Consider the following 57,671-nt stretch of genomic DNA (forward strand, 5'->3'; position numbering starts at 1 on the left):
CGGGCCGCTATGGCCGTTGACGTGGGCGGCTACGCGACAAATCCAGCAGCCGAACAGGCCAAGGTGTTCACGGTCATCGACGCGGCCATTAGCCTGGGCATCTACGTAATCGTTGATTTTCACGTTCACGAAGCTCAGAATTATCAGTCGCAGGCGCGGACGTTCTTCACTGCCGTGGCCCAGCGGTACGGCAACAGCCCGAACATCCTGTATGAACCCTGGAACGAGCCGCTCGATGTGTCGTGGGGCAGCGTAATCAAACCGTATCACGAATCCATCATCAGCACCATCCGGCAATACGATCCTGACAACGTTATCATTTGCGGAACGGGTTTTTACTCACAGCGCGTCGACGAAGCGGCCGCCAATCGGATCAACCGACCCAACATTGCCTATACGCTCCACTACTACGCCAATACGCACAAGGCTGGGCTACGCAGCACAGCCCAAACGGCCCTCAATAACGGCGTGGCGCTGTTCGTGACGGAATACGGCACGACTGATGCCACCGGAAAAGGAACCGTAAACGAAGCCGAGTCAAAGACATGGTGGGCGTTTCTGGACCAGAACAAAGTAAGCCACGCCAACTGGTCGGTGGCCGACATCCCCGAATCGTCGGCCGCGCTCGAAGCCAACGCCAGTGTGGACGGCGGCTGGTCGCTGAGCCAGATCAAGCAGTCGGGCGAAATTGTGCGTACCGAACTACGGGCTAAAAACCCACTGACGACCACTCCTCCGCCCACAGGTGGCGTCGCTAACGGCGTGTACCGGATTACGGCCCGGCACAGTGGCAAATCGCTGAACGTGGCCAGTTACTCGCAAGCTGATGGAGCCAACGTGCAGCAATACACGTATTCGGGTGGGGACAACGAACGCTGGACAGTGCAGTCGCTGGGTAGCGGACAGTATTCGATTCGGGCGGTGCACAGCGGTAAGGCCCTGGACGTGTCCGGCTCGTCAACAGCCGACGGGGCCGACATCAACCAGTGGGCCTATTCGGGTGGCAACAATCAGAAGTGGAAAATAGAAATCATCAGTTCAGGATACTACCGGATCGTTTCCGTGAACAGCAACAAATGCGTAGACGTGGTGGGGGCATCTACCGCCGATGGCGCGGCTATCAACCAGTACGGCTGTAGTGGGTCTACCAATCAGCAGTTTCAATTCCAACTGGTAGGTTCGGGTCGGCTGGCGGCTGAGGAACCCGTTGCGCTTGCCGAAGCCGCGCAGGTGTATCCAAACCCCTCGGCGGAGTCGTTCACGCTGCGCAAAGGCGGCTCGTTCACCTTCGATCTGAACGATGCGTCGGGCAAAGCGCTCCAAAGTGGGCAGGGCGTCGACCAGACAACGGTCGGTAGTAATTTGAAACCGGGCTTTTACCTGCTACGGGTGCAGTCGGGGCGCGACGTGCAGGTGTTGAAATTGATTAAGCAATAGTCCGACAGTTACCGTGATTCCAGAAGGCGTATAGACCACCGGGCGCAGGCAGTTAAAAAACAGGCTGCGTCCGGTGGTTTTTTCGGATTTCAAGCGTGCAACTACGCTCGTTTAACGAAACCAGCCCCTATTCAGCAACATTTAGCACCCCTGATTTGAATCAATCAAATCTTTATTTGCAGTCAAATACAGGATCAGTGAAAACGAATCTCCGAATAAGTCTATAGACTCGAATTTTCCTACCCATATGAACGAACGACTACGTAAAAAAAATCGGCTTTGTCTCCTTTCTGTCTACATGCTACTGCTCAACGGCCTTTGTCTGGTTGGCAGTACGGCCCTGGGGCAAGTTCAGGACACGACAACCGTGGTGACCCAGCAGTTTCAGCCGCTGCTGCTCGACGAAAACGAAGAACCCATTCCCGGCGTAAAGGTTGTCAATCGGCGCGGTAGTACCTCGGCGGTGTCGGATGTGAATGGGGTAGCTACCTTAGTGGCTCAGAAAGGCGACGTGCTGCAACTGACCGCCTTCGGTTCAGTGCTGCGCGAGTACTTAGTCGACGCCGATCAGGCGCCCATTATCCTGCTCAGCAGCAAGCACCCGGCCGTTCTCCGGCTCAAACCCGTGCGGCTGCTAAACAACACAACAATCCGGCGCGACCTGACGACGGCCTCTACCCAAGCCATTTACAACGCCGACCTGAAAAAGAACCCCGTCACGTCGTTTACCAACGCGTTGCCAGGGCGATTGGCGGGCCTGATTACCACCCAATTTTCCGGTCAGCCGGGTGCCGATAATACCGGTATTTCGCTGCGCGGTCAATCTCCGCTGGTCATCATCGACGGCATTCCCCGCGACCTGACGGTGTTCGATCTGGAAGAAATCGAGTCCGTCACGCTGCAAAAAGACGCCATCGCTACGGCCATGCTGGGGGTGCGCGGGTCCAACGGTGCCCTTATCGTGACGACCCGGCAGGGAACACCCGCCCGGCCCCGGATTTCGTTCACGGCCCAGAGTGCTATTCAGCAGCCCCTGCGGTTGCCCGTTGCGTTAGACGCGTATAACTACGCGACGCTGTATAACGAAGCACTGAGAAACGACGGCCTTCCGGCGGCTTACTCCGACGCGGCTCTACAGGGTTACCAGAGCGGTTCCGACCCGATTCGGTACCCCAACGTAAACTGGCGCGAGCAGGTCCTCAAACCCTCATCGCGCTTCGACCGCTATACCTTCAGCGCGAGCGGGGGCAACATATTTTCCAAATACTTCGTGTCGCTGGAACACATCAACCAGACGGGTTTGCTCCGCACGAGCGACATCAACGCTTATAATACGAACAACGATTTCAAGAGCTACGTCTTCCGTTCGAACGTCGACCTGCAACTCAGCCCCAAACTGTCGGGCGGGGTCCGGCTCTTCGGACGTATCGTGAATGCCAACGATCCCGGAGCCTCTGCCGTGACCACGGCCGCAGGGACAAACTTTGCTCTGAACGGTACGACATCGATTCTAAACACGATTCTGAACACGCCCGCTAATGCGTATCCCGTTTACAACGCCAATGGTACGTACGGCGGCAGTCAGCAGTTTCAGAACAACATCTGGGCGCAGGCCATTGGGTCGGGCTACCAGCAGAACTACCAGCGGAACCTGCTGGCCGATTTTTACCTGAAGCGAACGCTCAACGAACTGACGCCCGGCCTGTGGATCAGGGCTACCGGCTCGTACAACTCGTCGCTGTCGGAAAACATCATCCGCAACAAAACCTTTGCCGTATTTCAGCAAACGACGGCCGCGTCGGGGCAACCGGCTTACCAGCAGTTCGGCGTCAACGGCGATCAGGCCAACGCCAACGTAGTCAATTCGCAGAACCGGTCCGACTACCTCGAACTGGCCTTAGGCTACGACCGCACGGTGGGCAGTCACGGCCTGAACGCCATTCTGCTGGGTAACCGCGACAACTTCGTGGGCGGCTCCGACCTGCCCTACACCATCACCGGCGCGTCGGGTCGGTTTTCGTACAATTACCGGGAGAAATACGTGGTTGAAGTAGCCGCCGGTTACAACGGCTCCAACCGCTACCCATCGGGCGGACGGACGAAATACGCTCTTTTTCCGGCGGTGGGTCTGGCCTGGAACATTTCCAATGAGGAGTTTATGAAGCAGTACGGCTGGCTTTCGGCACTGAAACTGTTTGGCTCGTTCGGGCAGACAGGGAATGACCGGCCCGGCTACTTTACCTATATCCAGCGCTACTTCGACGGGCCACAGGCTTTTTTCGGTACGGGGGCGGGGGGTAACACGGGCATCACCGAGCAGGCGTTAGCCACGCAGGGCACCTCCTACGAGCGGGCCAACAAACTCAACGTGGGCATTCAGGGGGCAATCTTGGCCAACCGTTTAGGCTTTACGCTGGAGTATTTTAACAACAAGTACATTGACCTGCTGATGACGCGGGGGCGCAACACGGCGATTCTGGGCAATGCGTACCCCAACGAAAACATTGGCCGAAATCGGTACAACGGTCTGGACCTGCAACTGAACTGGCAGCAGCAAAAAGGCGAATTCAGCTATTACGTGGCCGTCAATGGTGGCCTTCAGGATTCCGAAGTGCTGTATGCGGATGAGGTATTCCGGCAGTATCCGTGGATGGTCCGAACTGGCCAGAATGTAGGACAGCGGTTTGGTTACGTCGCCGACGGTCTCTACCAGTCGGTGGATGAAATTGCCAACACGGCCACCATCGTGGGCTACAAACCCCAGCCCGGCGACATTCGCTACAAAGACCTCAACGGCGACGGCCTCATCAACCAGTTCGATGAAGCGCCCATTGGCAACCGCAAACCGCTGGTCCAGTTCGGTTTGAACCTGGGCATGCGCTGGGGGGCGTTCGATGCATCGGCCCTGGTGCAGGGCGTTACCAACCGGAGCATCTACCGGCAGGGCAGCAGCGTGTGGGCATTCCAGAACAACGGCTTCGGCCCCGCCTACGAGCAGCACCTCGACCGCTGGACGCCCACCAACCCCGACGCGACGTATCCCCGGCTGAGCGTCGGCGAGAACGTAAACAATCAGGTCAACTCGTCGTACTGGTTCCGGTCGGGCGATTATGTACGGCTCAAAAACGTCGAGATCGGCTATACGCTGCCGCTGCGGTTGGTGAGCCGGGTAAAGCTTCAGGGCGTACGAATTTTTGCCAACGGCCTGAACCTGCTGACGCTTAACCAGGATCGGCAGATTGATCCTGAAGTACTCAACGGCGCGTACCCGATTCAGCGCCTGCTCAACCTGGGTATAAACCTGAAACTCTAACCAAAGAGGTTTGTCGTTTCCGTCAGGCAACGACAAACCACAACCCCTTAAAACTCATGACTACCAATTTGCGAATACCGTTTCTGATTCTCCTGCTGTCGGTTGTCGGAGCCGCCTGCACCCGGGTAGAAACTGAGCCGAGAGACCTGATTACAGTCGATCAGGTATGGGACGTGAAAGACCGGAACGCGACCGTCGCCCTGTTCGTGCTGAACGATATTTACACCTACATTCCCGGCGGGTTCAACCGCGTGGGGGGCGATTTCCTGGATGCGGCAACCGACGATGCCGTTCCGTCGCGCAACAACCGCCCGGTCAGCTTCTACGCCAATGGGTTTATCAGCGTGCTCAACAACCCCGACCCCTACTGGGGCAACAGCTACGCGGGCATCCGGCGGGTCAATAATTTCTTGGCCAACATTGACCTCGTACCGGCCACGGAGGCAAGTCGGCTCACCTGGAAAACCGAAGCCCGTTACATCCGCGCGTTGCTGTACTTTGAATTGGTGAAACGCTACGGGGGCATTCCGCTCGTGGGCGACAAGGTCTTTACCATCAACGACGATCTGTCCCTGCCGCGCAACACCTACGAGGAATGTGTGAACTACATCGTGTCGGAATGTGATGCCATAAAGGCCAATCTGCGGAAAGAACCTGTTTCGGACGCGGAGTGGGGCCGGATTCCGGTGGGCGCGGCCCTCGCGCTCAAAAGCCGGGTGCTGCTCTACGCGGCCAGTCCGCTGTTCAACGGCGGGGGTGTCAGTGCCGACGCCACCAAACGCACGCTCACGGGCTACGCCACCGCCGACCCGACGCGCTGGCAACGCGCTGCCGACGCAGCCGAAGAACTCATCAACCTGAAGTACTACACCCTGCAGTCGAATTTCAATAACGTGTTTGTGGTCAAGAAAAACACGGAGGTTATCCTGGCAAAGCAGGTGGCCAATAGTTTCAATCTCGAAAGCCAGAATGCGCCGGTAGGCTACGGGGGCGCAACGGCCAGTCAGGGATTGACGAGTCCGACGCAGAATTTTGTCGATGCCTTCACAACGGATACCGGCCTGCCCATCACTGACCCGGCCTCGGGCTACAACCCCAAATCACCGTACACAGGCCGGGACGCGCGGTTAGATGCCACCATCTTCTACAATGGCAAGCGGTGGCTGAACCGGGCGGTGGAAACCTTTGACGGGGGCCGCGACCGACCCGGCGGCAACATTGTGCAGACCAAAACGGGATACTACCTGCGCAAGTTTCTGGCCGATTTTGCCAGCAACAGCACCTATACCAACCAGAGCCACAACTTCGTCATTTTCCGCTACGCCGAAACGCTGCTCAACTACGCCGAGGCCCTCAACGAGCTGAACCGCCCCGAAGACGCCGTGAAGCAGTTGATCGAACTCCGCAAGCGGGTGGCCATCAAACCCGGCACCAACGGCCGCTACGGCATCCCGGCTGGCATCGCCCAGGCCGAACTCCGCAGCCTGATCCGCAACGAACGCCGGGTGGAATTGGCCTTTGAAGAACACCGATTCTGGGACGTGCGACGCTGGAAAATTGCCGAACAGGTATTGAATGCTCCGCTGATGGGCGTCCAGATCGTCAGAAACGCCGACATGACCTTTACCTATACGCCCACGCAGGTAGCGACGAGTCTGTTCCAGCCGAAGTCGTATTACCTGCCCCTGCCCTACGACGAAACCATCAAGAATCTGAACCTGACCCAAAACGAAGGCTGGTAGGAGGATGGATGATGTTTTGTCGGGATCATCGGGCGTCGCTCGATGCATGTTAAATATTTCTTAATCACCAAGTTATGAACACGTTTATACAACTATTAGTAGTAAGCTTACTCACCGCATCGGGTGCCGTATTTGGCCAGGGGCGCTTAGTACAGGGGGTGGTTTCGGATGCCGAAGGAAACCTGCCGGGCGTAACCGTTTACGAAAAAGGTCAGACCACCAACGGTACTACGACCGATGCCAACGGACGGTATCGCCTGACGTTGGGGAGCAAAGATGGAGTCCTGATTTTCACCGCCATTGGTTTCAAACTGGCCGAACAGCAAACAGGCGGACGCACCAATCTCGACGTCAAGTTAGAAGCCAGCGAGCAGACCCTGAATGAGGTGGTGGTGGTGGGCTACGGCCAGCAGAAAAAAGTGACGCTGACCGGGGCGGTGAGTTCGGTAGGCGGGCGCGAAATCCGCGAAAATCCAACGGCCAGTCTGCAAAACGCGCTGGTGGGCCGGTTACCGGGTTTCTTCGCCCAGCAGCAGTCGGGGCAGCCCGGTGCCGATGGAGCGCTGTTCTTCATCCGGGGGGTCAGTTCGTACAACGGCAATAACCGCCCGCTCATCATTGTGGACGACATTGAGTTCTCGTACGATCAGTTTTCCCGGCTCGACCCCAACGAAATCGAAAGCCTGTCGATTCTGAAAGATGCCTCTACCACCGCCATCTACGGGGTGCGGGGAGCCAACGGGGTCGTTGTCATCACCACCCGGCGGGGCAAAGAAGGGCCACCCCAGATTTCGGTGCGGGGCGAGTTTGGGTTGTCGCAGCCCACGGTGTTGCCCGATTACCTGAACGCCTACGAAACGGCCCGGCTGTATAATCAGGCCCAGATCAACGACAACGCGGCCAACCCCAGCGCGAGTTTCAAGCCCCGCTGGAGCCAGGAATCCCTCGACCATTTCAAGAACGGCACCGACCCCTACGGCCACCCCGACATCAACTGGAAAGAGGTGCTGTTCAAGCAGTTCAGCCAGCAGTACCGGGGTAACCTCGACCTGTCGGGCGGTACGCAGCGGGTCAAGTATTTTGTGTCGGCGGGGTATCTGAACCAGAACGGAATGCTCAAAAACTACGGCGAAGGCCAGGGCGTCGACAATAACTACTACCAGCAACGGTACAACTACCGCTCGAATCTCGACATAAACGTGACGAAGAGTCTTGACCTCCGGCTCGACCTGTACGGCAACTTTGCCCAGATAAACACGCCCAATGCGGGCAGTCCGAGCGGCAAAAACGACCTGTTCTACGATTACAGTAGCTTTCTGACGCTGGCCCCGTTTGCGTATCCGCTCTACAATCCCGATGGTTCGCTGGGCTTCAGCACCTGGATTAGGAATGAGAACCCGGCCTATAACGTCAATAACGTAATCGGGCGGTTACGCTACCTCGGCTACCGGCGCAACAACGAAAGCAACATGAACGTCATCGTGTCGGCCAAGCAGAAGCTGGATTTCCTCACCCCCGGCCTGTCGATTCAGGGGCGGCTGGCCTACACCAGCAACTACTTCTACAGCCGCGACATTACCCGCGAGTCGTTTCCCTCGTTTATTTACGACCCCACCAAAACCGACAACCCAGCCACGCCGACGGATGATCGCTACGAACCCCGCGACCCGAACGTTTTCCGGCTGGTGCGGTTTGGACTGACCTACAACGGGCGGTATACCACGCGGGTGCTGAACCTACAGGCAATTCTGAACTACGACCGCACCTTCGGCAGGCACCACGTGTCGGGTCTGGCCCTGCTCAACCGCAACTCGAATACCACCAACAGCATTACGGGTAATGCAGCCATTGACGACGTGTATCGGTTCATTCCCAACAACTTCCAGGGGTATTCGGCGCGGCTGGGCTATGAGTTCGGGCAGAAGTACCTGTTTCAGTTCAATGCGGCTTACAACGGCTCCGACCGATTCGTAGGGGCCAACCGATTTGGTTTGTTTCCGGCCGTGTCGGCGGGCTGGAACATTTCGGAAGAAAACTTCTTCAAAAACCGGATAAAGGCCGTTGATCTGCTCAAAATTAGGGGGTCATACGGTATTGTGGGCAACGACGCGCTGGGTACGTCCTTCACGTATTATTACCAGCAAAACTACAGTGCTGGTAACATACCGGGCGTGAATGGTAGCCCGGCTCAGACCGCCGACTTTGGGTATTCGAGTAATGCCATCACGGGTATTGTGGAGGGTGCGCTGGCCAACAACAACGTGACCTGGGAGAAAGAAAAGAAGTTGGACCTCGGTCTGGAGTTTGGCCTTTTCAACAGTGCGTTAAGCGGCAGCGTGGGTTACTTCGACAACAACCGGTTCGACATTCTGACGACGCGGGGCACTGTCTCCACCATTTTCGGGCAGGCCTTGCCGCCCGTTAACCTCGGCAAGGTGAACAACCGGGGGTACGAACTGGAACTGGGCCACCAGAACCGGATTGGGGCCAACTTCTCGTACAATATCAAGGGCAACTACTCCGTCGCCAAAAACAAAGTCGTTTTTCAGGATGAACCAGCTAACCTCTACGCCTATCAAAACGCCACCGGTAACAGCATCGGGCAACCGCGTTTGTATCAGTGGATTGGGTACTATAAAGATCAGGCCGACATCGACAACAGCCCTAAACCCAGTTCCCGACCCCAGCCGGGCGATCTGAAATATGCCGACCTGAACGGCGATGGTCTCATTAATGGCTTCGATCAGGCGGTGTCGGGCTTCCCTAACCTGCCCAACACGACGTTTGGCATTAACCTGGGAGCGCGGTACAAGAATTTTAGTTTCAGTGTGCTGTTTCAGGGTGCGCGTAACTTCAACGTGGCCGGTACAGCCGAGTCCATCCGGCAATTCTCGTCGAACCTGACCCAGATACACGCGGGTGCCTGGACCCCCGAAATCGGCGATGCGGCCACGTTTCCCCGGCTGAGTCTGCTCGGCGGCATCAGCGACCCCCTGAGCAATCCGTCGACGTTTTATAACATTTCGGGCAACTTCGTGCGGCTCAAAAACGCTCAGGTCAGCTACGACCTGCCCGTTGGCCTGACCAAGAAAATCGGCATTCCCCAGATTCGGCTGTACGCCAACGGAACCAACCTGCTCACGTTTACGGGCTTAGACAAACTGTATCAGCTCGACCCCGAAATTCAGTCGGGCCGCGACCGGGTTAGCTATCCCCCGCAGCGGCTCATCAATTTTGGCCTAAGTGCCACGTTTTAATCAACCAGTGGCCATACCGACAAACGCAGTCAACACATGAAAAAAATACTCATCATCGCTCTGGGCCTGCTGGTGGCAGGGGCCTGCAAACCGGACGGTGGCTTTCTGGAGCCAAAAACCAACGCGCTCAGCGATGCAACCGTATTTACCGACAGTATTCGCACCATGCAGTTTCTGGGCCGGATTTACTCCGATGCCGGGTTCACGTTCTATAAGGGACGCTGGAACGGAACCAGTAACCTCGACGAATCGGCGGACGATTCGGAGTTCAAATTCAACGGCGTTACCCAACCCTCCGTCGTGATGTATAACGGCACCCTCACCCCGTTCACGACCTTCGGGGTGAACGACTTTTGGCTATTCCCCTGGAACAATATCCGGCGGGTAAATCTGCTGCTGTCCAAACTGCTCACCACGCCCCTGTCGGCCAACACCCGGAACCGGGTAGCGGGCGAGATTCGGTTTCTGCGGGCCTGGTACTACCATCAGTTAGTCAGTAACTTTGGCGGAGTACCGCTCATTGCCGATAAAGTGTATGGCTTAGAGGATAACCTGGACCTGCCGCGCAATACGTATACCGAGTGCGTCAATTATATCGTGAGCGAACTCGACGCGGCAGCGGCCATCCTGCCGACCAACACCCAGTACGCCGAGGAAAACTACGGGCGGATAACCAAAGGAGCCTGTCTGGCCCTGAAGTCGCGGGTGTTGCTCTTTGCGGCCAGCCCCTTGTTTAACGGCTCTCCCGAAACGAAAGACCCCGAATTGGCCAAACTAATCAGCAACCCGAGTTATGATGCCAGTGCCTGGCAAAAAGCCGCCGATGCCGCCCTGGCGGTGATCAACTCCGGCAATTACGCGCTCTTCAAAGGAACGGGGACAACACCGGGGATCGGCTTTTACCAGGTTTTTCTGACGCGGGTGAACAACGAGTACATCTTTTTCCTGAACCGGCCCGCCAACCGTGAGTTTGAAAACCACTACAATATGCAGTCGCGGGGGGGTCAGTTGAACGGGATGCCTACGCAAAACATCGTGGATGCGTTTCCGATGAAAAACGGCAAATCCATCTCCGACCCAACCTCGGGTTACGACCCCAAGAACCCGTACGTTAACCGCGAACCGCGTTTCTACAATACGATCATTTACAACGAATCACTGTATTTCCTCACCTCGGCCAACTCCCTGCAACCCGTGCTGACCTACGAAGGTGCGCCCTCCGACGGCTATTCGGCCACCGGCCCCAACACGGGGTATTTCAACCGCAAGATGTGCGACGTGAACGTGGCCGCCAACAGCAGCACCAACACCAACCGGGGCTGGTCGATCATCCGGTACGCCGAAATGCTGCTCAACTACGCCGAAGCCATCAACGAAGCCGACCAAACGGCTCTGGCTTACCCCCGACTGGCCGAACTGCGCGACCGGGCGGGCATCGAACCCGGCCCCGACAAACTCTACGGAATGAAGGCGAACATGACCAAAGAAGAAATGCGCGAGTTTGTCCGCAACGAACGGCGCATCGAACTGGCCTACGAAGACCACCGCTGGAACGACATCCGCCGGTGGAAAATCGCGGTAGCCGTCAACAATGGCTTCAACAAGCGAATGCGCATCACCAAAACGGGAAACACCTACACCTACCAGATAACCGAATCCATCCGTCGGCATAACTTCCGGCCCGAGCAGTACCTAAACCCACTGCCTGATTCGGAGATCCGCAAGATGCCAGCCGCGAAGCAGAACCCGGGCTGGTAAGTCACTCACTACCGACGTAATTTAATGATATTTAGCGTTTGGCGCTGCTGTTTCAACCTTGCCCGTCGTAAGCGGGCTGGTGGGTATGAGCAGCAACGCCAAACGCTTTCTACTACCTGACTATCTTCAGCAACGCCCAACCAGCGAGGCTAACCCCAATTACCTCACGTACTATACCAATGGATCAACTCGAAAAGCAAACCTCAAGAAGAAGCTTCATCAAGCAGGCGACTGGTGCTTTTGCCGGAATGGCCTTAGGGAATACACTGGCTCAGGCCGCCGTTTCTAACGCGCACAGTGCTGTTTATTCGTTGCCGTTGGGCGTTTGTACGACCTACGACAAGGCGGGTCTGCTGAAACGGTTGGGCTATTCGTTCGTGGAGGAAAGCGTCGGTAAGTTCCTGATACCCGATGCGGGCGATGAACAGTATGCCAAAAACCGGCTCGCGCTCAAGGCGGAAACCGTGCCGGTTCGGTCCTATATCTATTTTTTTCCGGGCAACCTAAAGTCAGTAGGACCGGACCTGCACCACGAAGCCATCTTACAGCGGGCTGATTTAGCACTTCGGCGGGCTAAAGAATGCGGCTCGCAGAACATCGTGTTTGGCAGTGGCGGGTCGCGGGCGATTCCTGATGGTTTTGACCGGGCCAAGGCCAAAGCCCAGCACATTGAGCTGTGCCAAAAGATGGCCCCCTTAGCCGAAAAACACGGCGTTACGCTGGCCGTAGAACCCCTCAACCGGAGCGAGACGAACTTTATCAACAGCTTAGCCGAGGGAGTTGAGATCATTCAGGCGGTCAACAATCCCTGGTTCAAGCTGCAATGCGACATCTACCACATGCTCAAAGACGACGAAAGCCCGGACGAAATTGTCAAATACGGTGACTACATCACGCACTGCCACATTGCCGAAAAGCGAAACCGGACGGCTCCTGGGGTGGAGGGCGACGATTTTAAGCCGTATTTCCGCGCGTTGAAAAAAATCAAGTACCAGGGAGGGCTGTCGTTAGAATGCCGGTGGAAAGATTTTGACCAAGAAATAACCCGTGGCATTGAGGTCGTAAAGAAGCAATTGGCCGAGGTTTGAGGTTGCCAACCTTTTCCCAGTTCGTGACGAAGGCGTCGTCGGTACCGCTGCTACGTAGACCCCTCCCCACCATAAAATTCAATCATTAACACGCGTCGCATGAACAGGAAATTAGTTAAACGACTCTTCAGTATACTGAGCCTGTTTTTAGTGGCTGGATCTGTAGCTGCTCAGAACGCCCCCGTTATTGACAAGGCTGGCAAACCCCTTCAGGGGAACGGGCTTTCAGATCGCTCCCTGTTGTACGTCGGTGAATGGGATACCCGCAATCCTGATTCCCAGAAAATGTCGCTCGTTCGGGCTGGCAAGGTGGTTTGGCAGCATACGATTCCCCTGCACCCGTCACCGGGCGTCAACCAAGAGTTTGATGATGTTGCCCTGCTGCCAAACGGTAATATTGTTTTTGCGCAAATGTCAGGTGCCGGAATCATAACGCCAGACAAAAAGATAATCTGGAAATTCGACTGCCCTCCCGGGTCAGAGACCCATTCCTGCCAGCCAATTGGCAAGGATAGTGTCCTGATGGTACTGAATGCCAATCCAGCTAAAGTGTTGATTATCAACACATCCATAAATAGAATTCTGAAAGAAATTAGGATACCCACGTCCACGACCAATACACATGGTCAGTTTCGCCATGTACGGATGACTAGCAAAGGGACAATCATGGTTCCGCTTCTTTCGGAAGGCAGGGTGGTGGAATATACCCTGGAAGGAAAGGAAGTATGGTCTGTTGAGGCAAAATCGCCCTGGTCGGCGATCAGGCTGGACAACGGAAACACGCTGATCTCCGGCGATTGGTCGGGTTACACGCGTGAGGTTGACCCTTCGGGAAAAACCGTGTGGGACTTGACTCAGGCCGATGTACCCTTCAAATTATACAATACCCAAACGGCCAACCGGCTGGCCAATGGCAACACAATCATTTGCAATTGGGTTGGCGGAAACCAGAAAATGGAGGAATGGGCCGGTACAATTCAGGCGTTTGAAGTGACACCCGCTAAGAACGTCGTCTGGGTTCTCTCGGCCTGGGATAATCCAGATCTTGGCCCCTGCACGGCCATCCAACTGCTCGATAAAAATGGTCAGCCTGATAAAAACGATGTTCAGCGGTAAGGAGATTGATATCCAGTCCTTAGGTTGAGCATCATGACAAGCCCCACGTCCCGGTTAATTCAACAGTTTCCTGAACAAAGGAAGCAACTCCTGCGCAATGACCGCGTGATCGTCCACACTGGGGTGCCCGCTGCAACCGCTGGCCCGCATAGGCTGGAAAAAGTGTAGGACCACCGGCCGGTCTGCTGGGTTGGCCGCATCAATCCCTCCTTTCACGGCTGTTAAACACCGTTGCAGTTGCTCCCGGTTTTCCCCATTAACCATTGGACTGCTCAGCAGGACAATCTGGGCCTTCGGGTATTTTGATTTGACCACCTCCACAAAACCGATGTAGCTGGTCACGTAGCGGGCACTATCAAAAGGCAGCCGTTCTTTCTTGCCATCTCCCCGGCTGAAATCGTTGGTGCCCAAGGCGATGCTGACGACCTGGGGCGTGTCAGTCTTGAAATTCCAGCGTTGCGAATTGGTGGCCTGGAAATCTACCTTCTCATACACTTCCGGCATAGTCGGGCCATCGCTGTTCCAGTTGCGGTAAACGCCAATGCCGCTGACGCTGCTCACCACAAAATTAGCACCCAACGCGCGGGCCACACGAGGTCCGTAGGCCATATAGGCGTTGTACTGATCGTGGTACTGACCCGTGCCACAGGGCACATCCGACGGGTCGGCGGCTGCCCCGCAGGTGATGCTGTTGCCAATAAATTCGATGAGTGGTGCTCTGGGGGTTTTCAGTGGCTTTAGCTTAGTTCCGGTAACTTTCTGAATGATAACGGGTCCGGTATGGGCTTCCGTGGCCTTATAAATCCAGACCGTGTGAGTTCCCTCCGTTGGCGCAGTAAGGAGAATCGGCTCGGTAACATTGCCGACTATTTTTAGTCGTTTCTGATAAACGCCGTCCAGCTCGTATTGGAGGTAATTGTGCCCGTTGACATTCGGAATAGTGGCAAAAACCCGGCATTCCGTTCCCTCGAAACTAAACCCGAAGTGCATCGCCGAGCTAATCATTTCCAGGCCGTTGTCCTGGTTGACCACAAACCGACCGGCTGGCTGTAAAGCCGTTGCTGGTAAGGTAGTGGTGACGGCGGTAGTTGACGCTCCGGTATTCTTCCTGGCCGGAGCACAGCTCAGGCAGTAAGCGCAGAAAAGGATTACCAGTGAATTACGGGTAAATTTCATGGACGTATTGAATCAACGTTTGGGAGCCGCGTGCTTCTCCAACAGCCGCAAGGTGTGTTCCAGTGATTTCGTGTCGCTCCATTCTTCATGACCAGGGACCACCGTTTTAGCCGTGCCAAACTGGTCTATCACCCTCCGAACCGACGTGGCCCACTCGGTTAAATTCGCGTCGGCAATGTTACCCATACCGAAGGCCGCTACACTTTTTACGAAGCAGCCGCCATGCAGAATCTGCTGATTGGGTAACCAGACGACAATATTGTCACTCGTGTGCCCTTCTCCCGGAAAATAGCAGCGAATCGGCACCTGCCCGACGGTAAACGTTGTGTCGTTCGGCAGGATGCCTTCGGGAGCCTCATACCCGAGCTTAACCGACTTCTGAGCCGTCAACGGCGTACTGATAACGCGGATACCCGCTTTGCGGAGTTCGCTGATGCCGCCCACTCGGTCTTCGTGGGCGTGGGTGACAATACAGAGCCGGACGGGTTGTCTCAAACTATCGGTAACCCACTGAAGCAGTTGCCGGGTATTGCCCGTATCCTCCTTTGTATCCCAACCTGTATCGACCAAAACGATACCATCGCTCGTTTGGATAATCAACCCATTAGCCGGAATGGCCGTGTTCTGGTAAATCCCGTACGAGCGATGCACATACACCTGATCACTCAGCTTGGTAACTGTAAGTTTGGGCTTTTGGATGGGTTGAGCCTGGGTAAGCCCACAGAGAAGTGAGAAAAAGAGTGCCAGTAGGATGCGCATGTGTTCAACGTAGTGGGGGTTCTGCAAAAGTAGTACAGAACCCTAACGTATGACACTGGCAATTGTCGTGGGTGTAGGACAAGTTTGTCTGGTATGGAAAATTGCTAACGCGAAGCCCTTCGTCCTTCGACAAGCTCAGGATGGCTTTGCGTCAGCAATTCTGAGCAAACGAGTGACTACAATTCATCAGCTTTTTCTACAAGAAAGCTCTATACTTCTACAACAGCTTATCCGGCGTAATCGGCAACTCCCGGACGCGTTTGCCGGTGGCGTTGAAGACGGCGTTGGCGACAGCGGCTGCTACACCCACGATGCCTACTTCGCCAATGCCTTTTACGCCTAACTTATTGGAAGCCGTGTCCTCTTCCCGGACGAAAATGGCGTCCATCTGGCCAATGTCTAAGTTGGACGGAACGTGATAATCCGCCAGCGACCGGGTGACGAAGTTGCCCCAGCGCGGATCGACAACCGACTCCTCGGTAAGGGCCATACCAATGCCCCAGATGTTACCGCCGATAATTTGCGAACGGGCCGTTTTGGGATTCAAGATTTTACCCGCGCCGGTCACCGCCAGAAATCGGGACACCCGAACCATCCCGGTCGAGACGTTCACCGCTACTTCCGCAAAATTGGCGTTGAAACTGTGCGACGAGTGGTCGTCGGCGTCTTCGGGTGGTTTGGCATCGGCTCTGGTTTGAAAATCGGTAATTTTCTCAGAAACCATCAACTCCGAAGCGGTCGGGCGCTTGTAATACTGTTTACCGGATTTGGCGATCAGCTCGTCAATAATTTTCAGGCAGGCCTCGTGCACGGCATTGGCATAACTGGCGGCCCCCACCGAACCCACCGCACCGGCAGCCGGAGGCAGGTTCGAGTCACCCAACTTCACCGTGATTTTTTGCATCGGCAGAGTCAGCGCGTCGGCGGCCGTTTGTGCCAGGATGGTGTAGGTGCCGGTGCCCAGGTCCGCAGCGGCCAGTTCAATGGTTGCGGTAACGTCGCTGCCTTCGCGTTTCAACTTCACCAGAGCCGAACTTGGCCGTTGGTGAGCCGGGTAGGTTCCACAGGCGACACCATACCCAATCAGGTAGTTTCCCTGCTGATTCTGGCGGGGCTGGGGGTTGCGTTTCTCCCAGCCGAAAGCCTTTGCACCCGCCTGTAAGCACTGCACCGTTGTCCGCGACGACCAGGGTTTGCCATTGGACGGGTCTCGCGCCGGTTCGTTTTTAATCCGCAGCTCGATTGGGTCCATGTTGAGCGAAAACGCCAGTTCGTCCATAGCCGATTCGAGGGCGAAACTGCCGGTCGATTTTCCGGGGCCACGCGTGTAGGTGGGCAGAATCAGGTGCATCGGCACGACCCGGTAGCTAATGAGGGAATTAGGCACCTCATACATGATTTTCGAGCAGTCGCCACACGGCTCAATAAATTCATTCCGGATAGCCGCGTGGGTCGTAATTTCATGGGCCAGCGCCGTCAGTTTTCCGTCTTTGGTAGCTGCCAGACTTACCTTCTGAAAATTACGCTGCCGCAGCCCCACCGAGTTAACCATCTGCTGACGCGTGAGAGCCAGCTTCACCGGGCGGTTCACCGCTTTAGCCGCCACTGCCGTCAGCACTAAGTTCGCCCATTGACCGCCTTTAGACCCAAAGCCACCACCGATGTAAGGCGAAATGATACGTACATTTTCCGGTTTGAGATTGAGCGTGGCAGCCGCTGCGTTTTGCGCGCCGTTCACGATCTGCGAACTGTTGTACAGCGTAACATTTTCCCCATCCCACTCGGCAATGGTGGCGTGGGGTTCCAGCGGATGATGGTGCTCAATGGGTGTTCCATACACCTGTTCAATTTTATACGCGGCCTCACTAAGTGCGGCTTTTACATCGCCCCGTTTGGCATCGGCTTTGTCCTTATCCTTCGGCAGGACGGCTTCCTTAGCCAGTTCGTCAAAGTCGACCTTAGCTTTCGTCTTGTCGTAGTCCACCTGAATCAAGTGGGTCGCGTGCCGGGCCTGCTCAAAGGTTTCGGCCACCACCAGACCAATGTGCTGCCCGTAGAACTCAATGTCGGGGCTTTGCAGCAGGGCACCCCCGCGAATACCACCGTCAACATTCAGCTTTGGGGCATTGGTATGGGTGATCACGGCCAGAACACCGGGCGCTTTTTCGGCCAGGGCCGTGTTGATGTTCCTGATTTTTCCGGCGGCAATGGTACTCTTGAACAGAACGGCGTAGGCCAGATTCTTGACCGGGTAATCCGTCGAATAGGCTGCCTTTCCCGTTACCTTGGCTATCCCGTCGATGCGACTAATGGGTGTGCCAGTTAGTTTGTCTTTGTCCTGCATGGAATCGATTGATGTTAACATCATGACTTACCGCCGTTCATGGCCATTTGCAACGCCAGGGCAATGCTTCGCCGGCCAAGCTCTACTTTAAACGCATTGTGTTTTAGGGGCTTTGCATCGGCCATTTCTGCCTCGGCCGCCCGTTTGAAATTAGCTTCGGTTGCTTCTTTACCAACCAGCATTTGTTCGGCTTTCAGGGCACGCCAGGGCTTGTGGGCTACCCCACCCATGGCAATTCTGGCCTGCACGATCTTGTTGCCCGAACCGTCGGACCGCTCTGTTTGCAAGGCCGCAGCTACCGAAATCAGGGCAAAGGCGTACGAAGCGCGGTCGCGGACCTTCAGGTAATAGGAATGATCGGCAAAGTTGTTTCTGGGCAGTTCAATGGCGGTGATCAGTTCGCCATGATTGAGGTTCGTATCCTGCTCGGGGGTATTCCCCGGCAACCGGTGAAAATCAGCAAATGGAATCATCCGTTCCTCACCGGCCGCATTCCTGACGGTTACTACGGCATCAAGCGCAGCCAGCGCAATGGCCATATCGGACGGGTACACCGCGACGCATTTGTCGGACCAGCCAAAAATGGCGTGCATCCGGTTGATGCCTTCCAATGCACCACAGCCAGTGCCGGGTTCGCGTTTGTTGCAGGGCATGGCTACCTCATAAAAATAGGGGCAGCGCGTTCGTTGGAGCAGGTTGCCGCCATTGGTTGCCATGTTCCGAATCTGTCCTGATGCACCAGCGAGAATAGCCTGCGTCAGCAACGGGTAATTTTGACGAATCAGGGGATGATTAGCCGCGTCGGTATTCTTACCTAATCCACCAATCGACAAGCCGCCTTTGTTGGCTCCGGTAGCAATGGACTTGATATCCGTCAGGCTCAGCCGGGTAATGTCAATTAGGGCATCGGGCCGCTCGATGTCCTCCTTCATTAGGTCCAGCAGGTTGGTGCCGCCACCCAGAAACTTCGCATTCGGGTTTCCAGCCAGCAGGCTGGTAGCCGACGTGGGGTCTTTTGCTCGTGTGTAGGTAAATGGTCTCATAAATTGCGGGGGACTGGTTAGCTGGTAAATTTCCAGGTCTGCTCCACGGGCTTTCCGCTGTGTACTTCCTGAATCGCGGCTACGATGTTGGGGTAGGCCCCGCAGCGGCAAATGTTGCCCGACATCCGCTCCCGGATCTCCTCATTCGACAGTTGCACCGGACCGGGCTTTTTACGAACGTTTTCCGTCACGTAGCTCACTTCTCCGTTCTTTGCTTCGTCCAGCAGCGCCACCGCCGAGCAAATTTGGCCCGGTGTGCAGAACCCGCACTGAAACCCGTCGTGTTTAAGGAAAGCGACTTGGATCGGATGCAGGTCGGTACCTTTAGCCAGACCTTCAATCGTTTTCACGCTTTTTCCCTCGCAGGTGGCCGCCAGCGTGAGGCAGGACAGCACCCGGTGTCCATCTACGAGTACCGTGCAAGCCCCGCACTGCCCGTGGTCGCAGCCTTTTTTGGAGCCGGTCAGTTCCAGTCGTTCGCGCAGGGTATCCAGCAGCGTCATTCGGGAATCAACCAGCAGCTTTTTGGCCGCACCATTGACCCTGAACGACACGTCAACGCCGTTTTCAATAGCGGCCGGAGTAAACTCCACAGGAGTCATTGCGCTGAGCGGACGAATCAGCACCTGCTCGGCAACGGCTGACTGAGCCGCCAGGAGTCCCCCACTGGCCAGGGCCATGAATTTCAGAAAATGGCGCCGGTTCACCCCGGTATCGAGAATTTCGTCCAGATCCTCCGGCATCAGCTCGTTGAATAGCTTCTTTTCGTCCTCGGTCAACTGAGGAGCTTCGTTTTCGTCCATCATGCGTCTCTTCGGGAAATGCAGGTATAACTGTAAAACGCCTGAGAAGGCTTATTTTACACAGCAGGATTGATAAAAATTCTGGTGGTGAGGTATCCTGGACGGCCATCAGATGTTGGCCATCATCCGGTCGAAAGTAGCCCGTTGTGCCCGCATCGACCCTACTTTATCGGCTGGATTGGTGTGACATTCCAGCAAAACCCAACCCGTATAATTCATCTTTACCAGATTGGTCAGCAGGCTTTGGTAGGGATAGTCCGTTCGGTCCAGTTCCCGCACGTGACAGGTCGCCCCAAACCGATGTTTCACTAAGTTAAAATTATGGTCGAATCCCTGCCCGTTCAGGTCCTGCGGGTTGCAGTTCCAGCAAAGGGTTGCGTTCGGATGCGTGGCCGACTCCATAATCTGTTTGATAGCGGGCAGTTCCTGAGTCGCTTCGCCATGCACTTCAAGCCGGATCTGCTGGCCAAATTCAGCGCCGTAACGGGCCAGTTCGTTCAGTGACTCGCCAATCTGGGTCAGTGTCTTTTGAGCTGCAACTTCTTTATGAAGGGCATTGGGTTTCACTTTCACCCCCGACCCGCCGACATCCGCGCTTAACCGGATAAATTCCTTAGTTCGTTCAATGGAGGCTTTGAGTTTATCCGGTTCCACAAAATCAAATTGTTGGTTTGTTCCCAGCCCAACCAGTTGTATCGGGCTGTCGGCGAACTGCTTTCTGACCTCCGCTCGTTGGGTAGCATTCAGGTTGGGCATGACCCCATGCGCGTGATCTACGCGCAGTTCTATTCCCTGCAAGCCCGTATCGGCACAGTTCTTAATCAGGGTGGGCACATCCCAGTCTTTCCCCCACAGGTAGGTTACCAGACCCAGTTTAATGGGTGATTTTACGGCTGCCGGTTCACGGGCAAAGGCCAGTGGAGAAAGCAGGGACGCCCCCGCCAGCAGGGAGGTTTCCTTCAGAAACGTTCGTCGATCACGATTCGCCATTGCCATTGAGGTTGCTGCTAAAGCCAGTAGGTAAAGAAAACGGGCAAGCAACTTGCCTGTCCATCGACTAAAGTTCAGCCCACGGCGTAGCTACTTACCAACCGCTAAGTCAGAGAAATAGGCGGATCTTCACGGTACCCATCAACTCCGATGTCATCGAGTTTCACATAAACCGAGGGCGTAAAATCAGATAAACACCCGCGTTCCCGAGTAATTCTGCCGGAACTCGCGGGGGGTACACCCGTTTTTCCGGCGGAAGATTCGGTTAAAATACGACAGGTTGTTGAAGCCACATTTGTAGGAAATTTCCGCAATCGTCTGGGTCGTGTCGATCAGCAGCCGGGCCGCGTGACCCAGCCGAATCTCATTGAGGCTGTCGATAAACGTTTTTCCAGTCCGCTTTTTGATGAACCGGCTGAACGACACCTCCAGCATATTAACTTCTTTGGCTACGGCTTCGAGCGACACGTTTTCGGTGTAGTGAGCATGCATGTAGGCGAATGCTTTCTCGATCCGGCGGCTGTGGTAGCTAACCGGGTCGCTGCTGAAGGTGGTGTTGGACAGCGTTCGCATGTTGCGCGACGTGGACAGGTCGTGCAGGATCGACATCAGTTCCAATACCGAGTCGAAGCCGCTTTTGTTAGCGAGCGCTTCCAGACGTGGCCGGATGGCTTCGATTGTTTCGCGGGAGAAAGCGATACCCCGGAACGAGCGCTCCAGCAAACTGCGGATGAAACTCAACTGGTTGCGCTGTAGCAGTTTTTCGTCGAACAGGTCGCGGTGAAACTGAATGGTGATCTCATGAATGTCGTTGCTTTGGCACTGATGCGTGAACCAGCCGTGGGGCAGATTACTACCAACCAGCACTAATTCCAGATCATCAATGACGGCGGTATGATCGCCGACGATGCGTTTTGTGTTGGCCGCATTGGCGATGAAGTTAAGCTCAAACTCGTCGTGATTGTGCATCGGAAAATCGAACTCCGACTTCACGCGCGAGAACAAAGTAAAACAGTCGTGGGGGGTTAGTGGGGTGATCTCCCGGTAAATCGAGTGCATGGAATAGCGAAGATGGGTGGATGAAAAACAGCCAAACAAAGAGCGTTTAAGTACCAGTACGGGCAGACCCATTGCGAATCATTGTCATAACTATCTAAGTACTACTTTGTATTATTTTGACAAATTAAGCGAAACAAGGGCAAATTCACTGGGTCTACACAAACATATTTATCTATTCGGGTCAAACAATGGATAAAATAATACTATACAATGTACCAGTTCAGCTTATAATTTTGTCATGAAAAGATTGCCTGATTGAAAGCCATCCATTGTCCGTTATGGGACGCGGTGCTACCTCAACTGACCAGTGGCATGTTACGAATTGTTCTCGCCGGATTAGCCAACGTACTATTATCGCTCAGCGTGGTGGCGCAAACCGCACCGATTGACCCAAAGGCGACGCCCGAAACCCAGCGCTTATACCTCAGTCTACAGCGCGTGGCAAAGCAGGGCACGATGTTCGGCCATCAGGACGATTTGGCGTACGGCGTCGGCTGGCAGTATGAACCGGGCCGGTCCGACATTCGCGATGTCGTCGGCGATTACCCGGCGGTGTTTGGCTGGGACTTGGGCCGTTTAGAGTTCGACAGTACCGCCAACCTCGATGGTGTTCCTTTCGATAAACAGCGGGCATTTGCCCAACAAGTTTACGCACAGGGCGGCCTCAACACGTATAGCTGGCACCTGAACAACCCGCTCGACCCAACAAAAACCAGTTGGGACAAACAGGATTCCACCGTCCGCCACTTGTTCGATGACCGGAAGGCGCTGAAACGCTACAGGTCGTGGCTAAATAAGGTGGCTGCGTACATGAAAAGCCTGAAAGGAGCCAATGGGGAGGCCATTCCGGTTATTTTTCGGCCGTTCCATGAACACACGGGAAGTTGGTTCTGGTGGGGAAAAAACCACTGCTCACCCCAGGAATACGTCAGGCTGTGGCGCTACACGGTGGATCACCTTCGTAAGAAAAAGCGGGTTCATAACCTGCTGTACGCCTACTCGACCGACCGGTTCACCTCCCGCGACGACTACCTGGAACGCTATCCGGGCGATGAGTACGTGGACATCGTCGGGTTCGACATTTACCACCGGCCCGCGTCCGACACGGCAAAGCGCTTCATTCCCGAGACCCGCCGGATGGTGGAAACGCTGCGGAGTATCGGTCAGGAGAAAGGCAAGCCCTACGCCATGACCGAGACGGGCTTAGACCGGGTTTCGCTGGCCGACTGGTGGACGAGCGTCCTGCTGCCGGTGGTCCGGGATGCCGGGTTGTCTTACGTACTGGTTTGGCGCAACGCGGGCGAGAAACAATATTTTGCGCCGTTCCGGGGGCAGGCCAGTGCTGATGATTTCCGGCGTTTTTACGAAAGCCCGCAGTTGATTTTCGGTCAGAAAGCAACGGCTGAAGCCTTATATCAACCCGTACCGTCTCCCGCGAACTGAAACCCAATCGTCAATACCCAACGCCATGAAACTCTCTGCCCTCGACGTCAGCATCATCGTCCTCTATTTAGCCGCCGTCATCGTACTGGGGTTAGTGTTGAAAAAGCGGGCGGCTAAAAACAAAGAAGCCTACATGCTGGGCGGCAAAACGCTGCCCTGGTACATGCTCGGCCTGTCGAACGCATCGGATATGTTCGACATTTCGGGGACGATGTGGATGGTGTCGCTGGCGTTCGTCTACGGCATGAAAAGCCTGTGGATTCCGTGGCTATGGCCGGTTTTCAACCAGATTTTCATGATGATGTACCTGTCGGTCTGGCTGCGCCGGTCAAACGTGTCGACGGGGGCCGAGTGGATCGGTACGCGCTTCGGCCTGGTGGGCCGGGGCGTTACGGCGTCGCATACCATCGTGGTCGTGTTCGCGCTGCTGAGTTGCCTGGGTTTTCTGGCGTACGGGTTCGTCGGACTGGGCAAGTTTGTTGAGATATTCATTCCGTTCGAGAGCGTGGCTCCTTACGTGCCATTCAGCGTTTCGCCCGAGTACGTAGCGCATTTCTACGGCATTATTTTCACCGCCTTCGCCGTTTTTTATGCCATCCTGGGCGGCATGACCAGCATCGTCATCGGCGACGTGCTGAAATACATCATTATGTCAGTAGCCGCCGTCGTCATCGCCTGGATTGCCATGCAGAACCTCGCCGTGAAGCAGTTGGTGGTGCCGCCGGGCTGGTACACGCCCTTCTTCAACTGGCAGCTCGACGACCTCGACTGGTCGGGCATGATTGGGGAGGTGAACGCCAAGATCAAATCCGATGGGTATTCGCTGTTCGGTATCTTTTTCATGATGATGGTTTTCAAAGGCATTCTGGCCAGCTTAGCCGGTCCGGCACCCAACTACGACATGCAGAAGGTGCTGTCGACCAAATCTCCGCAGGACGCGGCCAAGATGAGCGGATTCGTGTCCATTGTGCTGCTGCCCGTTCGCTACGCCATGATTATGGGCTTCACAGTACTGGCACTGCTCCACTACGATCAGTTGGACCTCCGCTCGGCCACGGGCATCGACTTCGAGAAAATCCTCCCGGCGGCCATCCTGCAGTTCGTCCCGGCGGGGCTGATGGGTCTGTTGCTGGCGGGGTTGCTGGCGGCCTTCATGGGCACGTTTGCGGGTACGCTCAACGCGGCTCAGGCGTACATCGTCAACGACATCTACCTCAAATACGTCGAACCCAACGCGTCCAACCGGCGCATCTCGAACATGAATTACGGGTCTGGGCTGCTGGTGGCGTTCGTTGGGGTGCTGATGGGTTTGTTCGCCCGCGACGTTAACAGCATTCTACAGTGGATTGTGTCGGCCCTGTACGGCGGCTACGTAGCGGCCAACGTGCTTAAGTGGCACTGGTGGCGGTTCAACGCCAGCGGCTTTTTCTGGGGAATGCTGGCGGGCATCGTACCGGCTCTGGTTCTTCCCTATGTTTTCGAGGAAACGCTGGAGTTATATTATTTCCCGCTGCTGTTCGCGCTGTCGCTGGGCGGTTGCATCGCCGGGTCGCTGCTGACCCCGCCTACGGACATCGACGTGCTCAAATCATTCTACCGGACCGTGCGGCCGTGGGGTTTCTGGGGGCCGGTTCATGCCTTAGTCGTGGCTGACGATCCGTCGTTTGTGGCGAACAAGAACTTCCGGTTAGACGCCTTCAACGTGGTCGTCGGCGTGGTGGCGCAGTGCTGCCTGACGATGCTACCGATGTACCTGATCGTGGGCATGAACACCCAATTGGGCGTTACCGTGGGCATTCTGGCTGTGTGCATCCTTATTCTGAAGCGCACCTGGTGGGACAAACTAACCGATGAGACCTGGGAGCCGGTGGCCGACAAGCCCCAGAAGGCCCTATTTCATTAACGCACCCTGTTTTCTTAACCGATACGAACACCTCTAATTTCGATCCCATGACTATTGCTTTTCAACACCGTCTCGAAAAGCTACGGGAAGCTCACGTTGAGTTGACCATCCGAAAAAACCGACCCATTGCCCTTGGTAACGGCATCATCGACCGGTATGAAAACCCGATTCTGACGGCGCAGCACGCGCCCATTTTCTGGCGGTACGACCTGAATCCGGCCACCAACCCGCACCTGATGGAGCGCTTCGGCATCAACGCGACCTTTAATGCGGGCGCTATCAAATTGGCCGGTACCTACCGGCTCGTGGTGCGGGTGGAAGGCGTGGACCGCAAGTCGTTCTTCGCCGTGGCCGAAAGCCCCAACGGCGTGGACAACTTCCAGTTCTGGGATCGCCCGATTACCATGCCCGAAACCGACGAGCCGGACGGCAACGTCTATGACATGCGGGTGGTGCAGCACGAAGATGGCTGGCTCTACGGCCTGTTCTGCACCGAGCGCAAGGACCCAGCCGCCCGGCCCGGCGATGAATCGTCGGCGCTGGCCCAGTGCGGTATCGCCCGTACCCGTGATTTGAAAACCTGGGAGCGGCTGCCGGATCTAAAAACGCCGTCGCCCCAGCAACGCAACGTGGTGCTGCACCCGGAATTTGTCGACGGAAAATACGCCTTTTACACGCGCCCGCAGGACGGGTTTATTGAGGCCGGAACGGGGGGCGGCATTGGTTTTGGCTTCGCCGATTCGATGGAAAACGCGGTGATCGAGCGGGAGTACATTGTGGACGAAAAACGGTACCATACCGTGTACGAAACGAAGAACGGACAGGGACCGGCTCCCATCAAGACCGAACGGGGCTGGCTGCACCTCGCCCACGGGGTGCGGAATACGGCCGCTGGCCTGCGCTACGTGCTGTACCTGTTCCTGACCGACCTGCACGACCTGACGAAAGTCACGCATAAGCCAGCGGGGTATTTCATCGCGCCCGACGGCGACGAACGCATCGGCGACGTGTCGAATGTGACGTTTGCCAACGGCTGGATTTTAGACGACGACGGCACGGTATTTATTTATTACGCGTCGTCGGACACGCGGATGCACGTCGCTACGTCGACCCTCGACCGGCTCCTCGATTACGTAGTAAATACCCCCCCCGACGGTTTCCGCTCGGCCGCTTCGGTCGAGCGGCTAAATGCCCTGATCGACCAGAATCTGTCGTACCAACGGGTCAGTGAAGCCGTCTCCGTGGTGCTTAATGGACAAGCAGACTAATGCCAATGGTACTGACAGCCCACTCTACCTACCAAACCGAAGTCAACGCGGAACTGACGCGCATACTGGATTTTTGGGCGACGTATAGCCTTGACCATCAAGGCGGGGGGTTCATTGGGCGCATGAACAACGATGGACACGTGGCTACCGATGCGCCGAAGGGTGGCGTGCTGAACGCCCGCATTCTCTGGACATTCTCGGCGGCTTACCGACACACGCGAAACCCGGCGTACCGGACAATGGCCGACCGGGCATATGACTACCTGCGGACGCATTTTTTGGATGAAGCCTACGGGGGCGTCTATTGGTCAGTAGATGCGCAGGGGCGGCCGCTCGGCACGCGCAAACAGATTTATGGGCTGGCATTTGCCCTTTACGGCTTCAGCGAATATTACCGTGCTACGGCCAATCCGGCGGCTTTGGAAACGGCCATTGCCCTGTTCGACTGGATTGAGAAACACAGTTTCGACCCGGCACACGGCGGTTATTTTGAAGCCTTTAGCCGGGAGGGTACGCTGCTTGACGATCTTCGACTGAGCGAGAAGGACCGCAACGATCCGAAGACCATGAATACGCACCTGCACATTCTGGAAGGGTACACAAACCTGTACCGGGTGTGGCCCAACGCCCGGCTGGCGGGTCAGCTAACCGCGTTGCTGGGCACGTTTCTGGATCACATCGTTGATCCGGTCACCAACCACATGAACCTGTTTTTCACCGCTGACTGGCAGCCAACCGCCGATCTGATTTCCTACGGTCACGACATCGAAGCGTCGTGGCTGCTGCCCGAAGCAGCCGGTGTGCTCAACAACAACGCGCTAACCGGGCAGGTCAACCGGGTTGCCGTGGCGATGGCGCGGGCCGCAGCCGAAGGGCTCCAACCCGACGGCAGTTTGTATCACGAGTTGGATAAGGCTTCGGGTCATGTCGACACGCACCGGGAGTGGTGGGTCAGCGCCGAAGCGATGGTTGGTTTTTTGAATGCGTACCAGCTTACGGGCGAGGAAACGTTTCTGACGCAGTCGATGGGAAGCTGGCAGTTCACGAAAGATCACCTGCTTGACCATGAACAGGGCGAGTGGCGCTGGGGCGTTCTGGACGACCAAAGCCCAATGCGTGGTGAAGACAAGATTGGCTTCTGGAAGTGTCCCTATCACAACGCACGGGCGTGTCTGGAGGTCTATACCCGGCTACGGGAGCAGACAGAAAGAGTTGAAAAATTTGTGTAACTCCGGGTTGAGCCACGCCGAAGCTGCCCGGATTCAAAGCTTATTTGGGTAAGTGCCGATCAAAATAGTATGCTAACGTTGCGGATTGGTTGACAGATAATTTTACCGCACGATAAGGCCATCAGAACCACTCTATCCACAGGTTTCGCGACATGCCAACAGGCTGATAAATGAACAGCACTCCGTTTGAACGTTCAGTTGTGCTTTCACTTATCCTAACAATATCATTATTTGTAAAAATTGTATTATAAAACTTAGTTAGTCACCGTCTACATTTGATTGACCTAATGACCCGTTTCCCGATAGCGGAGGGCTTGTGAAAACCAACCGGATTCGTCAGCACAATAGCGTTTTTAGAAAAACTAATTTTACCCTAATCAACGATGAACAGAAATCTATTTCGCGTCAGAATCAACCCGTGTAAATCACTGACGCTGAGCGCCCTGCTAACCCTGTTTTCGGTTTGTACGGCGCTGGCCCAGCGACAGATCACCGGAAAAGTGACCGAGAACCAAGGGGCAAGCGGCATTCCCGGTGCCAACATCACCGTTAAGGGAACCCAGACGGGTACCGTTTCTAACACCGACGGTACGTTTAGCGTCAGCGTTCCGAACAACACGGCTACGCTGGTTTTCAGTAGTGTGGGCTACACCAGCCAGGATGTAGCCGTGGGCACCCAGTCCGTGGTGAACGTTGATCTGGTGGCGGACAGCCGGTCGCTCAGCGAGGTCGTTGTGGTGGGATACGGTACGCAGAACCGCCGGGACGTGACCGGGGCCATCAGTTCGGTTAGTGCTGCGCAGATCGAGAAAGTGCCGGTTACGACGCTGGATCAGGCGCTACAGGGCCGCTCACCGGGGGTGCAGGTGACCAACAACGACGGCTCACCGGGCGGGGGTGTTTCGGTGCAGATTCGCGGAACCGGCACCTTTGGCGACAACTCCCCACTCTACGTCGTCGATGGTTATCCTATTTCGGGCGGCATCAACACGCTGAACCCCAACGACATTGCGTCGATGGAGATTCTGAAAGATGCGTCGGCAACGGCCATTTACGGCAACCGGGCGTCGAACGGGGTCGTTATCGTGACCACCAAGCGGGGTAAACAGGGCGGGGTGCAGGTGTCGTTTGATGCCTACGGGTCGATTCAGGCGATTCCCAAACTCTACAAGGTCCTGGACGCGCAGCAGTTCGCTACGTTCGCGTCGGAAGTGGCCAGCAAAGAAGCGTATCCGGTGCTGCCCGAATGGTCGAACCCGTCCAGCCTGCGCAACATCGACTGGCAGAAAGAAGTCTACCAGACGGGCTACCGGCAGAACTACAACTTAGCCCTGCGGGGCGGCAGCGACAAAGTGCAGACGTCCTTTTCGCTGGGCTACTTCGATCAGCAGGGAACGATTAAGTTCTCGAATTTCAAGCGTTACAATGGTAGCCTGAACCTGGACTACACGCCCCTTAAATGGCTAAAAGCCTCGGCCAGCTTGAAATACACCCGGTCGACGGGCTTCACCGGCTTTGGAACCGGCATCAACGGCATCGGGAATCTGACCAAACTCATTCCCACCCTGTCGGGCAATCCGCTCACCAACGAGGTGAAGGACGCGAACGGCAACTACGGGTATTACACGAAAGGATCGACGGTCGTTTCGGGCAGCACCAACGTAATTGCCAACTTGGAGGAAACGGACCGGGATCAGGCATCGAACTACCTGCTGACAACCACCTCGCTGGAGGTCACGCCGGTGGCTGGCCTGCGGCTGAAAACAAACTTCGGCGTCAACGTCAGCGATGGCTCCGGCTTTTATTTCACGCCGACTAACGACCGGGTAACGCCCTCGCCCTTAGCGTTCTACTCGCAGAATGCCAACAACACCTTCGAGTGGCTGTGGGAAAACACGGCCGCTTATACCCGGACGTTCGGCATTCATTCTATCGACTTCGTCGGCGGGGTATCGGCTCAGGAAAATACGTATCGGCAGTCCGGGGCCAGTGGCAGCGGCCTGATTAGCAACGAACTGCGCAACGTTGGTTCGCTGCAAACGGTAGTGCCCTACGGCAACCAGCAAACCTGGTCGCTGGCCTCGCAGTTTGGCCGACTGACCTACAAGCTGCTCGACCGGTATGTGCTGACGGGAACGGTCCGGCGGGATGGTTCGTCGCGGTTTGGACCCGGCAACAAATACGGCGTTTTCCCCTCGGTTTCGGCCGCGTGGCGGCTTAAAGACGAGCCGTTTATGTCGGGTATCGGGGCCATCAGCGACTTGAAACTTCGCGGTAGCTGGGGCCAGACGGGTAACCAGAACATTGGCCTTTTCCAGTATCAGTCAACCTACGGCTCGGGGCCGAGCCGGGTGGACAACCGGGGATACGTCTTCGGTCAGGAAAAAGTGTACTACGACGGTCTGGTGCTGAACGGCCTGCCCAACCCGAATCTGACCTGGGAAACCCAAACCCAAACCGACATTGGTCTGGATGCCGCTTTCCTGAATGGCCGGTTGAATTTTACCGCCGATTACTACGTCAGAACCTCCAGTGGGTTTCTGCTGAGCGTGAACGTACCCAGCCAGACGGGTTTCAGCACGGCGACCCGCAACGTGGGCAGCATCCGCAACAGCGGGCTGGAACTGGGGCTGGAGTACCGCGAGTCGAGCCACGACTTCAAGTGGGGCATCAACGCCAACGTAACAACGGTGAACAACAAGATTCTCAGTTTTGCCGATGGACTGACGTCGGTGGGTAACTTCTCTGATTTGGGCTTTCCCAACTTCGGTGGTAACCTCTGGACCACGTTCACCCAGTCGCAGGTGGGCGGGCAGGTCGGCGCGTTTTACGGATTCCGGTCGGCGGGTATTTTCCAAACCAAGGAAGAGATCAACGCCCTGAACGCAGCCGCCGTTACTAAGTTCGGGGCGGGGGCTTTCTACCAGGCGTCGTCAACGTCGCCGGGCGACCGGAAATTTGTTGACCTCAACGGTGATGGGCAGGTTACCGACGCGGACCGCGTGATTATCGGCAGCCCGATCCCGAAACTCTTCGGTGGGGTTAACTTCGACGGTTCGTATAAGCAGTTCGACTTCTCGATGTTCTGGTATGCGTCGGTCGGCAACGACATTCTGAACTACGCCAAGCGCAACCTCCAGAGTTTGGCAACCAACGGGGGCGTAGGCGTGGAGAACGTCAGCGAAGATTTCTACCTGAATCGCTGGACGGAAACTAACCCTTCGACAACGTACGCCCGCGCCGTTCGGGACGACAAGAGCGGTAACACCCGCGTGTCCGACGTGTATGTTGAAGACGGTTCGTTCCTGCGGCTGCGGAACCTACAGATTGGCTACACCGTGCCCGCAGCCCTGACGCGTAAGTTTACGCTGAGCCGCATCCGGGTTTACGCGAGTGGTCAGAACTTGGTTACGTTCACCAAATACACCGGGTTAGACCCCGAAATTGGTCAGGTCAGCGACCCCAACAACGGCAGCACGAGCGCCACGGTCAAAGGTGTCGATGTGGGTAACTACCCAACTTCGCGCTTTTTTACGCTGGGTCTGAGCGTACAGTTTTAATCTTCTTTCCGAAAAAATTGATCGTACTATGAAACTCAATAAAACAATCTGGCTGGTTGGTGTATCGGCAACGCTGTTGCTGCCGATCAGTTGCAAAGAAGACTTTCTGGAAAAGAAAAACACGCAGGGGATTACCGAAGACGCCCTGTTTAAACGGGAAGCCGATGGCGTTGCGCTCGTAACGGGTATCTACGATACGTTCCACGACGTCGACTTCACACTGAAAGCGCTGTGGTATCAGGCCAACTTCCTGTCGCAGGATTTCAAGAACTACGGGGCCGACACGTTCTTCGAGACCTACGAGGTACGCAGCGACTTTGCGGCTTTGGATTTGTTCTGGTCGAGAGCGTATCAGGGCATTGCCCGCGCCAACTCAGCGATTCCGATCATTGCCAAGATGAAAGCGGGCAATATTATTTCGGAAAGCATGGCGAACCGGCTCACCGGCGAAACGCTGTTTCTGCGGGGTGTTTTCTATTACTACTTAGCGTCCAACTTCGGGGGGGTGCCGCTGGAGTTGCAGACGGTAACGGACGACGGTCGCCACCCGCGCAATACGCAGGACGAAGTCTTCGCAGCCGTAGCGGCCGACATGAAAGCAGCCGCCGACCTTTTGCCGTGGCAGCAGGACTTAGCCGCTGCCGATGTAGGCCGGGCCTCGAAGGGAGCCGCGCTGGCGTACCTGGGCGATGCGCAGATGTGGCTCAAAAAGTACACCGACGCAGCCGCTACCTATGAGCAGTTGACCGGCAAGTATCAGTTGGAAGCCAACTTCGTGAACATCCACGAGTTTAATAACCAGAACGGCAAGGAATCTATATTCGAGATTCAATACATTGCCGGGCCGGATATGTCGTGGGGACACAGCAACGATTCGCACTGGCTGACGACGTTTGGTATGCCGGAGGAGGTTTCGCAGTTCGGCTATTCGTACGCCGACAAAAAACTGTATGATTCCTTTGAAGCCGGTGATACGCGCAAGTTTCCGACCGTAATTGGTCCCGGCGACGTACACCCCAGCCCGAACATTCAGATCAAAAACTACCCGTTGGTGAAGGAAAAGTGGGGGGGCATCAACACGCTGGGCACGGTAGCCAAGCCGTGGAAAGGATCCGATAATGCCCGGTCGGGCTACTATGGCGTGAAAACCTGGCGCGATCCGAGTTCGACGGGTAACTCGGGCAATCCAACGAATATCTTCAGCGGCCAGAACCTGATTCTGATGCGCTACGGGCAGGTGTTGCTAAGCAAAGCGGAAGCCCTGCTCAAAGGCGGCAATCCGGCCGGGGCGCTGGACATCATCAACAACCAGATCCGCAAGCGGGCGGGCTTAGGCGCGGCCACCGGCACGGACGTAGCCAAAGTTCTGCTGGACGAGTACCGGCACGAGCTGGCGGGTGAGTTTTCGCTCTGGTTTCTACTCCGGCGGTCGGGTGAGCATCTGAACTACGTAAAAGAGAAATACGGTATCACCGTACCCCCCGGTAAAGATTTAATGCCCGTTCCGCAGAAGCAGATCGCCACGAACGAGAAACTGGTACAAAATCCGGGATATTAACTCTATTGTTTTACTTGCGTGTATCGAGGGCTTTGTATTATGTACAAAGCCCTCGTGCGTTATAAAATCGGGCGTCGCTTCGTTTGATTAATATGAGAATGAAAGGCTGTTATTACGTTTGGTTTTGCTTTCTGATGGCCCTCTGGTCCTGCCGAACGCCTACGCGGTTCGAAGCCATTCCTTCCTCGCATTCCGGCATCACGTTCAACAACCTCATCACCGAAAACGACTCGATCAACCCGCTGGATATGGTCAATATCTACAACGGCGGGGGCGTGGGCATCGGCGACTTCAATCAGGACGGCTGGCAGGATGTTTATTTCGTCGGCAACCGGGTGTCCAATAAATTATACCTCAACAAAGGCGGGCAGGATTCGGATGGATTTCAGTTCGAGGACGTCACCGACCGGGCGGGCGTTGACGGGGCGGGACGCTGGGGGCGCGGGGTAGCCGTGGTCGATATCAACAGCGATGGCTGGCCCGACATTTACGTTTGCAATACGCTGGCAAAAGACTCGCTTCAACGCCGTAATTTGTTGTATGTCAACCAAAAGCTGACGAAAGACGGCATTCCGGTTTTTCGGGAGATGGGCCACGCGTACGGCTTAGATATCCACGTTCAGTCGACGATGGCTAACTTTTTCGATGCCGACAACGACGGCGATTTGGATATGTACCTGACCGTCAACGAAGCCTCGGCCGACCAGAATCCCAGTAAGTTTGGCATGGTCAGGGGCGTGGGACGCCGGAGTACGGGGCGGTTGTTCCAGAACGACCCGGATACGTCGGTTGGGCACCCCGTCTACCGGGACGTATCGGCGCAGGCCGGGATTCAACTCGACGGATTCGGCCACACGGCGACCGTCGTGGACATTAACCTCGACGGCTGGAAAGACATCTCCGTCGCCAACGATTTCCTGTCGAGCAACATCCTGTACGTCAATAATGGAGACAATCGTGGTGCGGGACCGACGTTCACGGACCGGTCAAAGGAATACTTCAAGCACACGTCGCTGAACGCGATGGGGCAGGATATCGCCGATATCAACAACGACGGGTTGGCCGACCTGATTGAGTTGGATATGAATCCGGCCGATAACTACCGCAAGAAAATGATGATGGGGCCGAACAATTACGCCGTCGACATCAATTTCGGTCTGCACGGTTACCAGCATCAATACGTCAGAAACACACTGCAACTCAATCAGGGGCCGCGCGTGGGACCACAGGATTCGCTCGGCAGCCCGGTCTTCAGCGAAATCGGTTTCATGAGCGGCATCGCCCAAACGGACTGGAGCTGGACGCCCCTGCTCACCGACTTCACGAACGACGGCTACCGCGACCTCGTCATCACGAATGGCTACCCGAAAGATGTAACCGATCACGATTTCATCGCTTACCGGGATCAGCCGTTTGGAACGATACCGAAGCAAAAGCTGCTGAACCAAATCCCGGTGGTCAAAATCCACAACTACGCCTTCGAGAACAAAGGCAACCTGAGCTTTGCCGACGCGACAACCGACTGGGGCCTGACCGAACCCACCTTCTCGAACGGGGCTGCTTATGCTGATTTCAATAACGACGGGGCGATGGACATGGTCATCAACAACATCAACGACGAGGCCCTGCTGTACAAAAACACGACCCGCGAGCGGACCAATCCGGCGGCTCATTTTCTACAAATCACCTTTGCGGGCAACGGGGCGAACAGAAACGGGATTGGTGCGTTTGCCACTATTTACTACGACCGGGGCCAGCAGCAGGTGTACGAACACACGCCCTATCGCGGCTACCTGTCCACGCATCAGGCCGTGGCTCACTTCGGCTTAGGCACTGTAACGCAGGTTGATTCGGTCGTGGTCAAGTGGCCCAATGGGCGAAAACAGGTGCTCACCAACGTCAAAGCCGATCAAGTGCTGCCGGTATCCATTGAAAACGCGACCATTCCGTATCGTTGGATTACCCCCGTGCTGGCCACGAATGCGCTGTTCACCGACGTCACGGATTCACTCGGCATCCGGTATCGGCACAACGAATTTGATTTTATCGACTTCAACATTCAAAAGTTACTGCCTCACAAATTATCCGAATATAGTCCGGGGCTGGCGGTTGGCGACGTCGACGGCGACGGGCTGGACGATCTGGTCATCGGCGGCAATGCCCACGACCCGGCTCAGGTGTTTTTGCAACAATCGACCGGGAGATTCCGGCAGCGTACGCTCTTGCCGACGCAGTTAGGTACGCCGGACTACAAAGACGAGGGGCTGTTGCTGTTCGATGCCAACGGCGACGGGAAACTCGACCTGTACATCGCCCGTGGCGGCTACAAACAGGTGTCTGACAGCCCGGCGTATCAGGATAAACTGTACCTGAACGACGGACGGGGTAACTTTACCGATGCCACGAATGCGCTGCCCGAAAACCACACGAGCAAACTCTGCGTTCGGGCCGTCGATTACAACAAAGACGGTCGGCTCGACCTGTTCGTATCCGGGCGCGTTGATCCGTGGCATTACCCAAAACCGGTTTCCAGCTTCATCTTCAGAAACGACAGCCAGAACGGGCGCGTGACATTCACCGATGTGACCCGTGCCGTGGCTCCCGCGCTGAACCAGATCGGGTTGGTATGCGATGCGCTGTTCACCGATATGGATAATGACACCTGGCCCGACCTGATTCTGGCCGGGGAATGGATGCCAATCACGATTCTGAAAAACAACCGGGGTACCTACGCGTCCATCACCGAAACAACAGGAATTGGCAACCGGCGCGGCTGGTGGAACACCATCGTGGCGGGCGATTTTCGCCATACCGGCCGCATGGATTACATTGTGGGCAATACGGGACTGAACACATTCTACCAGGCCAGCGAACAGTATCCAGCCTACATCACCGCTGCCGATTTCGATAAGAACGGCAACTATTCGGCCATTCCGTCGCTGTTTCTACCCGACCGGCAGGGCGAAAAGCAGGAGTTTCCGGCCCACGGCCGCGATGACTTAGTGAAACAGATGAACAGCCTGAAGAAGAAGTTCACCGATTATAAATCGCTGGCGGTGGCAACCTTGAGTGAGGTATTGACGACCGATCAGCGAAAAGAAGCGTTGCGTTTGGCCGTGAACACAACGGAATCGTGTTTCCTGCGCAACGATGGAAACGGAACGTTTGCCCTGATTCCGTTACCGAAACAGGCCCAGCTATCGACCCTGAACGGGATGGTGGTCGACGATTATGACGGCGACGGTCATGTAGACGTGGCAATCACGGGCAATGATCACGGCACCGACGTATCGGTAGGGCGTTACGATGCGCTGAACGGATTATTGCTGAAAGGGGACGGACGCGGCAACTTTCAACCTCAGTCCATTCGGCAAAGTGGTCTGTTCACACCCGGAAACGGGAAAGCACTCGTCAAATTACACGACAACAAAGGAGCCTATTGGCTGGCTGCGAGTCAGAATAACGGTTCGCTGAAGGTGTTTCAACGAAAACGCAATGGCCGCCAGTTACCCCTCAGGTCCGACGATGTCAGCGCGGTCGTTCAGTACAAAAACGGGCGGTCTGTAAAGCATGAATTTTCCTACGGTTCCTCGTTTCTGTCGCAGCCGGGCCGATTCATCAGTGTCGATGAAACGATGGTACGCGTGAGTATAGAGGACAGTAAAGGAGAAAAGCGGCACATACCTGTCAATTAGTGGTACGTGCACATTGTAGAAAAAGAAGCTGCTGATGCTCGTATCAACGTATACAAGCGGTATCCTGAGATGGTCCTGAAAATCCGGACAGTGTAGTGTACTTACACTTTATACTGCCATGCAAACCCCAAACAAGCCGAAACAGACCCGGCCAAAATTCGACAAAGAGTTCAAGGCGGAGGCCTCGAAAATGATTGCCGAAGAACAGTCCGTTGCCGCTCTCGCCCGATCACTGAATGTGAGCCAAAAACTCATTCACCGCTGGAAACACGAACAAAAAAAACAGATCGGTCAACGCAAAGCCACCTCATGGCATGGGCTTCAACAACTTAAAAACCAGTTGAAACGAGTCGAAATAGAACGGGACATTTTAAAAAAAAGCACCGCCCCGGCGGCCCGGTCATCATCTTTGGCCAGCCGACTTGACACTTATGTACGAGTTTATTGAGCACCAAAGTCAAGCCTACCCGGTAGGCATATTGTGTGATGTGATGGGGGTGAGTCGCAGTGCCTACTATACGTATGCTGGCGGGCAAACCGATCAGCCCTCTGCTAAGAAAGAACAACGCCGGAGTCAGATCCAAGAAGTCTTTGCCGAGCATAAACGACGCGACGGAAGTCGTCGGCGGGTCCATGCATTGCGGGCCAAAGGGCAGAAAGTGGGACGAGAGTTTATTTGTAAAGTAGTACAGAGCACTGGATTGTCAGCGATTCAGCCGCGGAGCTTTGTGCCCCGTACCACCGACAGTCGGCATACGGTGGGGTTGAGTCCGAATCTGCTGCTGACCATACAGATGCCCACCGGACGTGACCAAGTATGGGTGAGTGACATCCCCTACATTATGCTGGCCAAGGGCCGATGGACATATTTAGCGTGTTGGTATGAGCCGGGCTGATGATGCTTACGATAATGCATTTGCCGAGTCGTTGTGGAGCCGCCTGAAGGCCGAGTTGATGGAAAACGGCGCATTCCTGAGCTTACCAGATGCTCGTCTTGAAATCGGGGAGTGTATTGACAATTATTACAATACGATTCGATTGCACTCATCTTTAGGCTACCATAGGCCGATGCAGTTCGAGACTCAAAATAAGGGATAGTACTGTCCGGCAAAACCCGACCACCTCAATGTCGATACCAGCTAAGCGCAAAAACCATAAAAACAGGGCTGAACTTTCCAGTCCTGACCGCCGGTTCACTACCGTTGAGGAAGCAGCCCAGGCCAAGACCGACCAGGCTTGAGAGACCGTTCTTAAGCACGTTGACTGGACCAAACTTGATTCTTTACGAAAGCAGAAACAAGAATTACCATAGTGGACTTGAAATCTCGGAAAATCATGAAAAAGGAGCCGATTCATACCCATATTCGTAATCCGTTTGCAGGTGCGACTGATGAAAAAGCTGTTTGGAAAAAATTATTAAAGAACTCAAAGCCAGCGTCTAAGGAAGAATTTTTAGCAAAAGTGAAAGCAGCTCCTAAGAGACTAAAAGGTTAGGAGATAGTGATAAAAACTATTGTGAATAAGAAGCTTCGTAAGACCAAGAAGGATAATCACCCGCTTAATCGCAAGTTCGATACTGCTGAAGAGGGGGCTCAGGATAAGGTCGACTATGTAATGCATACAGTCCTGAAAGATTTCGACTGGAATGCCTTCATGGCGAAGAAGGAAAATCAGGCTTCTCAGAAATAAGTATGGTATCAACCAGCCCCACGCAGCCGAACCCTTCCGCATTATACCGCCCCACCCCGGCCAGCACAGCCAGTTCCAGCAATTCGGGCGGGCCGCTGAGTTCAAACGTGAAGCCGTAATAGCCGCGCACCTTTGTCTCTTCCCGCGAACCTTCTTTTATTGTCACTAACCTTGATTTAGTTTGGACGGCGTCCCGTCCTGGATCAGGGAGCAACTGATACGTCAGCGCTGTATCGGTCAGGTCATCGTCTGCTGTCTCGCTGACACGGCGGTCTGGACGCTGTTGTATTTCGCCAGCAGATTCGATACCAGCAACGGGCCAAACCGGGCATCGGCAGGGTGTAAATATTGATCCATGCCGCGCTCATCTTTCTCCGCCAGAACCACCGGCGACAGCGTCCTGAGCTGCACGGTTTGACCCGTAATGTTTACGGGCACGGCTTCAACGCGCTCAATGATGAACTCCGCCCGGTGGCGATCCGGCCGAAGACGTCGTGCTGTCGTTCACGCGTAAACAAGGCCTGCACTTTCGGGCCCAGCCGTTCTACCCGTTTGGTGATGAAGCTATTCTGGTCGACACGGAAGACGAATTCCGGGTCAACCTATCGATTATTATTAATCAAGAACTGGTGTTCGAACTGGCCCGGCTCGGCGACTCGGTGAAGGTTATCGCACCCCAAACGTTAGTTCAAAAACTAACCCACTTTCTTCAGAGTGCCTTACACCAGTATAGAAACCAGTACTGAGAGTTCTCGGGTTGCCCACCTTGACGTCGGCCCCCACCCCCGCCCTAAAGGGAGCCTGCTGGCGCGCGAGTGGGCTTACGCGCCAGCAGGCTCCCTTTAGGGCGGGGGTGAGGGCCGACGTTTCGGAGAGGGTAGAACAACCGAAAGCTTACGTTACCATGTAATCAAGAAACCCTCCGGTAAGTTGACCATTGAACGCCCGCCCGTTACTGGGCCGAAAATCGAAACGCAGCCGGTGTCATACCCGTCTTGCTTTTGAACAGCCGACTGAAATACTGCGGGTACTCAAAGCCGAGTCGAAATGCCGTCTCGTTGATCGACAGGGAGGTGGTCAGCAGCAACTGTTTGGCCCGCTCAATCAGGGCGCTATGAATGTGCTGCTGGGTATTTTGGCCGGTGAGCGTCCGCAGCATATCGCTGAGGTAGGCGGGTGACACGCTAAGTTCATCGGCGAAATACTGCACCGTGGGCAGCGGTTGCTCTGGGTCCTGCGCAAAATAACCAATCAGGAGGGTCTCGAAGCGGCTCAGCAACGGTCGGGATGCCGCATCACCGCCGTCGTGGTCGTGTTCAGTCATGCGCCGGGTCAGGAACTGCCGGTGGTAAAAACGGTTGGCGTAAGTCAGCAGTACGTCGAGTTGGGACACGATAACGTCCTGGCTGAACGCATCAATGGGCCGTTCGTTTTCGCTTCGGATGGTAGTCAGCAGGTTATCGAGTACTGTTTCCTCCTGCGCCGACAGGTGTAGGGCCTCGTGTACCTGGTACGAGAAAAAGCCGTAGCCCATTATTTTTTTGCCCAGCGGGTATTTGCTCAGCAGATCGGGGTGAAACAACACCGTCCAGCCGCTTAACCCGGCGGTCCAGTTACTCATCTCGTCGGCGGTCATGTTTCCGGCTGGCCAGCATCCCTGTCCGGGAGCCAGAAAACTCAGCACACCCTCATTGTAGTCGTAGGACTGATGGCCGTACCGGATGGCGACTCCTCCCATATTCCGTTTGAGCGACACGACGTAAAATTGCTGCACCACCGGGGTCATCAGCACACGGGCTTCCTGCGGCTGGGGCAGATCGCGCAGGCTGCTCAGGTCGATCACCGTCAGCAGCGGATGCGCCGGAGCGGGCAGGCCGTAGAAGCGGGTGTACTCGGTCACGGTATTCAGGACGTGGAAGTCTTTGGCGGCTTGTTTCATCAGTACATTATCATTAAGTGGTCATTGCGCTTCGCCCGCACCGGCCTGCTGGTCATTGATAGCCAAACAAAAAATGACTACCAATGATTTTAGGACCGGTCCGCCGGTGCGGGCAAAACGTACTAACACGGTTACATGCCAACGGGATAGGCCGAACCCGCTGCACTGCCCACGGGCATCACCGCTTCCAGTTCAGTTAGTTCGGCCTCGCTCAGCGTAATGTCGGCAGCCGCCACGTTGGCTTCGAGGTACTTGCGTCGCTTGGTACCGGGAATGACCACCACACCCCTGGCCAGTACCCAGGCCAACGCTAATTGCGCGGGCGTAACGCCTTTGGCATCGGCCAGCGCTTTTAACTCTTCCACCAACGTCAGATTCTTGTAGAAGTTTTCGCCCTGGTAGCGGGGAAACATACGCCGGGCATCACCGGGATCGAAGTCGTCCGGCGTTTTGATTTCGCCCGACAAAAAGCCCCGGCCCAGCGGTGAATAGCCCACAAAGCCAATGCCCATTTCCCGCGTGGCATCCAGCACGCCGTTTTCTTCTACAGTCCGGTCAAACAGCGAATATTCCGTTTGTAAGGCGGTAATTGGGTGTACCGTGTGCGCCCGGCGCAGGATGTCAACCGGCACTTCGGACAGGCCGAGGTAGCGAACCTTGCCCTCTTCCACCAACTGGCTCATGGCACCTACCGTGTCTTCGATGGGGGTGTTGGGATCCATGCGGTGCAGGTAATACAGGTCGATGTAGTCGGTGCCGAGGTTTTTCAGCGACCGTTCGACCGACTTCCGCACGTACTCCGGCCGACCGTTGTAGCTCCCCATAATCCAGTTGCCGTCGTCGCCGATCTCGAAGCCGAACTTGGTAGCAATGGTGAACTGCTCCCGCTTCCCGGCCATCGCTTTGCCTACTAATTGCTCGTTGAGCATGGGGCCGTACAAGTCGGCAGTGTCGAGCATGGTAACGCCTAATTCCAGGGCACGGTGAATGGTGGCGATGCTTTCCTCATCGTCGGCGGGGCCGTACATGGTGCCGCCAGTAAAACCCGTCATGCCCATGCAGCCTAATCCTTCGACGGATACGTTGAGTCCCTGACTGCCTAATGCTACTTGTTTGATGGTGTTCATCCGCTGATGTTATTGATTGTGTCTGTGTTAATTACTGCACAAAGGTCGGGACGCTATCGCCGGCCGGTGCTACACAAATCGTAGCTTCTGCAACACAAAACGCGGGTGTATCCGGCGCGGATGGCCACCGTCAATGCCAGCCCTGCACCGTGTGGCCACCGAAGATACTCCGGTTGATGACGGGCGTGAAGATGGGGTAGGGAAAGGTGGGTGTCGGCGCACTGACTTCGTCCAGCGTCCGTAGCTGTTCGGGGCTAAACCGGATGGCGAGCGAGGCTACGTTGTCGTGCAACTGCTCCACCTTGCTGGCTCCCAGAATGGGCGAGGTGATACCGGGCTGGGCGGATGCCCACGCTAAGGCTACCTGCGCCAGCGGGCGGTCGATTTCGACGGCTACCGTCCGCAACGTATCGAGTATGCGCCAGTTCTGTTCCGTAAATTTGGTATCGCCAAACGGGTTGGGACCACCCAGTCGGCCTTCTCCGGCACCACCGGCATCCGTACGTTTGTACTTACCGGCCAGAAAACCAGCCGCCAGCGGACTCCACGGGGTAATACCCAGGCCGCACTCGCGGGCAACGGGCACGTACTCCCGCTCAATAGTGCGCTCAACGAGCGAATACTCCAGTTGCATGGCAATGGGGCCGGGAATGGCGTGGACCTGAGCCAGCGTAGCGGCTTTGACGGTGAACCAGGCGGGCATGTCCGAAAAGCCGAAATAGCGAATTTTACCCGCCCGCACCAGATCGCCGAGCGTTTGCAGCACCTCCTCTACCGGCGTGACCGCATCCCAGGCGTGGAGCCAGTACAGGTCGATGTAATCGGTTTTGAGCCGGCGAAGCGACCCGTCCAGCGCCCGGCAGGTGTTTTTACGCCCGTTGCCGCCCATGTGCGGATTGCCCCTTCCCGCATTGAACCCAAACTTGGTGGCCAGAACAACCTGATCGCGCAGTTTGCGGTCGGCAATGTATTGACCGACTAATTCTTCGCTGCGTCCGCTGGCATACACATCGGCCGTGTCGATGAAGTTACCCCCGGCGTCGACGTACGTGTTAAAAATGGTTTCAGAAACGGCATCGGGCGACCCCCAGCCTGGGGTGCCAAAGGTCATGGTGCCCAGCGCGAACGGGCTGACAACTAAGCCGGAGCGGCCCAGGGTACGATACGTGGTAAGAGACATACGGAGTTTGTTTGCGGGGCAATCTCACTATAACTACTGAGACTGCCCCACAAAGGTCTATACGCCCTCCTTGTCAATGATTATACAAAACGACGGGTGTGCTACACAAAACGCAGTCGTGTAATCAGACAGGTAATTCTACCAAAACGTTTTTTCAGCAGCAACTGTCGCTACCAGCTTTTGCAGACCGGTTTGCAATTGATGATACGTAAAGTACGAAACGGTTAGCTGATGGTTCACCCTACTGATGCAGGTAGTCGTCCTGCCCAGAAATACAACATCAAACAAGCATTTCAGTAGGGTTGCTCGTTTTGGTAGGTAGCCGCGTCTACTGCACTTTTATAATCTTACGCAGCGCCCGCTCCGGCCCCTGCCTCACTTCGAGTATGTATAATCCGCAGGGTAGTGACCGTATATCGACCCGCTCCCTGAACTGGCGGCCTGACTTGGACAAACTCACCTGCCGATGCAAACGACCCACGCTGCTATCGTAAAGATTGACGCTCACCGCCGTGAAATCGCCGTTTTCGAGCGCCACGTCAACGTATTCAGTGGATGGGTTCGGATATACCCGCAGCGTACCTAATCCGTTGTCCGTATCGTCGGCCAGTGCAGCACCAACCCGCCCGCCCTGACCCGAAGGCACCACGAACACCGGCGTTTCTGTAACCGGGATGGTGACCTTTCCGTCCACGGCGGTCAGCGTAGAAAGCGTCATGTTGTCGCTGCCAATCGTTGGCTTATAAAGCTGGACCGTAGCCGCATTGCCCACCGGCAAACTGTAGTTGCCCGTGCGCCCCCGTTCGTCGGGCATGACCAGCATATACATCGAGCGGCCGTTCAGTTCGTAGCGGTCTACCAGCGGTTCGGTGGGCCGGGAGAAGACGTCCCCAACCGTGCGGCCGAGCGTTTCTTTGTAACAGTAGTCACCGAACAGCTTGAACGTTTGGTAAATGTAGTCGCCGGCTGGTTTACGGGTCTTGTCGCTATTGATCAGCCCCATGGTATAAAACTGAGTCGGGTTAGCCGGGTTGTCGTCGTGCATCTGGTAAAAAAATAATCGGTCAATGCCCGCCCGGCTATACAGCAGGGCGGTCCGAAGTATCCAGTCAGCCTGGGTTTCCAGCACCGATTTACTACCGATGGAAATTGCTTTGAGCGCACTTTCGGGATGATAGTCGTAACCGGCCTCCGTGATCCAGACCGGCATACCATTGGCGTACTGATGGGCCATAAGCACGAAAGCCGCTGCCTGTTCGCCCACGCCCGACACCTCCGGAGCGGCTCCCCGCGTGGAGCCACCATACTGCGACGCTTTGGCATCGTTGGCGTACAGGTGCTGATTGATGACGTCCCAGCATAAATTCACCTGACCATTGGCCTTGTAGCCCCGGAACTCCCGGCACCAGTCGATCATGGCCCGCACGTAGTCGGTGGTGGCAGCAGCCAGCCCGCCAATGACCACCGTCACCGATGGGTCCGCATTTTTGACGCCTACCCCCCGGCCGAGCGTGTTTTTGTGCCCGTCGTAAAACGCCGACAGGTTGGCTGCGTACTCGCGGGCCGTTTGGTAGGCTTTCCGGCCTTTCCAGGTCTTGTCGCGTTCGTTTTCGCACTCGATGTACCGGATCAGTCCCATCCCGATCTTGACCGTATTGGTCCCCGCCCAGGTCGTTGTCGAACTCACCCTGACCAACGACCGGTCCACGTTCTGGTTATAGCCATAGCGGGCCATGTATTGAAAGCCCAGGCGGGCCTGCTCCGTGTATGACCCTGGCGACAACAGATTACTCCGGTACCGGGCCGGTACGTTTTCGTTATCGCGCTCCCCTTCGGGATACGTCTCCTGCAGCCAGGAGGGAATTGTTTTCAGGCAGGCCAGCACCTCAATTCCTTCGGTCTTGAGCCGCTCATACATGGCGTCGTAATTCCAGCTTCCGTTATACGTCGGATTGTAGGTGTAGCTGCCCGGATGGGCTTCCAGCTTATCCCAGTCGATGTAGTGTCGCACGGACGAGAATCCTTTCACGACTTTTATGCTCGGTTCATCAACTTTCCAGGGTGAGTGGGCGCTTTCAAGATCCCACTCGAAAACATTTACCCCAAACGACTGGCTCAGGGGCACCGCCTGCCGAACGACCGACGGCAAACTGCGACCGGCCTTGTGAACGCCGTAAAATTCCATCTCCGTAGGATACGCACCCGATGTGTTGATGACTAAGTACCGGGCGTTGGCAACGGCTTTCTTCACGTCAAAATCGGTGGGCCGGGCAGGATCAGGGCCTACCCACTCCTGGTATTTGTCACCAGTGAAACGGGCAATAAGGGTACGCTTCCATTTGTCGTCAATTACCGACACCGTCAGCGGGGCACTCACGTTGTCCCCTTCACCGTCGTAGAAACGAATGCGGCTGATGCTAATTTCTTCGCCCTCCAGCAGCGGGTAATACGCATCGTAATTGGCCAGCAGTTTACTCCAGCCCGTGTTGACGGTTACATCGGTGCGGCCGTCGAAAAGACCGTCCAGGGTGTTGTCGACGTTATTTACCTGATACCAGCGTCGGCCGTCGATGGCTATTCGGGCGGGGGGCGGGGTGGGGTCAGGGCTTGGGGGAGACCCCGATCCTGCTGATGCGGGAACACCAAACACGTTGATCTTTTGGGGAATGTTATTACCGTACTTATGCAGGATGATCGCATCGGCCATCACCGAACCCGGCAGTTTTAACTCGATCCACTGCTTGTAGGATGTGCCTTCAAACTTACCAATCCACACCCGCTGCGTTCCGTTGAGTGCATAGATGGTAACGGGCTGATCAGCAAAGCTTCCTTTATCATCGTAGAGCGATAGCCGGGTTAGCTCACATCGCTTCTCCAAGGTTAACCTAACTTCCACATACTTCAGATTATCCTGCCATACATCGTCCACCAGATCATTGATGTCATCATTGAGCCAGGGATTGTAGTTCTGACCGGTTTGTTCACTGGCAGTGATCGATCTGATCCTGATTCGTTCGTCGGCTGCCGTCTGGGCAAACGCTAAAAATGGAGCAAGCGCAATAATCCACGTAAATGTAGTCCTCATGGTCCCCGGTGGTGAATTGGTTGAAAAATTGGATTAAATGCATTAATCAGCCTGTAAACCTATTATTAAATGTTATACTAATTGCTTAAAATATCTTATTTATTTACTTTATGTTATTAATGTTAACTAAAAGTATTTTATATTTTCCTAAAGTCAAATAAGGTTAGTTTAAATAGGCTGTATAAAATACCTTAAACCGATGGATTTTCGGGCAGACCAACCGGGTCAATCACAGGAAGATTTCATGCGCTCCTCCAACTCAGTAGATTTCACCAGCGATCAACCGGGTTTATGCGCTTTGGTGCGGCAGATCCAGTAAAATCAGGGTAAATTTGTCACCACCAGCATCTGACACATTCAATCATCTGCAACGGCTCTTCGTTTGAAACCATTTGTCTTTACCCGCATCCAGTACACCTCTGGCGATTGGGATACCGACCAGCGGATGCCGGTTAACCTGCTCCATTCACTGGTAGAATACACGACGATTCCGGTCGACCAGAAGGAACGTATCGTGCGGCTGGGCAGCCCCGATTTGTACAAAAGTCCGTTCTGCTACCTCAGCGGGCATAAACTGGTCGAATTCTCACAATCCGAACGCGACCAGTTCAAGCGCTACGTGCAAAACGGCGGGTTTGTGTTCGCCGACGACTGTAACCACGATATCGACGGGCTGTTTGCCAAGTCATTTGAGCAGGAGATGGCCCGAACCTTCGGCCCCAAAGCGCTGCAGAAGATCCCCAACAGCCACCCGCTTTACACCTGCTTTTTCAAATTCCCCGAAGGCCCGCCAACCACGACATTCGAGCTGAACGGCTGGGGCGACGACCTGGTGCACGATTACCTGAAAGCCATCGTAGTTAACGGCCGCATTGGTGTTCTTTACAGTAACAAGGATTACGGCTGCGAATGGGACTATGATTTCCGCAACAAACGCTTCCTGGCCGAGGACAACACGAAGTTTGGGGTTAATATTGTGACGTACGCACTGACGGCGTAGCCGAATGATGAATGATAAACGATGAATGATTAGTATTCTCATTCATCGTTTGTCATTCATCATTTATCATTCAAATACAACCTGCTATAAAATTTGGAGACTCAGGACTTAACGCACTATAAAACATTGGTAGCGAAGCTACCGCTGCTGAAACGGGAGATTGGCAAGGTCATTATCGGACAACACGAAGCCATTGACGAAGTACTGATTGCGCTGCTGGCGGGTGGCCACTGCCTGCTCGAAGGCGTTCCGGGATTAGCCAAAACACTGCTGGTCAGGACCATGGCCGATGCACTGGCTATGCGCTTCAAACGCATTCAGTTCACCCCCGACCTAATGCCCGGTGACATTGTCGGCACCGAAATTCTGGAGGAAGACCACGAGACCGGGAAAAAGTTCTTCCAGTTTAACCGGGGACCGATTTTCGCCAATGTCGTGCTGGCGGACGAGATCAACCGGACGCCCCCAAAAACGCAGGCGGCCATGCTGGAGGCCATGCAGGAGTACAAAGTGACCTACGCCGGAAACGACTACGACCTGCCCCGGCCGTTTTTGATTATTGCCACCCAAAACCCCATTGAACAGGCCGGTACGTATCCGCTTCCCGAAGCGCAGTTGGACCGGTTTCTGCTGTACATAAAACTCAGCTACCCTTCGGAGCGCGAGGAACTTGAGGTACTCCGCAGCACCACCAGCACGGCCCGCCCCGACCTGCACACGCTTCTGACCGACCGCGATATTCTGGACCTGCAACACCTCACCCGGCAGGTGCACATCAGCGATGACCTAATCACGTATATCAATCGGCTCGTGCGGGCGTCGCGCCCCCAAGACAGTCCCTCTGCTTTTGTGAAGCAGTGGGGTGAGTGGGGCGCGGGGCCGCGGGCGGGTCAGGCATTAGTGTTGTGTGCCAAAGCCCGCGCCGTGCTCAATGAACGCTACTCGGTCATTCCCGACGATATCCAGACGCTGGCCTACCCCGTTCTGCGCCACCGCATTGCCCTGAACTTCCGCGCCGAAGCCGAAAGCATCACCACGGAACGGGTGATCCAGGAGTTATTAAACACAGTTAAATAACCCATGCTTACCACTGATCTCATTAAACTCAGCAACCTTCAACTGGCCGGGAAATTGGTCAGCGATGAGCTGTTGCTGGGGGTTCAGGCCAGTCGGCGGTCGGGGGCGGGAACAGAGTTCGAGCAGTTCAGGCATTACGTGCCGGGCGACGACCCCAAACGCATCGACTGGAAACGGTTTGCCCAAACCGAGCAGTATTTAGTGCGGGAATCAGCTACGGAAAGCAACCAGCAAATCCGACTGCTACTCGATTTGTCGGGGTCAATGAACTACGCCGAAGCGGGTGTCAGCCGCTTGAACTACGCGAAGATTCTGCTGGCGTCGCTGGCGTATCTGAGCAACCGGCAGGCGGACCAACTGAGCCTGTACGGACTGCACAACGGGGCGGTGCAGGCATTAGTCCCGGCAACGGGGAATGGGAACGGGCCGTCGTCGCGGTTTCAGAAGATCGCAGCCACGCTCGAAACGGTCAGCGCATCCGGGGCGTGGTCTAATCGGCAGGCTTCGTTTCCGGAGTTTGGCCGCAAGCAAACGGAAATGCTGATTATCGCGTCGGACTTTCTACAGGTCGGGGAAGAATGGCTGAGCCTGATTCGGAACGTGGCCGGGCCACGCCGGGAGATCGTCATTTTCCAACTGCTGGGCGATCAGGAGTTGACGTTCGACTTGAGCGGCTTCTACCGATTTCAGGATCTGGAAACGGGCCGTGAGGTCGAACTACAGGCGGAAGCAGTTCGGGACGAAGTTCGGGAGCGGGCAACGGCCTACTTCAGCACACTGGACGAAGCCCTGCGGCTGCCGCACGTCCGGCTGATTCGTGCCCGGCTGAGCGAGCCAATTGCGCTTGTGTTAACGAGTTTTTTAACCGGAAAACGACGCTAATGACATTCATCGAGCCGTTTTTGTTGTGGGGAACGTTGGCCGTAGCCATTCCGATTGTCATTCATTTCTGGCATCAGAAACGGGGCAAACCGCTGCCGTGGGCCGCAACCCAATGGCTCACTGAGCGCAACCAGCAACAAAGCCGGGGCTTGCGGCTCGACAATGTTCTGCTGCTGTTGCTGCGGTGCCTGCTGCTGATTCTACTGGCCGCGCTACTGGCTCAACCCGTGCTGAAGGGGCTTGCCAAAACCGAAACCATCCAAAAAATCCACCTCGTTCAACCCAGCCCAGTGGTGACGGACAACTTCCGGTTTGAACTGGACGAAGCACGTAATAAAGGCGAGGAAATTATTTTAGCGGACAGATCAATTAACCCCCTCAACCTCCAGGCGGCCATCAACGGGCTACCTGCCGAAACCACCGAACTGCACCTGTACATCATCAACAACCAGTCACTTGCCGACGTACCGGCGATTACCGTGCCGACCCAATTTCATCTCCATACCGTTGTCGACTCAACCCAGAAGCCCCGTCGGTATATGACGCTATCCAACAACAAGCGGCTATACATTGACCGGAGTGGCAAACTCACCAGCACAGCAACACCCGACCCAACGGGTCAATTTCAGGGTGCTCCGGTGCATTCGGGACCCATTCGCGTCCTGCTCGAGTACCAGTCCGCAGCCGAGCGACAAACCGTTCGGGCCGCGCTCAACGCCCTAACCGATGTGTATGCCCTGGCACTGTCGATTGACGAGAAAAAAGTGCCCGATGTAGTCTATGATTGGGTGCTGATGAACTCGTCACGGCTGGTTTCGGAACCGGCCCGGACCCCCAAAACGTTCTATACGATCTCTGGAAGCAGCCGCACGCCCACTACTGATAACGTCGTTTTTATGGCGGAAACGCTAACGCCACAAACGTCTGAGTTGGTAGCGGGCGGGCGGTTGCCGGAGTGGCTCGGCGAACAACTCATTCAGCACTACGGGTTACTGGTGAATCAAACACCCCTGAGTCAGCAAGCATTGACTGCCCTTTTCGTACCGACTACCGCCCGCCCGGCAACCCAGCAGGCGAGTGTACAAAACGCGCTGACGCTGTTATTTATCGGTTTACTACTCCTCGAACGGTGGTTATCGCTCGCCAAAAACGCATGAATGAACTTAGGCAAACCCTCACGTCAGTCACCTACCAACTCCGAGCCAACGCGCTAATCCGCTGCGCGTTGTTAGCCGCATCGGCTTATTTATTCGTAAGTCCGTTTGGCGGATCGACGCTGGTATCGGTGCTGGCCGGACTCGCCGGTTTTGGGGTGGGCGTGTTGCTGACCAAGCCGTTCCAGAGCAAACGAACGCAGGCCATTCAACGTATTCACCAATCGGTTGGCGACGCCGAATACAGCCTGCCACTGCTCGACAAGCCCCAGTTGAACATCGCCGAGCAACTGCAACTCGAACGGCTGGGCGAACGGGTTCAGGACGTCCGGGTGCCGGGCGTTTTGCTGGGGCAGGCAGGTTGGTACGGGATTGGTCTGCTGATTGCGCTGGCGGTTTACATGGGCTACCCCCTGCTCCGGGCCGACGCGGTGGTAATGCCAAAAAAAATGAGTGTACCAGTAGCATTGACACCCGAAAGCAAATCGCTTGTGCCGCCTGCTTTTCGGGCGGCAACGGTGCAGATTCAGCCACCGGCCTACGCGCAACTGCCAGTCACTAGATCAGGCAATCTGAACATCGTGGCGCTCGTGGGTTCACAGATAACCTGGCAGGTTCAGTTCAGCGATACCCGAAACCTAACGGTGCGCCTGGTTAACAGCCGGGGCCAGGAACTGCCGTTTCGGGCGTCGGGCGGTAGTTTCACGCATCAGGACCGACTGCTCAACTCCGGCCTGTACGCCATCAAAGCGTACTGGCACCCCCCAACCGGCCGCGATTCGGTCGTGTACCAATCTGATTTCTACCGGCTCGAAGCAACGCCCGACTTAGCGCCAAAGATCGAGCCTGCGTCGAAAGAGTTATACCAATTTCATTACATCAAAGACCCAGCTACGATGACCATCGCGGCCAAAATCTCCGACGATTTTCGCGTATCGAACGCGTTCATTGTGGCCACCGTAGCGCGGGGGTCGGGCGAGAGTGTCAAGTTCCGGGAAATCAGGATGCCGCTGGGGCCAACTAATTTTCGGGAAGCCAAACTGAGCAAAACGCTCGATCTGAAAGCGCTGAGCTTCGCACCGGGCGACGAGTTGTATTACTACTGGGCCGCGTTCGATAACCGCCAGCCCGAGCCTAACTTCACCAAGTCCGACACGTATTTTATCGTTTATAAAGACACCACGCAGGCGGAAGAGGGCGAGTTGGCGACGATGGCGGTCAACATTATGCCGGAGTACTTCCGCAGTCAGCGCCAGATCATCATTGATACCGAAAAGCTAATTGCCAAACGCAAAAAGATGGCGGCTCAGGCGTTCAAGAGCACATCCAACGAAATTGGCTTCGATCAGAAAGTGCTGCGGCTGCGCTATGGGCAGTTTCTGGGCGAAGAGTTCGAGACGTCGGCGGGGGGAGGACACATTGAGCCAACCAACGACAACGGCGACCCGCTGGCCGGTTTTGTGCATGACCACGACAAGGGCGAAGGCGACGAACACGAGGCCGGTCATAAAGAGGAAGATCACCACGACGCGCCTGTGCACGACCATGGTCAGGGCGGTGGGCCACTGGCCGACGACAAAGACCCCGTTGCGGCCCTGATGGAGCAATACGTTCACGCGCACGACAATGCGGAAACGAACACCTTCCATGAGCAATCGACGCGGTCGCTGCTGAAAATGGCGCTGGAACAGATGTGGCAGTCAGAACTGCACCTGCGGTTGTACGAACCCGAAAAAGCCCTTCCGTTCGAGCAAAAAGCGTTGCAATACCTGAAGTTGTCGCAGCAAAAAGCCCGGTCCTACGTCAAGAAAACGGGTTTCGACCCGCCCCCCATCAAAGAAAAAGAACTGCGGGGAACGGGTGAACTGAAAGGCGTATCCCCCAATTTCAGCCAGCAACGCACCGCCGGTCAACAACGCATCGGCCCGCTGGTGTCCGACGTACTGGGTTACCTCGACGGACCAGCGCTAACGCAGCGGCAACGGCTTGCGGTACAGCAGCTTGGTAGTCTGCTAACGAACCGCGTCCTCAACAGCGGTTTAGGGAACTGGTCGGTGTTGGCCAGCTTACAAAAAATGGCCGGGGGCAAATCGTTGTCAACTCAAGAAAAAGTACAGCTCAAAACAAAGCTTTACGCCCTGACGGATGCTCAGCCGGAGGGTACGGGCCGCTCGTACACGAGCGATCAAAGGCTGGAACGGGCCTTTTGGAGCAAGTTAAAGTAGCCGGGAGTATCTTAGACACGGCACCACACTACGCCATCAATGCAAATCAACGTTACCCTGACTGACCCTGTTACTTTAGCTACTGCCTTTGCGCTGCTGGCGTTATTGGCGGTGCAGGGCTGGTTCATTGTCCGAAATAAAACCCTGTCACCGGGTCGCAAAACGCTGCGGGCTGCGTTGAATGCCCTGATGTGGTTGGTGGTGGCAGGTTATGTGTTAAAAATTAGTTGGCCGGTTGATCGTCCCATAACGCACGCGTTGCTCGTTGGCGACGATGTTCCGGCCGCCTATGCGCGAACCGTGCAGGACAGCCTGCGTATTCGAGAACGATTCACGACGCAAACGTTCAAAAATTCACACGACTCGGTTACGCTCGTGGGGCAGGGTTTCCCTACCGAAACGCTCACCCAGCTTAGCCAGTCGGTTGTTCGCTGGGTTCCTTACGATGCGCCAAACCAACTAAAGCAACTGCGCTGGAAGGGCGTGGTGCGGCAGGGCGAGATGCAATGGATAACCGGAAAAATCCGCTCGAACAGCAAACAACGGCTTCGCATTCAGTACGGCAATCAAACGCTCGATAGCCTGATGCTCAGTCCGGGCGGCAACACGGTTGCGCTGCAATTTCCGGTTTTCGGGCGGGGGCGGCTCCAAACCGAGTTACGACTGGGTAATCAACCGCTCGACACCGTGCGTTTTTACAGTCGGCCCGCCACGCCCCTATTCATTCAATTCGTGCTGGACAACCCTGATTTTGAAAGCAAAACGCTGGCCGACTGGCTTGGCAAACAGGGTCATTCGGTGGAGGTATCGACCACGCTGGCAACGAACGTGCGCAGCCGGGTCGACATAAACCGTTCCCCAAAAGCGACGGGTCGAAAACCGGATGTGGTCATTACCGACCCCATCAATGCGGCCAATACGCTGGTTCGCAACGCCGTTGCCGGTGGGAAGGCCGTCTTGTTTATTAATTTGAGTAGTCTACCAACGGATATCACACGCATTAACCGGGCGCTGAAAACGCGCTGGCAAGTCCGGAAGATTTCGGATCAGGAAACCGTTCCGGCGGGCAGCGGCCTGACCGCTCATCCGTACCGCTTTGCGAATGCACTAAATCAATTTGCCGTTCCCGCCTACCCGGTGGCCGCTCAGCAAGTGACGGGACGGGTGGGCGTGAGTCTGCTCAATGAAACGTTTCCGCTGGCCCTGAGTGGTGACAGTTTGGCTTATGGCCGGATCTGGTACGGAATTTTAGCCCGCTTACAACCGGCTGAGAAAAACAACCTTGTTGTCGATGCGCCGGTGTTCAGCGGTTTGCTAAGCTCGGTTTACGTCAACAATTCAGTGATCAAAAATGCTGTACTCCGCGTAGGGGCGGATACGTCACGGCTAACCCAATCGCCCCTGAACCAACAATCGGCAGTGGGCACCCTATTTGCGAAGCAGGCTGGCTGGCAACCCATTCAGGATTCGCTGGCATTTTACGTAGACAACCTGACGGATGGTAGCTCAGTAGCGAACCGCCAAGTGATCAGCCGGTTTATGGTCGCTCATTCAACTTACCAGTCAGCACCAACTGGCCCGGCCCGTCAACGTCGCGAAGCGGCTGGTGCGCCGGGTTGGGTCTGGCTAACCCTATTTGTGGTCTGCCTGACGGCGTTGTGGATAGAACCAAAGATTACCTAAGTATTGACGCCCCTACCGTTCGGCCCGTTTGTCCAGTTCCTGTAGTACGTCGGCTATGGTGCGTGCCCGGTTTCCATCGGCAATAAAACTCAGGCCTGCCATGATAAGCGCGAACCCGCCCGTGCTAACCCAGAACCACCAGTCGTCGCCTGCCCGCATCAGGTCTGAACCATGCAGCAGAACGGATAGTCCACTACCGAGCAACAAGGCACCAATCGTGCCGTATATCCAGTATTTAAGGATCAGCTTCTTCTCGCGGGGCGATCTCATAGGTGAAAAATAGTGCTTGGGTATTTGAGTGTTTAGGTGTGTGCGAACGCAGGTACACTCACACACCTAAACACTCAAACACTCTCCTTAACTGCCGAAGTTCTTACCAATCTTATTCCAGTCGAATGCGTTCCAGGCAGCGGCCACGTAATCGGGGCGTTTGTTCTGGTATTTAAGGTAGTAGGCATGTTCCCACACGTCGAGACCCATGACCGGCGTTCCTTTTTTCTCGGCCAGCGCCATCAGCGGATTATCCTGATTGGGCGTCGTGGTGATTTCGACATCGTTACCATTCTTAATCAGCCACACCCAGCCCGAACCAAACCGGGCCGTTGCTGCTTTGCCCCACTCGGTTTTAAAATTATCGAACGACCCAAATTTTTTGTTGATCGCGTCGGCCAAAGCACCTTTGGGTGCACCACCCGCGTTCGGTCCCATGATGTTCCAGAAGAACGTGTGGTTCCAGTGACCACCAGCGTTGTTACGCACGGCTGCGGGTGTGCTGCTGCTCACACTTTTTACCAGGGCGTCGATATCCATCTTAGCCATAGCTGCATTTTCGGGCATGGCAACAGCCTTGTTGAGGTTATCTACGTAGGCTTTGTGATGCCGGTCGTGGTGAATTTCCATCGTCATTTTGTCGATGTGCGGCTCAAGGGCAGCGGCATCGTAGGGCAGCGGAGCCAGCTTAAACGGCCCGGCATCCTGCGCAGGCAGAAAACCAAAGGAACGGGTAGCAACGAGACCCGCCGAAGCACCAAAAGCCAATTTCAAAAACTCGGAGCGATTCATGCGAATGTTGGTTAGTGGGAAATAAAAAGGCGTTTGTTGAACAACCCGCCCGATGGCCGGATGTTCAACAAACGCAAAGTAATCGAGTTTGACGGCTTTTCGGCCGAAATGTCGGACCACCGAAGTGTCGGACCATAGAACGCAAATCAGTCGTAGGCAATCCGGCTCAGGATACTTCGGCCGAGCGTCACCTCGTCAGCGTATTCGAGGTCGCCCCCGATGGGTACGCCCCGCGCGATGGTCGAGATTTTGAGTTTAAACGCTTTCAGCTTTTTCTGTAGGTAAAACGCCGTCGTATCTCCCTCCATGGTGGGGCTGATGGCGAGGATAATTTCGCGCACCTGCTCGCCTTCGGGTCCGCGCAGCCGGTCGATAAGCGAATCGATTTGCAGGTCGCTCGGGCCAACGCCCTCCACCGGCGAGATAATGCCGCCCAGCACGTGATACAGCCCCTTGAATTGCGCCGTGTTTTCAATGGCCAGCACGTCGCGGGTGTCCTCAACCACGCAAATCAGCGAGTGATCGCGTTTGTTGCTGACGCAGATGCTGCACAAATCGTGGTCGGAGAGGTTGTGGCACTTCTGGCAGTATTTAACCCGCGTCCGCATGGCCGTCAAACTCTGGGCCAGCGTTTCGGTTTGTTCCTCGTCGCGTTTGAGCAGGTGCAGCACCAACCGGAGGGCAGTTTTCTTTCCGATACCCGGCAGCTTGGACACCTCGTTGACCGCGTCTTCAATAAGTTTGGATGGATACTCCAAGAGGGTAATAATTAATGAATAATGGTGAATGAATAATGGATAATGAGTGCCCAAGGGACATTGTACATTATACATTACTCATTATCAATTCAAAACCTCAGCACTAATGCCCCGGCGGCAGATTTCGTTGCGCATCGGCACGAGTTCTTCCCACGATCCATTTTTGACGCTGCACTTGCCTTTATAATGAATAAGCAACGTACATTGCTCGGCCTGTTCGGGGGTGTGTTCGCACACGTCAATCAGCGTTTCGATCACGTGCTCGAACGTGTTGACTTCGTCGTTAAAGACCATGAGGGTATGAACGGCGGTGTCAACAACTTCGTCGAGTACGTCAACCGAAGGGTCGGACCAGTCGGTTTCTTTGAAAGGTTGCATGGAAGATAAAATCGTGTTTACTTAGCAAATTTACGGCAAAACAGCCATTTTGAAAAATAGCTACTGCACGATAAAACAACCCTTTTTGACTCGTAAAAGTTGCCTTTCTCTATGAACACCACCGTCGCCTTAGTGATTCTGATTGCCTACTTTGGTATGCTGATAACCGTCTCGTTCTATACAGCGCGGGGAGCCGACACGACCACGTTTTTCACCGCCAACCGGCAGTCGCCGTGGTGGTTGGTGGCGTTCGGTATGATTGGCACGTCGCTGTCGGGTGTCACGTTTATTTCGGTGCCGGGCGCGGTGGGGAAAATCGGCTTTTCGTACTTCCAGGTCGTGCTGGGCTACATCATCGGTTACATCGTCATTGGCACGGTGCTCATGCCGCTCTACTACCGGCTCAACCTGATTTCGATTTACGGCTACCTTGAAAAGCGATTTGGGTTCTGGTCCTACAAAACCGGGGCGGGCTTTTTTCTGCTCGCCCGCACCGTGGGTTCGGCCGTCCGTCTCTACGTCGCGGCCGGGGTGTTGCAGATTGCCCTGTTCAACGGATTAGGCGTTCCCTTTGAGGTGTCGGTGCTGATTACCATCGCTCTAATCTGGGTCTACACGTTCAAAGGGGGCGTGAAAACAATTATCCTGACCGACTCGCTCCAGACCATTTTTCTCATCACGGCCGTGGTGCTGACCATCGTGCTTATTTCGCAGGAACTCGGGCTGTCGTTCGGTCAGCTCGTGCAAACGGTGCAGGACGACCCCAACTCACAGATTTTCTTCTGGGATAAAAACGACCCAAAAAACTTCTACAAACAGTTCATTTCGGGGGCGTTCATCGCCATCGTCATGACGGGGCTGGATCAGGATCTGATGCAGAAGAATCTGACCTGCAAGAATATCGGCGAAGCCCAAAAAAATATGTTCTGGTTCACCACGACGCTCGTTGTCGTCAACTTCCTGTTCCTCTCGCTCGGGGTCTTGCTCTACGTATTCGCCCAACGCGAGGGTATCGCCATCCCCGCCCGCACCGACGATCTGTACCCGCTGCTGGCGCTGAATCACCTCGGCTTGGTCGTCGCCATCACGTTCCTGCTGGGCATTACGGCCGCCACCTACGCCAGCGCCGACTCAGCCCTGACGGCCCTGACGACTTCGTTCTGCGTCGATTTCATGAACGTCGAACGGCGCCCCGAAGTCGAGCGGTCGCGCATCAAGCACATCGTCCACATCGGCTTTTCGCTGCTGTTCTACGTCGTTATTCTGATTTTCCGGCAGGTCAACAGCAAGGAGGTCATTACAGCCGTGTTCGACATTGCGGGCTACACCTACGGGCCGCTGCTGGGACTATACGCCTTCGGGATGTTCAACAAACGCCCGGTTATGGACCGCGCCGTGCCGTTCATCTGCTTGGCATCGCCGGTGCTGACCTACATTGTCAACGAAAACTCGGCGGCCTGGTTTGGCGGCTACCAGTTCGGTTTCGAGCGGCTCCTGCTGAACGGTCTGTTCACTTACGCAGGTCTTTGGGCGGTGTCGAAGCCGGTGGTGAAGCAGGCAGAGCCGGTGGCGGTGTGAAACGGAGTACGTTGTATCTTTCTTTAGCTTTGCTAAAAAACAAATCCACGTGTCATATGGCTTATATTGCTGATAGAATTACGGTGGACGAACGCATCTGCAACGGTAAACCTACCGTTCGTGGTTTATCGGTCGCAGTAGAAACCGTATTACAATTTTTATTTGTCGGCGAAAGTCGGGAAGAGATTTTACATCAATATCCAGACCTGACCAACGAAGATTGGGACGCCTGTTTACAATTTGCCAATGCCGACACAGTCCCGTTTGAAGTCACCGACGAGCTGACAGTCGAACAACGGCAACGGCTGGAACT

At 55.4% G+C, this 57,671-nt stretch carries 44 protein-coding genes (2 of these 44 cut by a window edge); 27 read left to right on the forward strand and 17 right to left on the reverse strand.

The features are described from left to right. The 7 genes from ACYVHB_RS08470 to ACYVHB_RS08500 form a co-directional block, all read left to right on the forward strand. Window positions 1–1,437, forward strand: the 3' portion of a protein-coding gene (locus ACYVHB_RS08470; RefSeq protein ID WP_461051267.1) for a cellulase family glycosylhydrolase. Its footprint begins 387 nt before the window's first position; 1,437 of the gene's 1,824 nt are visible here — the last part of the coding sequence; its start codon lies beyond the left edge, outside the window; its stop codon occupies window positions 1,435–1,437. A 247-nt stretch (window positions 1,438–1,684) separates the two neighbouring features. Next, a complete protein-coding gene (locus ACYVHB_RS08475) occupies window positions 1,685–4,750 on the forward strand; it encodes a SusC/RagA family TonB-linked outer membrane protein (RefSeq protein WP_461051268.1) in 3,066 nt (1,021 codons plus the stop codon). A 56-nt stretch (window positions 4,751–4,806) separates the two neighbouring features. Continuing rightward, complete coding sequence (locus ACYVHB_RS08480) at window positions 4,807–6,492, forward strand: RagB/SusD family nutrient uptake outer membrane protein (protein ID WP_461051269.1); 1,686 nt, start codon at window positions 4,807–4,809, stop codon at window positions 6,490–6,492. 74 nt (window positions 6,493–6,566) lie between these two features. Beyond that, entirely contained in the window at window positions 6,567–9,749 is a 3,183-nt protein-coding gene (locus ACYVHB_RS08485) for a SusC/RagA family TonB-linked outer membrane protein (RefSeq protein WP_461051270.1), read from the forward strand. Window positions 9,750–9,785: 36 nt separating this feature from the next. After that, window positions 9,786–11,507, forward strand: a complete 1,722-nt coding sequence (locus tag ACYVHB_RS08490; RefSeq protein ID WP_461051271.1) for a RagB/SusD family nutrient uptake outer membrane protein — start codon at window positions 9,786–9,788, stop codon at window positions 11,505–11,507. Window positions 11,508–11,686: 179 nt separating this feature from the next. Further along, window positions 11,687–12,595 carry a sugar phosphate isomerase/epimerase family protein gene (locus ACYVHB_RS08495; RefSeq protein WP_461051272.1) on the forward strand — a complete coding sequence of 303 codons (909 nt, stop codon included), beginning with the start codon at window positions 11,687–11,689 and terminating at the stop codon, window positions 12,593–12,595. Window positions 12,596–12,694: 99 nt separating this feature from the next. Then, window positions 12,695–13,711: a beta-propeller domain-containing protein gene (locus ACYVHB_RS08500; protein ID WP_461051273.1), complete on the forward strand. Its 1,017-nt coding sequence runs from the start codon at window positions 12,695–12,697 to the stop codon at window positions 13,709–13,711. A 54-nt stretch (window positions 13,712–13,765) separates the two neighbouring features. Here the strand turns inward: ACYVHB_RS08500 and ACYVHB_RS08505 are convergent, their stop codons facing one another. From ACYVHB_RS08505 to ACYVHB_RS08535, 7 genes are all read right to left on the reverse strand, one after another. Further along, entirely contained in the window at window positions 13,766–14,887 is a 1,122-nt protein-coding gene (locus ACYVHB_RS08505; RefSeq protein WP_461051274.1) for an SGNH/GDSL hydrolase family protein, read from the reverse strand. 12 nt (window positions 14,888–14,899) lie between these two features. Continuing rightward, window positions 14,900–15,646 (reverse strand): subclass B1 metallo-beta-lactamase, encoded by a 747-nt coding sequence (gene bla / locus ACYVHB_RS08510; protein WP_461051275.1) that lies wholly within the window; start codon window positions 15,644–15,646, stop codon window positions 14,900–14,902. A 217-nt stretch (window positions 15,647–15,863) separates the two neighbouring features. Further along, on the reverse strand, window positions 15,864–18,014 hold the full coding sequence (locus tag ACYVHB_RS08515) for a xanthine dehydrogenase family protein molybdopterin-binding subunit (protein ID WP_461051276.1): 2,151 nt from the start codon (window positions 18,012–18,014) through the stop codon (window positions 15,864–15,866). Next, window positions 18,011–19,033, reverse strand: a complete 1,023-nt coding sequence (locus ACYVHB_RS08520) for an FAD binding domain-containing protein (protein ID WP_461051277.1) — start codon at window positions 19,031–19,033, stop codon at window positions 18,011–18,013. The genes ACYVHB_RS08515 and ACYVHB_RS08520 overlap by 4 nt, the downstream gene beginning before the upstream one ends. Before the next feature lie 17 nt (window positions 19,034–19,050). Then, on the reverse strand, window positions 19,051–19,836 hold the full coding sequence (locus ACYVHB_RS08525; protein ID WP_461051542.1) for a 2Fe-2S iron-sulfur cluster-binding protein: 786 nt from the start codon (window positions 19,834–19,836) through the stop codon (window positions 19,051–19,053). A gap of 108 nt (window positions 19,837–19,944) precedes the next feature. Further along, on the reverse strand, window positions 19,945–20,826 hold the full coding sequence (locus tag ACYVHB_RS08530; protein WP_461051278.1) for a sugar phosphate isomerase/epimerase family protein: 882 nt from the start codon (window positions 20,824–20,826) through the stop codon (window positions 19,945–19,947). 186 nt (window positions 20,827–21,012) lie between these two features. Further along, on the reverse strand, window positions 21,013–21,885 hold the full coding sequence (locus tag ACYVHB_RS08535) for a helix-turn-helix domain-containing protein (protein WP_461051279.1): 873 nt from the start codon (window positions 21,883–21,885) through the stop codon (window positions 21,013–21,015). Between the two features lie 312 nt (window positions 21,886–22,197). Here ACYVHB_RS08535 and ACYVHB_RS08540 point away from each other — a divergent pair, with 312 nt between their 5' ends. The 11 genes from ACYVHB_RS08540 to ACYVHB_RS08590 all read left to right on the forward strand — a co-directional run bounded on the left by ACYVHB_RS08540 (window position 22,198) and on the right by ACYVHB_RS08590 (window position 38,035). After that, on the forward strand, window positions 22,198–23,328 hold the full coding sequence (locus ACYVHB_RS08540; RefSeq protein ID WP_461051280.1) for a glycoside hydrolase family 26 protein: 1,131 nt from the start codon (window positions 22,198–22,200) through the stop codon (window positions 23,326–23,328). Window positions 23,329–23,353: 25 nt separating this feature from the next. After that, a complete protein-coding gene (locus ACYVHB_RS08545) occupies window positions 23,354–25,231 on the forward strand; it encodes a sodium:solute symporter family protein (protein ID WP_461051281.1) in 1,878 nt (625 codons plus the stop codon). Between the two features lie 47 nt (window positions 25,232–25,278). Then, complete coding sequence (locus ACYVHB_RS08550; RefSeq protein ID WP_461051282.1) at window positions 25,279–26,499, forward strand: glycoside hydrolase family 130 protein; 1,221 nt, start codon at window positions 25,279–25,281, stop codon at window positions 26,497–26,499. A 5-nt stretch (window positions 26,500–26,504) separates the two neighbouring features. After that, on the forward strand, window positions 26,505–27,728 hold the full coding sequence (locus ACYVHB_RS08555; protein WP_461051283.1) for an AGE family epimerase/isomerase: 1,224 nt from the start codon (window positions 26,505–26,507) through the stop codon (window positions 27,726–27,728). A 383-nt stretch (window positions 27,729–28,111) separates the two neighbouring features. After that, on the forward strand, window positions 28,112–31,288 hold the full coding sequence (locus ACYVHB_RS08560; RefSeq protein WP_461051284.1) for a SusC/RagA family TonB-linked outer membrane protein: 3,177 nt from the start codon (window positions 28,112–28,114) through the stop codon (window positions 31,286–31,288). A 28-nt stretch (window positions 31,289–31,316) separates the two neighbouring features. Further along, the gene (locus ACYVHB_RS08565) at window positions 31,317–32,846 is read left to right on the forward strand and encodes a RagB/SusD family nutrient uptake outer membrane protein (protein WP_461051285.1); all 1,530 of its coding nucleotides are present in this window, start codon (window positions 31,317–31,319) and stop codon (window positions 32,844–32,846) included. A gap of 98 nt (window positions 32,847–32,944) precedes the next feature. Continuing rightward, the gene (locus ACYVHB_RS08570; RefSeq protein ID WP_461051286.1) at window positions 32,945–36,541 is read left to right on the forward strand and encodes a VCBS repeat-containing protein; all 3,597 of its coding nucleotides are present in this window, start codon (window positions 32,945–32,947) and stop codon (window positions 36,539–36,541) included. A gap of 118 nt (window positions 36,542–36,659) precedes the next feature. Next, window positions 36,660–36,989: a transposase gene (locus tag ACYVHB_RS08575; RefSeq protein WP_461051287.1), complete on the forward strand. Its 330-nt coding sequence runs from the start codon at window positions 36,660–36,662 to the stop codon at window positions 36,987–36,989. Beyond that, on the forward strand, window positions 36,973–37,437 hold the full coding sequence (locus ACYVHB_RS08580; protein WP_461051288.1) for an IS3 family transposase: 465 nt from the start codon (window positions 36,973–36,975) through the stop codon (window positions 37,435–37,437). Before ACYVHB_RS08575 ends, ACYVHB_RS08580 begins: the two co-directional genes overlap by 17 nt. Continuing rightward, window positions 37,424–37,639, forward strand: coding sequence for an integrase core domain-containing protein (locus ACYVHB_RS08585; RefSeq protein ID WP_461051289.1), 216 nt, complete (start codon window positions 37,424–37,426; stop codon window positions 37,637–37,639). Before ACYVHB_RS08580 ends, ACYVHB_RS08585 begins: the two co-directional genes overlap by 14 nt. 237 nt (window positions 37,640–37,876) lie before the next feature. Then, complete coding sequence (locus ACYVHB_RS08590) at window positions 37,877–38,035, forward strand: hypothetical protein (protein WP_461051290.1); 159 nt, start codon at window positions 37,877–37,879, stop codon at window positions 38,033–38,035. Window positions 38,036–38,192: 157 nt separating this feature from the next. Here the strand turns inward: ACYVHB_RS08590 and ACYVHB_RS08595 are convergent, their stop codons facing one another. Both ACYVHB_RS08595 and ACYVHB_RS08600 read right to left on the reverse strand, forming a co-directional pair. After that, window positions 38,193–38,396 (reverse strand): CRISPR-associated endoribonuclease Cas6, encoded by a 204-nt coding sequence (locus ACYVHB_RS08595; protein ID WP_461051291.1) that lies wholly within the window; start codon window positions 38,394–38,396, stop codon window positions 38,193–38,195. A 71-nt stretch (window positions 38,397–38,467) separates the two neighbouring features. Continuing rightward, window positions 38,468–38,668, reverse strand: coding sequence for a CRISPR-associated endoribonuclease Cas6 (locus ACYVHB_RS08600; protein ID WP_461051292.1), 201 nt, complete (start codon window positions 38,666–38,668; stop codon window positions 38,468–38,470). Window positions 38,669–38,724: 56 nt separating this feature from the next. On the opposite strand from ACYVHB_RS08600, the gene ACYVHB_RS08605 reads away from it, so the two are divergent. Then, window positions 38,725–38,976, forward strand: coding sequence for a WCX domain-containing protein (locus tag ACYVHB_RS08605; protein WP_461051293.1), 252 nt, complete (start codon window positions 38,725–38,727; stop codon window positions 38,974–38,976). Between the two features lie 206 nt (window positions 38,977–39,182). Here ACYVHB_RS08605 and ACYVHB_RS08610 read toward each other — a convergent pair whose 3' ends face one another. From ACYVHB_RS08610 to ACYVHB_RS08625, 4 genes are all read right to left on the reverse strand, one after another. Next, the gene (locus ACYVHB_RS08610; protein ID WP_461051294.1) at window positions 39,183–40,169 is read right to left on the reverse strand and encodes a helix-turn-helix domain-containing protein; all 987 of its coding nucleotides are present in this window, start codon (window positions 40,167–40,169) and stop codon (window positions 39,183–39,185) included. 131 nt (window positions 40,170–40,300) lie between these two features. After that, window positions 40,301–41,296: an aldo/keto reductase gene (locus ACYVHB_RS08615; protein WP_461051295.1), complete on the reverse strand. Its 996-nt coding sequence runs from the start codon at window positions 41,294–41,296 to the stop codon at window positions 40,301–40,303. 130 nt (window positions 41,297–41,426) lie between these two features. Further along, complete coding sequence (locus ACYVHB_RS08620; RefSeq protein ID WP_461051296.1) at window positions 41,427–42,476, reverse strand: aldo/keto reductase; 1,050 nt, start codon at window positions 42,474–42,476, stop codon at window positions 41,427–41,429. A gap of 328 nt (window positions 42,477–42,804) precedes the next feature. Beyond that, on the reverse strand, window positions 42,805–45,561 hold the full coding sequence (locus ACYVHB_RS08625) for a T9SS type A sorting domain-containing protein (RefSeq protein ID WP_461051297.1): 2,757 nt from the start codon (window positions 45,559–45,561) through the stop codon (window positions 42,805–42,807). Window positions 45,562–45,943: 382 nt separating this feature from the next. On the opposite strand from ACYVHB_RS08625, the gene ACYVHB_RS08630 reads away from it, so the two are divergent. The 6 genes from ACYVHB_RS08630 to ACYVHB_RS08655 all read left to right on the forward strand — a co-directional run bounded on the left by ACYVHB_RS08630 (window position 45,944) and on the right by ACYVHB_RS08655 (window position 53,582). Then, window positions 45,944–46,561, forward strand: a complete 618-nt coding sequence (locus tag ACYVHB_RS08630) for a DUF4159 domain-containing protein (protein ID WP_461051298.1) — start codon at window positions 45,944–45,946, stop codon at window positions 46,559–46,561. A gap of 93 nt (window positions 46,562–46,654) precedes the next feature. After that, window positions 46,655–47,638 carry an AAA family ATPase gene (locus tag ACYVHB_RS08635; protein WP_461051299.1) on the forward strand — a complete coding sequence of 328 codons (984 nt, stop codon included), beginning with the start codon at window positions 46,655–46,657 and terminating at the stop codon, window positions 47,636–47,638. A gap of 3 nt (window positions 47,639–47,641) precedes the next feature. Then, window positions 47,642–48,520 carry a DUF58 domain-containing protein gene (locus tag ACYVHB_RS08640; protein ID WP_461051300.1) on the forward strand — a complete coding sequence of 293 codons (879 nt, stop codon included), beginning with the start codon at window positions 47,642–47,644 and terminating at the stop codon, window positions 48,518–48,520. Next, window positions 48,520–49,677 (forward strand): BatA domain-containing protein, encoded by a 1,158-nt coding sequence (locus ACYVHB_RS08645; RefSeq protein ID WP_461051301.1) that lies wholly within the window; start codon window positions 48,520–48,522, stop codon window positions 49,675–49,677. The genes ACYVHB_RS08640 and ACYVHB_RS08645 overlap by 1 nt, the downstream gene beginning before the upstream one ends. Continuing rightward, window positions 49,674–51,899 carry a hypothetical protein gene (locus ACYVHB_RS08650; protein WP_461051302.1) on the forward strand — a complete coding sequence of 742 codons (2,226 nt, stop codon included), beginning with the start codon at window positions 49,674–49,676 and terminating at the stop codon, window positions 51,897–51,899. Before ACYVHB_RS08645 ends, ACYVHB_RS08650 begins: the two co-directional genes overlap by 4 nt. Window positions 51,900–51,938: 39 nt before the next feature. Further along, window positions 51,939–53,582, forward strand: a complete 1,644-nt coding sequence (locus ACYVHB_RS08655) for a hypothetical protein (RefSeq protein ID WP_461051303.1) — start codon at window positions 51,939–51,941, stop codon at window positions 53,580–53,582. Between the two features lie 12 nt (window positions 53,583–53,594). Here ACYVHB_RS08655 and ACYVHB_RS08660 read toward each other — a convergent pair whose 3' ends face one another. From ACYVHB_RS08660 to ACYVHB_RS08675, 4 genes are all read right to left on the reverse strand, one after another. After that, complete coding sequence (locus ACYVHB_RS08660; protein ID WP_461051304.1) at window positions 53,595–53,852, reverse strand: hypothetical protein; 258 nt, start codon at window positions 53,850–53,852, stop codon at window positions 53,595–53,597. A gap of 87 nt (window positions 53,853–53,939) precedes the next feature. Continuing rightward, on the reverse strand, window positions 53,940–54,644 hold the full coding sequence (locus tag ACYVHB_RS08665; RefSeq protein WP_461051543.1) for a superoxide dismutase: 705 nt from the start codon (window positions 54,642–54,644) through the stop codon (window positions 53,940–53,942). A 146-nt stretch (window positions 54,645–54,790) separates the two neighbouring features. Further along, complete coding sequence (gene recR / locus ACYVHB_RS08670; protein ID WP_461051305.1) at window positions 54,791–55,402, reverse strand: recombination mediator RecR; 612 nt, start codon at window positions 55,400–55,402, stop codon at window positions 54,791–54,793. Between the two features lie 84 nt (window positions 55,403–55,486). Continuing rightward, window positions 55,487–55,780 (reverse strand): ATP-dependent Clp protease adaptor ClpS, encoded by a 294-nt coding sequence (locus ACYVHB_RS08675; RefSeq protein WP_461051306.1) that lies wholly within the window; start codon window positions 55,778–55,780, stop codon window positions 55,487–55,489. A 111-nt stretch (window positions 55,781–55,891) separates the two neighbouring features. Between ACYVHB_RS08675 and ACYVHB_RS08680 the strand changes: the two genes are divergently transcribed. Both ACYVHB_RS08680 and ACYVHB_RS08685 read left to right on the forward strand, forming a co-directional pair. Then, a complete protein-coding gene (locus ACYVHB_RS08680; protein ID WP_461051307.1) occupies window positions 55,892–57,358 on the forward strand; it encodes a sodium:solute symporter in 1,467 nt (488 codons plus the stop codon). Between the two features lie 56 nt (window positions 57,359–57,414). Further along, window positions 57,415–57,671 carry the beginning of a redoxin family protein gene (locus ACYVHB_RS08685; protein WP_461051308.1) on the forward strand. Its footprint extends 1,936 nt past the window's final position, so 257 of the gene's 2,193 nt are visible here — the first part of the coding sequence; the start codon lies at window positions 57,415–57,417; its stop codon lies beyond the right edge, outside the window.

It is taken from the genome of Spirosoma arcticum (assembly GCF_054779955.1).

What these genes read in the sequence shown, in the direction of transcription:
- ACYVHB_RS08475 (WP_461051268.1), top strand. Translation starts at nt 1,685, where the DNA reads ATGAACGAACGACTACGTAAAAAAAATCGGCTTTGTCTCCTTTCTGTC.
- ACYVHB_RS08480 (WP_461051269.1), top strand. Translation starts at nt 4,807, where the DNA reads ATGACTACCAATTTGCGAATACCGTTTCTGATTCTCCTGCTGTCGGTT.
- ACYVHB_RS08485 (WP_461051270.1), top strand. Translation starts at nt 6,567, where the DNA reads ATGAACACGTTTATACAACTATTAGTAGTAAGCTTACTCACCGCATCG.
- ACYVHB_RS08490 (WP_461051271.1), top strand. Translation starts at nt 9,786, where the DNA reads ATGAAAAAAATACTCATCATCGCTCTGGGCCTGCTGGTGGCAGGGGCC.
- ACYVHB_RS08495 (WP_461051272.1), top strand. Translation starts at nt 11,687, where the DNA reads ATGGATCAACTCGAAAAGCAAACCTCAAGAAGAAGCTTCATCAAGCAG.
- ACYVHB_RS08500 (WP_461051273.1), top strand. Translation starts at nt 12,695, where the DNA reads ATGAACAGGAAATTAGTTAAACGACTCTTCAGTATACTGAGCCTGTTT.
- ACYVHB_RS08505 (WP_461051274.1), bottom strand. Translation starts at nt 14,887, where the DNA reads ATGAAATTTACCCGTAATTCACTGGTAATCCTTTTCTGCGCTTACTGC.
- bla (WP_461051275.1), bottom strand. Translation starts at nt 15,646, where the DNA reads ATGCGCATCCTACTGGCACTCTTTTTCTCACTTCTCTGTGGGCTTACC.
- ACYVHB_RS08515 (WP_461051276.1), bottom strand. Translation starts at nt 18,014, where the DNA reads ATGATGTTAACATCAATCGATTCCATGCAGGACAAAGACAAACTAACT.
- ACYVHB_RS08520 (WP_461051277.1), bottom strand. Translation starts at nt 19,033, where the DNA reads ATGAGACCATTTACCTACACACGAGCAAAAGACCCCACGTCGGCTACC.
- ACYVHB_RS08525 (WP_461051542.1), bottom strand. Translation starts at nt 19,836, where the DNA reads ATGGACGAAAACGAAGCTCCTCAGTTGACCGAGGACGAAAAGAAGCTA.
- ACYVHB_RS08530 (WP_461051278.1), bottom strand. Translation starts at nt 20,826, where the DNA reads ATGGCGAATCGTGATCGACGAACGTTTCTGAAGGAAACCTCCCTGCTG.
- ACYVHB_RS08535 (WP_461051279.1), bottom strand. Translation starts at nt 21,885, where the DNA reads ATGCACTCGATTTACCGGGAGATCACCCCACTAACCCCCCACGACTGT.
- ACYVHB_RS08540 (WP_461051280.1), top strand. Translation starts at nt 22,198, where the DNA reads ATGTTACGAATTGTTCTCGCCGGATTAGCCAACGTACTATTATCGCTC.
- ACYVHB_RS08545 (WP_461051281.1), top strand. Translation starts at nt 23,354, where the DNA reads ATGAAACTCTCTGCCCTCGACGTCAGCATCATCGTCCTCTATTTAGCC.
- ACYVHB_RS08550 (WP_461051282.1), top strand. Translation starts at nt 25,279, where the DNA reads ATGACTATTGCTTTTCAACACCGTCTCGAAAAGCTACGGGAAGCTCAC.
- ACYVHB_RS08555 (WP_461051283.1), top strand. Translation starts at nt 26,505, where the DNA reads ATGGTACTGACAGCCCACTCTACCTACCAAACCGAAGTCAACGCGGAA.
- ACYVHB_RS08560 (WP_461051284.1), top strand. Translation starts at nt 28,112, where the DNA reads ATGAACAGAAATCTATTTCGCGTCAGAATCAACCCGTGTAAATCACTG.
- ACYVHB_RS08565 (WP_461051285.1), top strand. Translation starts at nt 31,317, where the DNA reads ATGAAACTCAATAAAACAATCTGGCTGGTTGGTGTATCGGCAACGCTG.
- ACYVHB_RS08570 (WP_461051286.1), top strand. Translation starts at nt 32,945, where the DNA reads ATGAAAGGCTGTTATTACGTTTGGTTTTGCTTTCTGATGGCCCTCTGG.
- ACYVHB_RS08575 (WP_461051287.1), top strand. Translation starts at nt 36,660, where the DNA reads ATGCAAACCCCAAACAAGCCGAAACAGACCCGGCCAAAATTCGACAAA.
- ACYVHB_RS08580 (WP_461051288.1), top strand. Translation starts at nt 36,973, where the DNA reads ATGTACGAGTTTATTGAGCACCAAAGTCAAGCCTACCCGGTAGGCATA.
- ACYVHB_RS08585 (WP_461051289.1), top strand. Translation starts at nt 37,424, where the DNA reads ATGAGCCGGGCTGATGATGCTTACGATAATGCATTTGCCGAGTCGTTG.
- ACYVHB_RS08590 (WP_461051290.1), top strand. Translation starts at nt 37,877, where the DNA reads ATGAAAAAGGAGCCGATTCATACCCATATTCGTAATCCGTTTGCAGGT.
- ACYVHB_RS08610 (WP_461051294.1), bottom strand. Translation starts at nt 40,169, where the DNA reads ATGAAACAAGCCGCCAAAGACTTCCACGTCCTGAATACCGTGACCGAG.
- ACYVHB_RS08615 (WP_461051295.1), bottom strand. Translation starts at nt 41,296, where the DNA reads ATGAACACCATCAAACAAGTAGCATTAGGCAGTCAGGGACTCAACGTA.
- ACYVHB_RS08620 (WP_461051296.1), bottom strand. Translation starts at nt 42,476, where the DNA reads ATGTCTCTTACCACGTATCGTACCCTGGGCCGCTCCGGCTTAGTTGTC.
- ACYVHB_RS08625 (WP_461051297.1), bottom strand. Translation starts at nt 45,561, where the DNA reads ATGAGGACTACATTTACGTGGATTATTGCGCTTGCTCCATTTTTAGCG.
- ACYVHB_RS08640 (WP_461051300.1), top strand. Translation starts at nt 47,642, where the DNA reads ATGCTTACCACTGATCTCATTAAACTCAGCAACCTTCAACTGGCCGGG.
- ACYVHB_RS08645 (WP_461051301.1), top strand. Translation starts at nt 48,520, where the DNA reads ATGACATTCATCGAGCCGTTTTTGTTGTGGGGAACGTTGGCCGTAGCC.
- ACYVHB_RS08650 (WP_461051302.1), top strand. Translation starts at nt 49,674, where the DNA reads ATGAATGAACTTAGGCAAACCCTCACGTCAGTCACCTACCAACTCCGA.
- ACYVHB_RS08655 (WP_461051303.1), top strand. Translation starts at nt 51,939, where the DNA reads ATGCAAATCAACGTTACCCTGACTGACCCTGTTACTTTAGCTACTGCC.
- ACYVHB_RS08660 (WP_461051304.1), bottom strand. Translation starts at nt 53,852, where the DNA reads ATGAGATCGCCCCGCGAGAAGAAGCTGATCCTTAAATACTGGATATAC.
- ACYVHB_RS08665 (WP_461051543.1), bottom strand. Translation starts at nt 54,644, where the DNA reads ATGAATCGCTCCGAGTTTTTGAAATTGGCTTTTGGTGCTTCGGCGGGT.
- ACYVHB_RS08675 (WP_461051306.1), bottom strand. Translation starts at nt 55,780, where the DNA reads ATGCAACCTTTCAAAGAAACCGACTGGTCCGACCCTTCGGTTGACGTA.
- ACYVHB_RS08680 (WP_461051307.1), top strand. Translation starts at nt 55,892, where the DNA reads ATGAACACCACCGTCGCCTTAGTGATTCTGATTGCCTACTTTGGTATG.